Here is a 57671-nt window from a genome sequence, read left to right as displayed (position 1 = left end):
GGATGTATTTTCACCATCCACGCTCGAACTACCCTTATTCAAACTTCCGTAACCGATTCTGAGATTCTCCGGCTGACGCGAAAATGCATCGCCGATGCCTGATCGCGCCGCCAAGGTACGAGAACGATGGTAGCTGAACCAGTTAGCAAAGTTCTGCTCTTCTTCAGTGACCGACCGTGAAACCTCACTGGACCAGGTGAAATTAGTAATTTCGCTCTCTGCGTTCGCCCCTACCCGGCTTTTGTAGGCTTTACCCCCTCGGAACTGGATTCGGTAGTAAGTGTCTGTGGGATCGGTTGAGAAGTTGCCTTGGTTATCCTCCAACACATAGTAGGTCATGGGGTAATATTTTCGCTCCTCATCGAACGTTCCCCCATCGCTGTTCCTCCACAGACTATGGGTCTGCTCAGACGTCAGATCGAGAGTACCGGAGGCAGTTCTCCCCGGATTGATCGGTGCTGCGGAGGGAGCCGCATCATCCCATTGTGTCCTGTCCCCCTTATACCAGGGCTCGTAGGTCGTCAGCGGGTTGTAAAACAGCGGATTGTTGGCATTGGTCCTGCCTGCAAGATTGGCGTCATTGTCGTCGTCGAAAGCAGGGATGTAGCGGGAATAACGACCATCGCCATACATGTCGCTTACCGGTGGAAATAAGTAATCCGTATCACCCGCAATGCCATCAGGAATCACTTCAAACTGCATCGAGCCCGAATCATCTTTTATAAACATGATGTTGGGCTCAATCACGGAAGCCAGGTAAAGAGGCTCATCCGATAATGGTCCCGGCGCCGAATAGCCACTCGTCGGTGCAATCACAAGAAGCCCGAGAACAAAAGCGGGCAGCCTTTCTCTGAAAGAAGTCATACAGTACCTCCTGATGCGCCGTCAGAACTGACGGGCATAATAAGATTCGATTACCCGCCGGGATTCGCCTGTCGAGCCGGGGCTCCACGCCACAATTCTGAAAGCCTGGGCATTCGCGGCGCCGGTGTCGTTGGTGTAGCCCTCTACAACAATGTCAGTCAGTTTTTCCGGTTGGTACGCATCGCCCATGTGCTGAATGAAGTAGCGCGGCGTTACACCATCAACAGACGTACCAGCAATGACATTGCCACTTGCCGCCCAGTCCAGTGTCAGGGGGTCTGGCGCTGCATCATCCTGGGCATATAATCCGTCACTACCGTCAAACACCGAAAGAACGTTGATTCCTTCCAGGGTAACTTCTGCGTCCCTAAGAGCGGACTCTGCAATCTCAAGAGACTGCATCCCTTCCCTTTCACCAGACACCATGCGCTCTTGCATGATCGTTCCCTGCATACTGGAAACCGCCAGAAGCGTTAAAACCAATAACAATAGAAGCGAAAGAATGAGCGCCGCTCCGGTTTGCCTGTGGCTATTGATCCTTCTCATGGTCTCAGATCCTGTTTCTCATAGAGATGGTCGTTGAATAGACCCGATATAGAAAAGTGTCGCTGGCATCAGTAGTGGTTAAGGAACCTGCATTCGCCACGCAGTCTAACCATCCAGGAAAACAATATTCCTGCTCACCATCCGTTACCCCGTCATTCGGTGAGCGAACCAAGGCACTTATACGAACCGCGATGGTATTGTCTGCCTGCGTTCTTCCAGCCACAGTAAGTCCAAGAGGCTCTTCCCAATTATTGACCTGTCCATTCTGATTGCTATCAACACCAAGCTGAATCTGAAAGTCGATGACATCCTGAAGCAAGGCAACCGGAGTCGAGAAGTTGCCAATGCCCGCACCTGTAATACCCACTCCATCCGTCACCAACTCTCGGATGCCATTCCCGTTGTCCTGCAGGTAAAATCGCTGCTGGCGTGGTCTGAATACGGATGCGCCATCAGGGTCGTCATTGTAATTGGTCGATAAAGCTTGCGTGGAGTTTCCCGGACCGTCACTTACGCTTCCTGAGTTGTGGACCACTACTTCGTTGTTGGTATTCAGGTTAGTAACCTGAAACACATCTCCCTGACTGCAGTTTGTGACAATTAGAATGTCGTTTAGGTTGAAGGAATCACTGTCGTCAACTTGCAGGTTCGCTGCTTGCTGACTAGGTTGGAACGTCACACTTATCTGCGAATTCCCATTCACTCCCCCGAGGTACAGGATGTCAGAATTACCAGCACCAGCGTCATTTTCCGCATCCAGTCCTCTGAGCAATGCGCCAACATCGAAGCCAGTGTCATTTAGGATGCTGTTTAGTCGCCCATCTCGAACGCCCTGACTACCCAAGCAGCCCCAATAAGAGGCATTCCGAATTTCCCTACCTATGATCGACGTAGCCAGACGCCCTGTTTCTTGAATACGGGCGCTCGCCTCTGAAACTCGGAAGCTCTGACTATTGGATGTAAATATCTGAGTAAGCCCAAGAGTGATGATTAGTGACAGGGCCAAAGCCACTATCACCTCAATAATAGAGAGGCCAGCCTGGCTTGCAGAAATCCTCATTGCTCCAACCTCGCTGTCATGGTGTACGTCTGCTCTTCGGCATCATTTCCGTACTGGCGTTCATCCCATGTGATGGTGACGTTAACTATGTTGGCATTGAACGCCACATTACCTTCTGCGCCGGGAATATCCCGATCCAGCGCCGCCTCCCAGGCATCGACGTCAGCACCAGCCAATGCATTGTTGTCATTGGCTCTGATCATCTCGACCATTTCAAGCGCGTGTAAGTTAACTTGAGACCGTAAATTGGAATTATTGACCTGCTGGAGCGACAGATACTGCATCCCAACGACTCCCAGTAGGCCGACGAGAAGCACCAGCAAAGCAACCAACACTTCAATCAACGTAAAACCTTTGTGGGGCTTCGAACCGGTTACAAAAGCCATGCATTCTCTCTCCGGGATTTTTGTTAATACAGCCCGCTATTACGGGCAGTTGAAATCCGTTGTTTCGACACGCCCACCTGGCGTCACAGTTACGGTTCTGCCATCGCCGCTTCCAGTGCACACATTGAATGCCACATTGCCAGCGCTGGTTGTCAGGCCGTTAGCCCGAAACGTTACAGCCCCCGCCGTAATACCTAGGCCACCATCAGACTCTTCAATCTGCCTGATTACATTGCCGTTCGATGTCAAAGTGGTAGCAAGGGTGTCTGCGGCCGATGTAACCGTCACCCTCTCGCCTCTACGAACAGCCTCGCTTCGGGAGTAATTCAACAATCCGACAATGGAATTGGTGGTAGAGACCACTCGATTGTTATCAATAATCCTTCCGAACTGGGGGATGGCAAAACCTGCAATCACCGCAATTAGAGCGATCACAATCATCAACTCAACCAGCGTGAAGCCTCTGTTGTTCGTCGTCAGGTACATAGTCTTTTCCCACATTAACTAGTGCTAAGTTAGAATCTTTAAATAGAGATGACCACTAGTCTCTGACTAACGGCACAGGAGAGCGGACGAGCGGCAATTAGAAATTAATACTTTGAGAAGGCTGTCGCATTCCCTGAGGAAGGCGTGGTGGGTGGCCCCGCCTCACGAAAAAAGACGTTAGGGGAACTTTTAGATTTTCAGGAGACATCCACCGCATCAATCCTCAGTTCCCGCGGCATAGAAAACACAATATTCTCCTCACGCCCGGCAATCTCCTCCGGGACGCTCCCGCCAAGCTCTCGCAGACGAGCAATCACGTCGTTCACCAGAACCTCCGGAGCAGAGGCGCCAGCAGTAACCCCAACCGAAGTCTTCCCTTCCAGCCAGGCAGGATCGATCTGGGAAGCCTCATCGATAAGGTAGGCCGGCGTACCCATGCGCTCCGCCAGCTCACGCAAGCGATTCGAGTTGGAGCTGTTCGGCGAGCCAACCACCAGCATCAGATCGCAGTCGCCAGCCAACTGCTTGACCGCGTCCTGACGGTTCTGGGTGGCGTAGCAGATGTCGTCCTTGCGAGGGCCCTGGATCTCCGGGAACTTTGCACGAAGGGCATCGATGACCCGGGCGGTATCGTCCATGGACAGGGTGGTCTGGGTAACGTAGGAGAGCTTACCGGGGTCTTTAACCTCCAGGTTCGACACGTCCTCCTCGTTTTCCACGAGGTAGATTTCACCACCATTGCTGTGGTCGTACTGCCCCATGGTGCCTTCCACTTCCGGGTGGCCGTGATGGCCGATCAGCACGCATTCCCTGCCATCGCGACTATAGCGCATGACTTCCAGGTGGACCTTGGTAACCAGTGGGCAGGTGGCGTCGAAGACTTTCAGGCCGCGGCGAGCGGCTTCACTCTGCACCGCCTGGGAAACGCCGTGGGCACTAAAGATAACAAGCTTGTCGTCTGGCACTTCGTCCAGCTCGTCCACGAAAATGGCGCCACGATTGCGCAGGTTATCCACCACAAATTTATTGTGGACCACCTCGTGCCTCACGTAGATGGGCGCTCCGAACACGTCCAGCGCCCGGTTTACAATTTCGATGGCGCGGTCCACGCCGGCACAAAAACCTCGGGGATTGGCGAGTCGGATCTGCATATCAACCTGCTGCTCTGGTTAGTGGGCCGGGCCGACCGGCTCCACATCAATGATTTCTACTTCAAAAGTTAGTGTACGCCCTGCCAGGGGGTGATTGAAATCCACCTCCACTTCGTCGCCTTCTACACGGCTGACAACACCAGGCAACTCACTCTGGCGCGCATCGGCGAAAGAGATCATCACGCCGGGCTCCAGCACCATATCGGGACTAAACTCATGACGTTTGAAGGTCTGGACGTTATTCGGGTTGTGCTGGCCGAAGGCCTTCTCGGGCGGCACCTGAAAGCTGTCTTTGTCACCGGCTTTCATGCCCATCAGGTAGGCTTCGAAATTCTCCGGCAGATTGTCATCGCCGATTTCCAGGGACGCCGGCTCTTTCTCAAAGGTCGAGTCAATCACTTCGCCATCAGGGAACTTCAGGGCAAAATGCAGTTTTACCCGGGTACCCTTATCGACAGGCAATTCATTCATAAGAGCTACTCACTCCTTTGCGCATCCCCGTCCGAGTCGGCGGGTTTGCGGAACATATCGAGAATCATCATGGCGGCACCGATGGTGATGGCGGTGTCGGCCAGGTTAAAGGCGGGAAAGTGCCAGTCCTGCCAGTAGAAGTGCAGGAAGTCGACCACGTAGCCGTGCACCACACGATCGTAGACGTTGCCCAGAGCGCCGCCGAGTATGAGTACGATGGCAATGGCCGTCCAGGTTTCATGGCGCTGGAGGTTTTTCAGCCAATAGATCAGTACCACGCTGACCACAAGGGCCAGAGTTACGAAAAACCAGCGTTGCCAGCCGGCCGCTTCGGCCAGAAAGCTGAATGCCGCTCCGGTGTTGTGAAGCAGCGTCAGGTTGAACATCGGAATCACGGGAACCGGATCGCCGTAGGTCAGCATGGCGGTGGCCATGGCCTTGGTACCGAGATCCAGAACGATCACCAGCACCGCCAGCCACAGCCACTTCAATTTGCTCCCGGTGACCTGCTCAGTCATGGTCGCGTCCATCAGGCGTAGGCGCGGGCTTCACCGGGCCCTTCCACGTTGGTCACACAGCGACCACAGAGATCGTCGTACTTGGCATTGCGGCCGACGTCTTCCCGGTGGTGCCAGCAGCGCTCACACTTGGTATGGGCAGCCGGTGCCACCTTGACCCGAAGGCCCTCGTGGGAAGTCATTTCCGCATCGCCAGCTTCCGACACTGGCTTGACGCTGGCCTCAGAGGTGATCAGGACAAACCGCAGCTCCTCACCCAGGTGGTTCAGATCGGCTGCAAGGTCACCTTCACAGAACAGGGTCACCTCGGCACTGAGAGAGCCCTTGATTTCACCTCGTGCCCTGGCTTCCTCAAGGCACTTGTTGACGGCCTCTTTCACACTGTACATCTCGCGCCAGTAGTCGCGGCCAAGCTCGGCGTTATCCGGCAACGGGGTAAGGCCTTCATACCAGGTTTCATAGAATACGGTATCGCTGCGCTCGCCGGGCAGGTGCTGCCAGATTTCATCAGCTGTGAAGCTGAGGATCGGGGCGATCCAGCGAACGAGCGCTTCGGCCACATGGTACAGCGCCGTCTGGCAGGAACGCCGCGCCAGACTGTCGGCCTGGGTGGTGTACTGGCGATCCTTGATGATATCCAAATAGAAACCGCCCAGAGTTGCTTCACAGAAGTTGTACACCTTCTGGTAAATCCGCAGGAAGGCGTAGTTGCCATAATCTTCATGGAGCTCTTCCTGCAACTGCAGGGCACGATCCACCATCCAGCGGTCAAGGGCGATCATGTCTTCCGGCGCCACCATGTGCTGCTCCGGATCGAATCCAGTCAGGTTGCTCAGCAGGAAGCGGGAGGTGTTTCGAATACGGCGGTAGCCGTCGGCAGTCTGGCGCAGGATGTCCTTGGAGACGGTCATTTCACCGCTGTAGTCGGTTGCGGCCACCCACAGGCGCAGGATGTCGGCACCCAGCTCGTTCATGACTTCCTGAGGCGCGATAACGTTGCCCAGGGATTTGGACATCTTGTGGCCCTTGCCATCAACGGTAAAGCCGTGGGTCAGAACCTGCCTGTAAGGCGCCACGCCATTCATGGCGATGGACGTTTTCAGGGACGACTGGAACCAGCCACGGTGCTGGTCGGAACCCTCGAGATACATATCCGCCGGGAACTGACCCAACTCCTCGCGAACCCGCAGCACCGACTCATGAGTCACGCCAGAATCGAACCAGACATCCAGGGTATCCGTCACCTTCTCGTACTGCTCGACATCACTGCCCAACAGGGAAGACGCATCCAGCTCGTACCAGGCGTCGATACCGCCCTCCTCGATCTGCTGGGCCACCTTTTCGATCAGGTTCTGGGTGTCCGGGTGCAGCTCCTGGGTTTCCTTATGGATAAACAGGGTGATGGGCACGCCCCAGGTCCGCTGCCGGGAGATACACCAGTCCGGGGACTGGTTGAACATGGCTTCGATACGATTCTTACCCCAGGCAGGCACCCAGCGCACGCCCTTGATGGCTTCCAGAGCATCGGCGCGCAGGTTTTCCTTGTCCATGCTGATAAACCACTGGGGCGTGGCCCGGTAGATCAACGGGGTCTTGGTACGCCAGCAATGGGGATAGCTGTGGCGGAACTTCTCGGAGCGCACCAGCTTGCCCTCGCGCTCGAGGGCGCTGCAAACCGGCTCATCCGCCTTGTAAACGTGCACACCGGCCAGCTCACCGGCGGCCGAGGTGTAGGTGCCATCCGCCTGGACCAGGTTGATGGTGCCAATGTTGTAGGCCTTGCCTACCTCGAAGTCTTCCATGCCGTGATCGGGTGCGGTATGGACAGCGCCGGTACCGGCGTCGGTGGACACATGGTCGCCCAGGATCACCGGCACCTGCTTGTCGTAGATCGGGTGCTGAAGAACCAGATTCTCAAGAGCCGCGCCAGCACAGGTTGCCAGCACTTCGTAGCTCTCAACTTGCCAGCGGGCCATGATGCCATCGACCATGTCGGCAGCCAGGATCATCCGCTCCGGGCCGTGCCCGACATCGGTCTGTACCAATGCATAGTCCAGATCGGCATTAAGGGAAACGGCCTGGTTAGCCGGAATGGTCCAGGGCGTGGTGGTCCAGATAACCACGGACACATCGCCATTGCCATTATCGGTGCCGAACAGTGACAGGGCTTTTGCCTGATCAACGGCAGTAAAGCGCACATCGATCTGAGTAGAGGTCTTGTCCTGGTATTCAACTTCCGCTTCTGCCAGTGCGGACTGACCCACCACACTCCAGTAAACCGGCTTGTAACCACGCACCAGGTGACCCTTGGCGACAATCTTGCCGAGTGCGCGAACAATACCCGCCTCAACCTTGGGATCCATGGTCAGGTAGGGCTTATCCCACTCTCCCATCACGCCCAGGCGGATGAAATCAGCCTTCTGACCGGCAATCTGCTTGGTTGCATAATCGCGACAGGCCTGGCGGAAAGTCTTGTAATCCACTTTCACACCGGCCTTGCCAATCTCCTGCTCCACCTTGTGCTCAATGGGCAGACCATGGCAGTCCCAGCCCGGAACGTAAGGCGCGTCATAGCCCATGAAACTGCGGGATTTGACGATCATGTCCTTGAGAATCTTGTTGACCGCATGACCAATGTGAATGCTGCCGTTGGCGTAGGGAGGGCCATCGTGGAGGATGAACTTCTCCCGCCCTTCACGCTGCTTGCGCAGGTTGCCGTAGACGTCGAGATCCTGCCAGCGCTTGAGCATTTCCGGCTCGCGCTTGGCCAGGTTGCCGCGCATGGGGAAGGCGGTTTCCGGCAGATTCAGGGTGTGCTTGTAGTCGCTCATGGTTTGTGTGCGTACTCTTTTGGTCTTGGTCAGTTTTGGTCAGTCATGTATTCGTTGGGGCGCAGCCGGGCGTTTCAATCCGCACTCTTCACGGAGCCGTTTTCGGCAATCCACGATCGGGCATGGTCAAAATCCCGGGCAATCTGTTCTTTAAGCTCATCCACGGAACCGAACTTTTCCTCGTCCCGCAGGCCATGCCGGAACACCACTTCCAGATGCTGGCCATAAAGTGTGCCAGCAAAGTTAAACAGGTGCACTTCCAGCGAGGGCCGCTTTCCGTCCACGGTCGGGCGTACACCGATATTGGCAACGCCATCAAATCGGGCGCCGTCATCCAGGGTGGCCGCAACCACATAGACACCGCGCAGGGCCGGCGTCCGGTGCAGCAAAATATTCGCAGTTGGCGCGCCAATCTGGCGCCCCAGTTGACGGCCATACACAACCCGGCCCCGGATTCGATAGGGGTGACCGAGAAGCAATTCAGCCTTCTCAAGTCCATTCACGGTCAGCGAATCCCGAACCCGGGTACTGCTCACCCTTTCTCCGCCTACCGTCACCGTAAGGGTATTTTCAACGGTAAACCCGGCGTCGTTGCCAACTTTCTCCAGGAGCGCAAAATCGCCGGCCCTATCGCAGCCAAAACGGAAATCGTCCCCCACCACCAGATGCCGGACAGCCAGCCCCTGGATAAGGACATCATCAATAAACCCCATGGCCGAATAGCTGCGAAACGCCTGATTGAAGCGCAGACACAGCACGATATCGATGCCTTCCGCCAGCAGGGCCTCGAACTTCTGACGAAATCCCATCAGCCTGGGTGGCGCTTCACTGCCCTGAAAAAACTCCCGGGGCTGGGGCTCGAAAATCATGACCACTGAGGGCACACCCAGAGCTGCAGCCTTGCTTTTGACCTGATCAATAATGGTCTTGTGCCCGAGATGCACACCATCGAAGTTACCAATGGTGGCGACACACCCGTTAGCGAGCGGTGAATCCTCCCGACGGGAAAGCATTTTCAGGTTGGTCAGGCCCCGGATCAGACGCATGCAATGCGAACCTTCAATTGCCAGCTAGGTTTCAGCGCCCAGTATTATCGCAACGCTGTTGAGAAAACGCGCGATTATACCTTACCTGTGGCGGAAATGTCTTACCCGAACCCCGGCCAGCGCCAGTGCAACAAAGTAGACGGCTACGCCGGCCCCCACCAGCAATGCCATATCCGCCGCCCGCTGATAACCGCCGTTTGCCAGCCACACCGACACCGGGGCGTTGAGCCAGACAATGATGGCCGCGAGCGCACTGTTGGCAAATAGCAGCTGTAGCAGGAAACGGGGCCAGCCGGGCTGACTCTGCCACGCCCCTTCCTTACGCAGACCGCGCCACAGAAGATAGCCATTCAACCAGGCCGATATGGAAGTGGCCAGCGCGAGACCGGCATGAGCCAGCGGAAAAATGAGAATCAGGTTGAACACCATGTTTGCCACCATGGCAACAATGCCGATCTTGACCGGCGTCTTGGTGTCTTCTCTTGCGAAAAATCCTGGCGCCAGAACCTTGATCAGCATGAACGCCAGCAATCCCGCGGAATAAGCCCTCAAACTCTGGGCTGACATGGCCACATCCCGGTCGGTTACCGCCCCGTAGTGAAACAGGGTTGAAATGAGAGGCTCGGCCAAAAGCGCAAGCGCAAGGGCTGCAGGAAGACCAATCAAAAGAACCGCCCGAACCGCCCAATCCAGGGTCGCCGCAAACTGGTCCGCTGACGCTGCTGCGTGTTTACGGGAAAGGCTCGGCAGAATCACCGTGGCAATGGCTATGCCGAACACCCCAAGGGGAAGTTCCGAGAGCCTGTCAGAGTAATACAACCAGGAAACGCTACCGGTCTGGAGAAAGGACGCCAGAACTGTATCAAGCAGCAGGTTAATCTGGCTGACCGACACCCCGAACAGCGCAGGCGCCATCAGCTTGAGAATCCGGCTAACGCCCTCGTGGCGATAATCCACGCGAGGTCGCGGCAACAGGCCCAACCGCATCAAAAAAGGCAACTGGAAGAACAATTGCAGAGCGCCAGCAATGAAAACGCCCCAGGCCAGGGCCATCACGGGCTCATCCATCAGCGGCGTCAACCAGATGGCCGCCGCAATCATCGCCAGGTTCAGGAGAACCGGGGTAAACGCTGGCACGGCGAAGCGATCGTAACTATTGAGGATGCCGCCCGCGAAAGCGGTCAGGGAAATCAGTAATAAGTACGGAAAGGTGATCCGCAACATGTCGCTGGTCAGCGCAAATTTCACGTCATCATCCAGAAAACCCGGTGCAAAAACCGCTGTCAGAACCGGCGCTCCGAGAATGGCCACCAACGTGACACCCAAGAGCACCAAACCCAGGGAGCCAGCCACAGCGTTTACCAGCCGCTGAACGTCCGACAGTGACTGACTTTCCCGGTAGGATGACAATACCGGCACAAAGGCCTGGGAGAAGGCGCCCTCGGCAAAGAGCCGGCGCAGGAAATTCGGAATCTTGAAGGCAACGAAAAAGGCGTCTGCCCCGGCACCGGCGCCGAAATAGCGGGCGATGACCATATCCCGAACCAGGCCCAGCACCCGGGACAGCATGGTCATGATACCCACGAGCCCCGACGACCTGAGCAGGCCGGGTGCCTTGGGCAATTGCTTTTGTTCAGGCGTTGATTCAGGTTCCGACGACATGCAGGCCCTTGTCTGGCATTCTGGACATCCTTTTGGCGCGGGCGTTTCGGGAATTACCTGCTTCCCGGCTCAACCCACGTGCAGTGAGCCGCGAGTTTACCACAGGCCTTCTGTGTCGGGGCATGAAATGGGTTTTGGCCTTGACATTTCGAGGTTTGAGCGGCATAGTTCCGCGTCATTTATTTCGACGCGCTGGTTTTGGCGCGCCCGCGATGTAACGAATCATTCAGCAACGAATTTGAGATTTTCAGGAGTTTTACGGTGGCAAATTCCCCGCAAGCCAAGAAGCGCGCACGTCAGAACGAGAAGAACCGCAAGCACAATGCAAGCCTGCGTTCCATGGCTCGTACTTACATGAAAAAGATCCAATCCAAGATCGAAGCCGGCAACTACGAAGAAGCCCAGGCTGCTTTCAAGCAGGCTCAGCCGATTCTGGACAGCATGGTCAACAAAGGCATCTTCGCGAAGAACAAGGTTGCTCGCAGCAAGAGCCGCCTGAGCGCCAGGATCAAGGCCCTGAAGAGCGCATAAGTCGCTTGATTCAGGCATAAAAAAACCGGCCAACTGGCCGGTTTTTTTATGGACGAACAGTTATTAAACGATCACCAGATTATCCCGGTGAATCATCTCGTCACCTGACATATAGCCAAGAATTTCGGTAATCCTGTCGCTGGATCGGCCAGCAATGGCCCTGGCCTCATCGGCGTCGTAATTTACCAGCCCCCGGGCGATTTCACGGCCACTCTGATCGACGCAGGAGACCATCTCCCCACGCCGGAACTGCCCGGCCACACCTTTGACACCCACCGGCAGCAGACTGCGCCCACCCAGGCAAAGAACTTTAACGGCACCATCGTCCAGAGTCAGCCTGCCACGGGTCTGCAGATGACTGGCGAGCCATTGCTTTCGGGCAGCAATTCGGCCCTGCTCTGGCAGTAACAACGTGCCTATCACATCACCCTGTCGCAACCGGCCAATTACATCTTCGATACGACCACCGACGATGACGGTAAAAGCCCCGGAGCGGGCAGCAAGCCGAGCGGCCCGCAACTTGGTCTGCATCCCGCCGCGACCAAGCACACCGGCGCCACCACCGGCCATGGCATCCAGCTCACGATCACCGGCTCTGCGCTCAGTCACCAGGCGGGCATCCGCATGCTTCCTTGGATCCTTATCAAAAAGACCCAACTGGTCAGTCAGGATAATCAGGCCATCGGCCTCAATCAGATTGGCAACCAGAGCACCCAGGGTGTCGTTGTCGCCAAACCGGATCTCGTCGGTAACCACTGTGTCGTTTTCATTAACGATTGGCACGACACCGAAGTTCAGCAAGGCACGCAGTGTGCCCCGGCCGTTGAGGTAGCGCTTGCGGTCGGACAAGTCATCGTGGGTGAGCAGAATCTGGGCAGTATGGATGTCGTGGCGCTTGAACTGGGCTTCCCAGGTCTGCACCAAACCCATCTGACCGACAGCCGCAGCCGCCTGAAGCTCATGGAGCTGGTCGGGCCTGACGGTCCAGCCAAGCCGGCTCATCCCTTCCGCTACCGAACCAGAGGAGACAACAACGACTTCCACGCCATCCTCGATCAGCTCTGCAATCTGATCGACCCACAAACCAAGAGCCGCCACATCCAGGCCACGGCCGTCGTTGGTCAGCAAGGCGCTTCCGATCTTGATTACCAGGCGGCGGGCCTGGCGCAGCTGTAGGCGTTCAGTCATGGTGCGTGAGCGATCTCTCTGGTGTCTGTCCTGCTTTTACTCCGGGGCGTAAACCACTTCGACGTCGTAATCATCATCGTCAAAGTCGTCGTCATCGTCCTCTTCACGGGCCGCGCGGCGGGCCTGGCGCTCAGCTTCAATCCGGGCGCGAGCCTCGTCGTCCATCTGCCGGCGTCGCTGGGCTTCCCGCTCGGCAAATTCCGGGTTCTGAGCCTCTTCTTCAGCCTGCTCTTCAATCCAGCGCATAACAGCCTGAGCCAGGGACTTGGTGCCCTCACCGCTTAGCGCGGAGATCCAGAACACTGGCCCTTTCCACTCGAGCTCGTCAACAATCGCCTGACAATGAGCATCGCGATCTTCCTCGGCCACCATGTCCACCTTGTTCAGGACAAGCCATCTTGGTCGATTGGCCAGGGTTTCACTGAATTTCTCCAACTCATGCTCGATCGCTCTCACCGCATCGGCGGGAGAGGAGCCGTCGAAAGGCGCAACATCAACCAGGTGCAGTAGCAGGCGGGTACGAACAAGGTGCTTCAGGAAGCGGATACCAAGCCCCGCACCTTCGGCTGCACCTTCAATCAGACCGGGAATATCAGCAATCACAAAACTCTGATGCGCCTGCACGCTGACAACACCAAGATTGGGTACCAGCGTGGTAAACGGATAGTCTGCCACTTTCGGGCGAGCCGCAGAGACCGAACGGATAAAGGTGGACTTGCCGGCATTGGGCATGCCCAGCAATCCGACGTCCGCCAGCACTTTCAGCTCCAGCCTCAGATTCCGCAGCTCACCCTCGGAGCCCTTGGTGGTCTGGCGTGGCGCACGATTCACCGAGGATTTGAAACGGGTGTTGCCAAGACCGTGGAACCCGGCCTGGGCAACCTTCAGGCGCTGGCCGGCATGAGTCAGGTCCCCCAGTACCTCGTGGGTATCCATATCCACAACGGTGGTACCAACCGGAACCGGCAAAACCAGGTCTTCGCCTTTATTACCGGTACAGTTGCGCCCGGAACCGGGCTCACCATTCTGGGCTTTGTGCTTGCGCTGGAACCGATAGTCGATCAGCGTGTTGAGCGACTCCTCGGCTTCCAGATACACGGAACCACCATCGCCCCCGTCGCCACCGTCGGGGCCACCCCTGGGAACGTATTTTTCACGCCGGAAGCTCAGGCAGCCGTGACCGCCCTTGCCGGCTTCCACAATGATGGTGGCTTCGTCTACGAATTTCATGAATCAACCCTTTGCGCCATGCGCATAAACTAAAAAGCCCCGCAGCCTCTAGGAAGCTTTGCGGGGCTCCGGATGACTCTGACTCCCTGATAATATCAGGGTATCAGCGCCACCCAAGGTTCGATAGAACCGGATCGCCGCTGCTTACGCAGCCGGAACGATGCTCACGAACTTACGGCTCTGCGGGCCTTTGACTTCGAACTTCACCTGACCTTCCGATTTCGCGAACAGGGTGTGGTCCTTGCCAATGCCAACGTTGCTACCAGCGTGGAAACGGGTGCCACGCTGACGAACGATGATGCTGCCTGCAGAAACAGTCTCACCGCCATAGCGCTTCACACCAAGTCGTTTCGACTCGGAATCGCGACCGTTACGGGTACTACCTGCTGCTTTTTTGTGAGCCATTACCAGCCTCCTTATTTAAGGGGTAATTCGAGAGCCTCAGCCCTTGATACCCGTGATCTTGACTTCAGTAAACCACTGACGGTGGCCCTGACGCTTCATGTGATGCTTACGACGACGGAACTTGATAATCTGAACCTTGTCGTGACGGCCGTGGCTAACCACTTCTGCAGTCACTTTGGCACCATCAACAACCGGCGCGCCCACCTGAACCTTGTCGCCGTCGGCGACCAGCAGAACGCGATCGAACTCAACGTTGCCACCGGTTTCAACTTCCAGCTTTTCCAGCTTCAGGGTTTCACCTTCTTTTACACGGTGCTGCTTACCACCGCTAACAATAACTGCGTACATTCACTCGTTCTCCACGATTGACCCATCCCTGCTCTTATCCACCTGGTTCTAAGGGAGGCGCTCTGGCGACCCTATAGCAGGGAGCGCAGGTTGGGATGAGTTGGGCGCGTGATTGTACGAAAAGACGCACCGCAACACAAGCCAAGTTGACACTACCTTCGGCAATACCTAGCATTGCCGCGACCTGCCTTTAATATCAACGATCGCAACGACGATAACACCAGCAAGGGATCTACAAGCCGCATGACAGCCCAGCGCATTTACGACACCGTGGCCGACGACTTCAGCCGCGTTAATGATCTGATCATCCAGCGGCTTTCCTCAGATGTTCCCCTGGTGGAGAAAATCGCCCAATACATCATTGAGAGTGGCGGTAAGCGCCTGAGACCATTACTGGTTTTGCTTTCCAGCCAGGCCGCCGGCTACGGGGAAAACGACCATCTCAAGCTCGCCGCCGTGATCGAATTCCTGCACACCGCCACCCTGCTACATGACGATGTAGTAGACACCTCAGACATGCGCCGGGGCCGAAGCACCGCCAACGCCCGGTGGGGCAACGCGCCAAGCGTGCTGGTAGGTGATTTCCTCTACGCCCGGGCGTTCGAGATGATGGTGGAACTGAAAAGCCTGCGCATTATGGAAGTATTGTCCCATGCCACAGCGGTGATCGCCGAAGGCGAGGTCATGCAGCTGATGAACGTGAAAAACCCAGACCTGACCGAAGACCAGTATATGAAGGTCATCCACAACAAGACCGCCATGCTGTTCGAAGCCGCCTCCCACACCGGCGCCCTGCTCGCCGCTGCCAGTGAGGATCAGGAATTGGGACTGAAAGAATACGGCAAGCACCTCGGCTTGGCGTTCCAGCTGGTGGACGATGTTCTGGATTATCGGGGCGACGCCGAAGCCATGGGCAAGAACGTCGGCGACGACCTGGCTGAAGGCAAGACCACCCTACCCCTGATCCACGCCATGAGCCACGGAACCGAAGATGAGCGGCAGCTTATCCGTCAAGCGATCCGAAAAGGCGGCCTGGATGATCTGCCCCGAATCCTCGATATCGTTGAGCGCTCAGGGGCAATCGAATACACCATGACAAAAGCCCGGGAGCAGGCCGCGTTGGCCTCTGGCTGCCTGAAATGCCTTCCCGAATCAGCACACAAGGAAGCGATGGTATTGCTGACTGACATTGCGGTTGCGCGGGTTAGCTAGTGAGCTTTTTCGCTAGCGGTTTGTCGGATTACGCAAAGCCGTAATCCGACACTGGTCACCGGCAAGTCACTCCAAGATCTCCCTGCCATGAGGCGATGCAAAATCCAGCGCCGGCCCGACTGGCACGATCTGCGTCGGGTTAATGGTTCTCTGGCTTACGTAGTAGTGGCGTTTGATCTGATCAATATCCACGGTTTCCGCTACACCTGGCACCTGGTAGAGGTCCCGAACGTAGGCGGAAAGCGCCGGAAAATCGCTGATACGCTGGCGGTTGCACTTGAAGTGGCTGTAATACACCGCGTCAAACCGGATCAACGTGGTGAACAACCTCCAGTCAGCCTCGGTGAGCCGGCCACCCACCAGATACCGTTGAGAAGACAACCGCTCCTCGAGCCAGTCGAGAGAATCGAACAGCGCATTGTAGGCTTCCTCGTACTTATCCTGCGCAGTGGCAAAACCCGCCTTATAAACGCCATTATTAACCGTGTCGTAAACCCGGGCATTCACAGTACCAATCTCTCCTTGCAGCTCCTCGGGATAGAAATCCAGGTCGGTACGAACACCTTCGAGGCTATTGAAAGCCGAATTGAACATCCGGATAATCTCGGCCGACTCGTTGCTCGCAATCGTCTCTTTCTTTTTGTCCCACAAGGTCGGTACCGTCACCCGGCCGGAATACTCAGGGGCAGCCCTGGTATAGACCTCGTGCATGAAACGAAATCCATGGAGATGGTCCCGGTGCTGCTCGCTGTCGGGTCGGAACTCCCAGCCGTTTTCCACCATATCCGGATGTACCACTGACACCGAAATATGCTTCTCCAGTCCCTTGAGCTTCCGGAAAATCAACGTCCGATGCGCCCACGGACACGCCATGGATACATAAAGGTGATAGCGCCCAGACTCGGCCTTGAAACCACCTTCACCTTCGGGCCCCGGTGAGCCGTCAGCGGTCACCCAGTTACGGAACCGGGCCGCCTCCCGTTCAAACTTGCCACCGCTCTTGTCGGTGTCGTACCACCTGTCATGCCATTTGCCGTCAATCAGCAGACCCATAATGCCCTCCCGTTAAAATTCCTGAACATGATGAAATCAATATGGGCAGAATACCGGGGACCCTGCTACGCTCTCAAACAAGCATTTCTGGCCAACAACCTCAGATAATTCGAACATGCATACAGCCATCACCATAGACGCGCTCAAAGTCCTTGACGCCATAGACCGCAAAGGCAGTTTTGCCGGGGCTGCCAACGAACTGTTCCGGGTTCCCTCTGCTATCAGCTACACCGTTCAGAAACTGGAAGAAGACCTGAACGTGGCCATCTACGATCGCACTGGCCATCGTGCTCGACTGACCCCGGCCGGCCGGTACCTTCTGGAAGAAGGTCGTACCCTGCTGGAAGCAGCAGAGAACCTTGCGCACACCACCCGGCAGGTAGCCCAGGGCTGGGAAACCCGGTTACGGATCGGCTTTAACTCTCTGCTGCCGGCGGAATGCCTGTTCCCGGCAATCCAGGAGTTTTATGAGCTGGGCGTGCCGGTGGACGTTCAAATTGTCGAAGAGGTTTTCGCCGGCACCTGGGATGCGCTGCAAAGCCGCCGTGTGGATCTGATTATCGGCGCCGATAATTTCAGCAAGCCTGCCGGAAACTACACAACCAAACCCCTGGGAGATATGCCTTTTGTGTTTGCCGTAGCCGCTGACCACCCTCTGGCGGATGCCGAAACGCCGCTCTCCGAGGAAGACATTTCCCGTTATCCCGCAGCCGTCGCTGCGGACACTTCACGGTCACTGCCACCGGGACACGCGGGCATATTCCATCGGCAACGAACCCTTACGGTCGCCAACATTGACCAGAAGATCGCCACACAGGTGGCCGGCCTCGGCGTCGGATGGCTACCCAGGGCACGAATCAGCTCACAGCTGAAAGAAGGGAAACTGGTCATCAAAGAGGTCCAGGAATCGCGCCAGCCGATAACACTTCATCTGGCCAGGCATGCCGAGGATCAGGGCAAGGCCTTGATGTGGTTCTGGGAGCAACTCAGCGCAGAGGGTGCCATTTCGAACTGGCTAACAGGCTGAAAATAAAGAAAATGGTATGACTGCAACTCGGAGTCATGTCAGGCAAATGAGTCAACCGCTTGCCCGGACACTTCGTTTATACTGCAGCTGAAACCAACGCCGAAGGGAGCTCTCTGATGCGGCAACTGTCGGAACTGGATGCCTCGTTCCTGTACCTCGAGTCGGAAACCACACCGATGCACATCGGAGGCATCTACCTCTTCGATGCCAGCGAGCGGGAAAAACCACTGGCCTTCAGCACCTTTGTCGCCTATCTTCGAAGCCGCCTTCATGTCGTGCCGGTATTCCGGCAGCGCCTGAAGGAAATCCCCTTGCGGCTGGGCCGGCCGTACTGGATTGATGACCCGGATTTCAGCATTGAGCGCCACCTTGCCTACGTCAATCTGGGCGAACACGGCCGCAAGGCAAGCCTGATGACCCTGGCCTCACGGATTCTGGAAGAACCGTTAAAGAGGGACCGTCCCCTCTGGCACATCACCTTCGTGGACGGGTTCAAACTGGATGAGGAAAACACCAGCAGTGACGGCTTTGCGCTGATCGTCAAATTGCATCACGCGGCCATTGACGCCTTCAGTGGCGAGGAAATCATTGGCAAGCTGCTCGAATACACCCCCGAGCCCAGCCCGATTGCACCACCGCGACCCTGGCAGCCCAGACCGGAACCCTCGGAAGAGCGGGTCGTGCTGCAGGCGGGTGCCAACATCATCCGCACGCCGCTTCAGTTTACCTCTCTGGCGTTCAACGCGGCCGAGGCCACCGCCCGCGGCCTGATCCAGAAACAGCTGCGCAAACTGCCACTGCCCCTGCCGCTGTTCTCAGCCCCACACAGCCCCTTCAATCGCCAGATTACGGCAAATCGGCAAATTGTCGCGGCCAGCGTGGAGCTTTCAAGGCTAAAAGCCATCAAGGCATTTCTCGGAGACGTAACCCTGAACGATGTGGTTCTGGGCTTGTGCGCCGAAACCCTGAAGCGCTACCTGATCAGCGAAGGCGCCAGTGCCGACAGGTCTCTGGTGGTCATGACACCCATTTCGGTGCGATCCAACAGCCTGCGTCGGGCAACCGGAAATCAGATGTCCGCCATGCTGCTGGATCTGGCGACCGATGAAACCAATCCCGCCCACCGCATTCGCCGGATACACTGGAACGCAGTCGCCTCGGAACCCTACCGGGAGGCCATTGCCGCCGACCGGCTGACGGAACTCCTTCCCTCCACCATGTTGGCGCTATCTGCGAGACTCTACTCGGAATTGCAGATTGCCCAGCGCTATCAGCCAGTGTTCAACCTGCCCATCACCAACGTTCCCGGACCACAGGTGCCACTTTACCTGCAGGGTGCACGTCTGGTTCAGCAATACAATACGGCGCCGCTGTTCGACAGCATGGGGCTGGTCATCGTTGCGGTAAGCTATGAGGGAAGACTGACACTTAATTTCACCACCTGTCCGGACGTGGTGGCTAACGGAGAGTCCCTGCAGGCCCATGTGGCTGAAAGTCTCAATGCCATCGAAGCTGCCATGCAACGGCTCGGAGCCGACGATGCCAAAGAGCCCATAGCGGCCTCTCCAACACAGACCCTTGCGGATGATGCCATGACGGCGCTGGAGGGACTTCTGAAGAAAGCCCTGAAACGTTTCCGGGCCTGAACAGGCTCCGGAAACGCTTATACGCGGCTCAGGTTATTCAAACGCCCAGCGAAGGAACGCCTTCTTATCCTCGTCACTCGCTGTTTCCCAGATGGTTTTGAGCTGCTCAAGCGCGTTATCGCCGCTCACCGGCGCGCTGTCGGCGCTGGACGCCGGGATCGGCGTACGAGAGGCAGTCATTTGCTCTTCTCGATCCCAGACAGTTGAGCTTGCTACCGCCGTTCCTGTAGAAGAGACGATAGCTGCGGAGAACTCCGGCATTTCCTGCTCTGCTTCCCGACGCGACTCGGGCCGATCAAAGTCAAAACGATAGGTCTCACCAGCTTCCGCCTCGAAGCGAACAACCTGGGGCTCACTCTCAATCACGTGAACTTTCGATTCCCCGTTTCTGACCACACCACTTTTTGCCCAGATTGTCTTGTAGACAAAGACAACCTCGTTTTCGCCGGGAAGCAGGGCATAGTCCAGCGCCAGGTCATCCATAAGGAAGTTGGTCATGGCCCGTCCATTCACCTGGGTAACCCGGATTTCACCCGGCGCCTCGAGCGTGGCCGCATTGGCCGCGGCAGTGGGACTGCCCTCCCAGGTTTCTACAACACTTACACTGGAAGCGCACCCCACAAGAGACATCACAACGACTGCAACCACTCCGACGCGCAAGCGAGCGACGCCTTTGCACCACCCCTGTCTTGTTGATTGGAAAACACGGATAACATGAGAAATGTTCATTTAGTCTCCTTGGCATGAGGATGGAAGTGGCGTCAGGCTGGCGCCAGTTTCGTAGCATTCTGACGAGTGCATCTGACAAGGGCAAGACAACGGCGCGCTTCGCTGGCCTACTCCGGTTTTTTTATCGCTGATCCCGATTGAGACCCAACCCGTAAAATTGTAAAAAAATGTTGAATTCGCCCTGAATTGGGTTAATTTTAAACAGATCGGCAGATATTAACGCGGCGCCCGAAAAGCAAGAACGATAAGCGGGCAGCACAGGAGACGCCATGGATACCCAACACAGGACCGGAGAAGAAGGGCCGGTGCCCTTTCGCAGTAGTCGATTTTTCTGCGTAGGGAGCAAATGGTACTTCACCACCCGGGAAGGGTTTGACAGTGGCCCGTTCGCTTCGCGGGAGCGAGCCGAGACAGGCCTCAAGCGATTTCTGCACGTTGTCCGTATGCTGCCGGAAGAACAGCAGCTTCACTGACAAACCATACGTGCCCGTCTAAATCATCACGGGCACTAGCCACACATCCACTGCCCACAGGCAGATCAGCGCCATGAAGCCGGCAATAACATCGTCAACCATAATACCCAGCCCGCCAGGCAGCTGCTGGTCGAGCCAATTGATGGGCCAGGGCTTGGCAATATCAAACAACCGGAACAGAGCGAAGGCGCCGAGAACCCCGTAGATGTTGTCGGGGAACAATCCGAGGGCAATCCACATCCCGACGAATTCGTCCCAGACAATGCCGCCATGGTCGTGAACCTTGAGATCTTGAGCCGTCTTGCCACACAGCCAGATACCGACAAAAAAAGCAGTCAGGACCACGAGCCAATAGCCTACAGGCGGCAACCAGGCAAAACCGTACCAGAGCGGGATCGCAGCCAGACTTCCCCAGGTACCGGGTGCCCTCGCAGTTGCGCCGCTGCCAAAACCAAACGCGAGAAGATGAACGGGGTCCCGCAAAAAGCCCGGCGGCAGTATGATTGCCGGCGTCTCCGGTTCCGGGGGCTGACCTTCCTGATTCATGACTCACTCCTGAAATGGTCAAACCCAGCGGGCACGGATTCCAAACTGCAATCGACACCGTCGAGATACAGGCCCGGCTCAGCTTCAACAGAGCCGATCAAGGTAAGCTGACTCTTCAGTGATTCCGGGGCGCGATCCCAGTTTTCGGGGGAGAAACACAGGCAAAGTTCGTAATCGTCGCCTGAACGCAACGCATAGTTCACGGCCTTGTCGCCTTTAAGCCCTGACAGAGCAGGCGAAAGAGGCAATCGGGCACTCTCAATCCGGGCACCGACATCCGAAGCGGCAAGAATGTGACCGAGATCAGCCAGTAAACCATCAGAGATATCAATTGCCGCATTTGCGTACCTACGCATAGAACTTGCCAGATCCAGCCTGGGCCAGGGACGGTGGTAATGCTCCAGCAACGATAACATGTCAGCGGAGGGATCAGGTTCTGAAAGGTAGTCGAGGGCAGCACCGGCGTTACCCAGGGTTCCCGACACGGCAATCAGGTCCCCGGGACGGGCGCCGGAGCGTAGAACCCCGCGACCCTGCTCCACTGTGCCATGCACCTGCAGGCTCAGGGTTAGGGGCCCGGAGGTGGTATCCCCGCCGGCCAATTCGAGGCCGAACGCATCGCTGGCACTTCTCAGCCCCTTCGAGAAGCCTTCAAGCCACTGCTCATCCACAGCCGGCAATGTCAGCGCAAGCGTGAAACATTCCGGATCGGCACCCATGGCAGCAAGATCACTGGCTGCCGCGGCGAGAGCACGCCAACCCAGGTAATCGGGACGATAGTTTCGGGGAAAATGGACACCCTCCACGAGAGCATCCACGGAAAAGACAAGATCCCGGCCAGCAGGAATCCGCTGAATGGCGCAGTCATCCCCGGGACCCAGAATCAGGGGTCGGGATTCCTGCCGCCCGGCCAGCGGCAGAAAATAACGCCGGATCAGTTCGAACTCGCCCATCGGCTAACGGGCGCGGGTCTCGGCAAGCCGGAGTCGGCCGCTCAGCTTGTCGAGGATGCTGTTGACGAATTTATGACCCTCGGTGCCACCGAAGCGTTTGGCCATTTCAATGCCTTCGTTGATGACCACCTTGTAGGGCACATCAAGCCGATGCTTCAGTTCATAGGCCCCAAGTCGGACAATGGCCAGTTCCACAGGGTCAACCTCGTTAATAGGCCGATCCAGAAACGGCTCGATCAGCTTGTCCAGCTCGCCCTGCTCGCGATGTACGCCACGGAGCAGATCCCGGAAATACAGCAGGTCGACCTTGCTCATGTCGTTGTCGACCATGAACTCGGCTTCGATGTCAGAAATCGCCGTCTTGCTGAAATGCCGCTGATAAAGCCCTTGCATCGCCAGGGCCCTGGCACGGCGTCGATCACCGGCTTTGGGTTGGCCGGACGGGGCCGGCTGCGGTGATGTACCTTCAGTTTCGCTCATTACTCACCCAGCTTCTTGAACAGGCTGACCATTTCAAGGGCGGTTATCGCCGCTTCCGCGCCCTTGTTTCCAGCCTTGGTGCCTGAACGCTCGATGGCCTGTTCGATGGAATCCACCGTCAGCACACCGAACGTCACCGGCACGTCGGTATCAAGGCTGACCGCGCCAAGGCCACTGGAGGCCTCGCCGGCAACGTATTCGAAGTGGGGTGTACCGCCACGGATGACAGCCCCCAGGGCAATAATCGCATCGTACTCACCGGTTTCTGCAACGCGCTTAACGGCCAGAGGCATTTCATAGGCCCCAGGTACGCGAACGATGGTGACGTCGTCATCGGAAATACCATGCCGGCGCAGTGTGTCCAGCGCGCCTTCAACCAGACTCTCGACAACAAAACCGTTAAAACGACCGACTACGAGCGCATAACGCCCGCTGCACTCGGTAAAATCACCTTCAATTACTCTGATATCTGCCATCGATGGCTCCTTCACGTGTCGCGGCGTCGGGGCCGCGACCGGGTTTATCATTCAGGGGTATAGGGAACGTATTCAACAACTTCCAGATCAAAACCGGAAATAGCCGAGAATTTAATCGGCGGGCTCAACAGGCGCATTTTGCCAACACCAATATCCCGGAGAATCTGGGAACCAGTGCCTACGGTGAAGTAAACGCCGGAACTGCCCTTGCCAGAGGAGCCTTTACCCTGGTCGAAGAATTCCTGGATCCGGTCTTCCAGGTTGTAGCTGTCCTCGGCACTGTTCAGCAGGACAACCACACCCTTGCCTTCCTCCGCCACTTTTTCCAGAGCATGATGCAGAGGCCAGCTTCGGGAGTCCTTGCGGCGGGCTCCCAGAAGGTCCCGAAGGGTATCGGTTATGTGGACACGCACAAAGACGGGCTCGTCGGGGGAAATATCCCCCATCAACATGGCCAGGTGAGTCGCTCCCTGGATGTTGTCACGATAGGTCCGAAGCTTGAACACGCCATATTCGGTGTCCAGGTCGTTCTCTTCCACACACTCAACGGTGCGCTCGTTCATGGTGCGGTAGTGAATCAGATCGGCAATGGTGCCGATCTTGAGGTCATGCTCTTCGGCGAACCGCTCCAGATCTTCACGACGGGCCATTGAGCCGTCGTCATTCATGATCTCGCAGATCACACCTGCCGGCTCGCAACCGGCCAGTGCCGCAAGATCACAGGATGCTTCGGTGTGCCCCGCGCGGCTCAATACACCCCCCGGATCAGACATCAACGGGAAAATATGGCCGGGCTGGACCAAATCACTGGCCTTGGCATTGCGGGCTACCGCCGCCTGAACCGTACGGGCTCGGTCTGCGGCCGAGATGCCTGTAGTTACGCCCACAGCGGCCTCAATGGAGAGGGTAAACTTGGTCCCGAAGCCGGAGGCGTTCTGCTGAACCATCAGCGGCAGTCCCAGCTGCTCACAGCGGTCCCGGGTCATGGGCATGCAGATCAGGCCACGACCAAACCGGGCCATGAAGTTGATGGCTTCGGCCGTGCAATGCTCAGCAGCCATCACGAGATCGCCTTCATTCTCGCGATCCTCGTCATCCATCAGTATGACCATCTTGCCCTGACGGATATCTTCAATGATGTCTTCAATGCTGTTCAGTGCCATATGGTTTTGCACCCTTGCGGCGTTCCGGCGATTGTTGGCTTCCGGAACAGCCTGAGTTTATGGATTACCGGCGGGCAAGAATCAGACGCTGATCCTCACCTACCTGACGTCGGTCCAGCACGTTCCATTGTACTTTATCTGCCATGGTGTCCAGCGGCAGGTGTGCGGTCGGACGCCCCGTGCTGCCGAGGAAAACCGGCGCCTGATAGAGCCAGAGTTCATCGACCAGATTTTCGCTGATAAAGGTGCCGGCCAACGTGGGGCCCGCCTCAACCAGCAGCTCATTGATCCCGAGCTCGCCCAGCGAATCCAGCAGTTCGGCCAGATCAATGCCGTTATCCTTCCAGGCGACGCCAGTAAGGCTGATGCCAAGCGCAGCCAGATCCTGGGCCGGCGCTGTCGCCAGGGTTGATGAAGCACAGAACACCTGCACGTTGCCGCCCTGCAGGATCTTCGCCAAAGACGGCGTGCGCGCATCCCGGTCGGCGATCACCCGTAGAGGCTGCCTGGACGGCTCCGTCGCGTCACTGATATCGCCCAGCTCCTCGCGACGGACCGTCAATGACGGGTCATCTGCGAGCACCGTGCCAACACCGGTCAGGATGGCGTCACTGATCGCTCTCAGGCGCTGAACATCCCGACGGGCCTCTGCACCGGTTATCCACTGGCTTTCGCCGGAGGCCATGGCGGTGCGACCATCAAGGCTTGCAGCCATCTTAAGCCTCACCCAGGGCCGACCGGTGTTCATGCGCTTCATGAAACCCGGATTCAGTCGAATAGCTTCTTCCGCCAGCAAGCCCTCGGTAACCCGGACACCCGCTTCCCTAAGCATATCCAGCCCGCGACCAGACACCGAGGGATTCGGATCCTTGGTCGCGGCATACACATGGGCGATACCGGCATCAATCAGTGCTCTGGCACAGGGTGGCGTACGACCGAAGTGGCTGCACGGCTCCAGTGTTACGTACGCTGTCGCGCCCCGGGCATCGGGACCGGCCTGACTCAGGGCACGGATCTCCGCGTGTGCCTCTCCGGCGCGTTCATGCCAGCCTTCACCGAGCACCAGATCTCCCCGGGCTATAACACAGCCAACCCGGGGATTAGGATGAGTAGAGTACCGACCGCGCCAGGCAAGCTGGACAGCCCGCGCCATCATGGCCCTGTCGCGGTTCTCGATCATGCCTTTCCTTTCGGGGCGTGGTTATCCGCCAGCGCTTTAGCGACATCCACAGCCGCCTCACCGTTGCTGGCCGACAACCTCTCAATCTCTTCCTTGAATTCGTTAATATCCTGGAAGCTGCGATACACCGAAGCGAAGCGGACATAGGCAACCTTGTCCAACTGACGCAACTCGGTCATTACCTCCTCGCCCAGTTGCATGGATTTCACTTCCCGCTCGCCGGTCGCCCGCAAACGGTATTTGATCCGGTTCAGGGCCGCATCAATCTGCTCGATGCTCACCGGCCGCTTTTCCAGCGCTTTCATCAGCCCCGCACGCAGCTTTTCTTCATCAAACGGCTGCCGGGTACCATCCTGCTTGACCACCCGCGGCATCACCAGCTCGGCAGATTCGAAGGTCGTGAACCTTTCCCGACAGGACAGGCATTCCCTGCGGCGACGCACCTGATCACCCTCGGCCACAAGCCGGGAGTCAATCACCTTGGTATCTGCTTCACCACAGAAGGGACAATGCATAGTCAGGAACTCCGAGGAGGAAGCCGGGCCAACTGATCGGCCCGGCGGGTCATGCCTGTAGTCTAGCTATAAAACGATTAGCCGTAGACAGGGAAACGGGCGCAGAGCGCACTCACCTGCTCACGAACCCGGCTGTTGACCGCGTCATCGTCCAGGTTATCGAGGATATCGCAGATCCAGCCGGCCAGGTCACGACACTCGGATTCGCCGAAACCGCGTGTGGTGATCGCCGGGGTACCAATACGAAGACCGGAAGTAACGAACGGAGACCGGGGATCATTGGGAACCGCGTTCTTGTTCACGGTGATGTGGGCACGGCCCAGTGCCGCATCCGCATCTTTACCGGTTATGTCCTGTTTGATGAGGCTGACCAGGAACAGGTGGTTCTTGGTGCCACCGGAAACCACGTCATAACCACGGTCAACGAACACCTGAGCCATGGCAGAGGCGTTCTTCACAACCTGCTGCTGGTAGGTCTTGAACTCGTCACTCATGGCTTCCTTGAAACACACAGCCTTGGCGGCTATCACGTGCATCAACGGGCCGCCCTGGCCGCCGGGGAAGACGGCAGAGTTCAGTTTCTTTTGCAGGTCGGCGTCGTCACAGGCCAGGATCAGGCCACCACGGGGACCGCGCAGGGTCTTGTGGGTGGTGGTTGCGATCACGTGAGCATGAGGAACCGGATCCGGGTAGACGCCGGCAGCAACGAGGCCAGCCACATGAGCCATATCCACAAACAGGTAGGCACCAACCTTGTCGGCAATCTCGCGGAAGCGGGCGAAATCCAGCTCCTGGGAATAAGCGGAGAAGCCGGCAATGATCATCTTCGGCTTGTGCTCAACCGCCAGGGCTTCCACTTCGTCGTAATCAATCAGGCCGGTTTCCGGGTTCAGACCATACTGCACGGCGTGATAGATCTTGCCGGAAAAGTTCACGCTTGCACCGTGGGTCAGGTGACCACCATGCGCCAGGCTCATACCGAGCACGGTATCACCGGGCTTGAGCAGTGCCATGAACACAGCGGAGTTAGCCTGGGAGCCGGAATGCGGCTGGACGTTGGCATAAGCAGCACCAAACAGCTCCTTGGCACGCTCAATCGCCAGATCTTCGGCAATATCCACGAACTCGCAGCCGCCGTAGTAGCGCTTGCCAGGATAGCCTTCCGCATATTTGTTGGTCAGCACGCTGCCCTGAGCTTCCATCACCCTTGGGCTGGTGTAGTTCTCCGACGCGATCAGCTCGATGTGAGCTTCCTGACGCTTCTCTTCCGCCTGCATGGCGTTCCAGAGTTCGTCGTCAAACCCGGCGATTTTCATTTCACGATTAAACATGGATGCGCTGCCCCTGTGTGCTTGGCTGGCCCGGAGAGCTTTGGCGATCTCCGCAGGCTCCCTGAAAAATTGGGCCGCTATTCTATCTTACAAACGGGTGAAAAATCATCCTTTATACCGTCCGCAGATACCGGCATGCGGCCAACTCCGGTTTCTGCTCAATTGCTATCAAAGGTAGGTTTCGATACCTTACCGGTTCAATAGCAATCAGTCCGATCAAGGGCGGCGGGGCTGGCCTTCCGGGATCGTCAAAATCAGGGATGATTTTGTCGAGCTTACATGGACGTATTTACAGCGTATCCAGGAAGGCCAGCCCCGCCGCCCGAGCCATCAGTTTCCGAATTCACGAACCTGTTATATCAAGAGGTGTACGCCAACATGGCCCAATACGTTTACACCATGAACCGCGTGGGCAAGGTGGTCCCGCCCAAGCGCGAGATACTGAAAGACATCTCATTGAGCTTCTTCCCAGGCGCCAAGATCGGCGTTCTGGGCCTCAACGGTGCCGGTAAATCCACCCTGCTCCGCATTATGGCGGGCGTGGATCAGGATTACATCGGTGAAGCCCGCCCGCAGCCCGGCATCAACGTAGGCTATCTGCCCCAGGAGCCGGAGCTGGACGAAGAGAAAACCGTCAAGGAAATCGTGGATGAGTCGGTTTCCGGTGTGCATGACGCCCTGGCCGAATTGGACCAGGTGTACGCAGCCTACGCCGAACCGGATGCCGACTTTGACGCCCTGGCCAAGAAGCAGGGCGAACTGGAGGCTTATATCCAGGCCACCGACGGCCACGATATTGAACGCAAGATGGAAGTTGCCGCGGACGCACTGCGCCTTCCACCCTGGGATCAGAAAGTCAGCGTTCTTTCCGGTGGTGAACGCCGCCGGGTGGCCCTGTGCCGCCTGCTGCTGTCCGGCCCGGACATGCTGCTGCTGGACGAGCCTACCAACCATCTGGATGCCGAATCCGTGGCCTGGCTGGAGCGATTCCTGCACGACTACGAAGGCACCGTGGTCGCCATCACTCACGACCGGTACTTCCTCGATAATGTCGCCGGCTGGATCCTGGAGCTGGACCGCGGCCATGGCATTCCGTTCGAAGGCAACTACAGCCAGTGGCTGGAGAACAAGGAAAAGCGCCTGGAGATGGAATCCAAACAGGAAGCCTCTCACCAGAAAGCCATCAAACAGGAACTGGAGTGGGTGCGCAGTAACGCCAAAGGCCGCCAGTCCAAGAGCAAGGCCCGTCTGGCCCGCTTTGAGGAGATGAGCTCACAGGAATTCCAGAAGCGCAACGAAACCAACGAGCTCTACATTCCGCCCGGACCACGCCTTGGCAACAAGGTGATCGAGGTGGAAGGCATCAGCAAGTCCTTCGGTGACCGCCTGCTGTATGAAGATGTGTCCTTCAGCGTACCGCCCGGCGCCATTGTGGGTATTATCGGTGGTAACGGGGCCGGCAAATCCACCCTGTTCAAGATGATCGCAGGTTTTGACAAGCCTGACTCCGGTGACATTACCGTCGGCGAAACCGTGGAACTGGCCTACGTGGACCAGATGCGCGACCTGGACGGCAGCAAAACCGTCTGGGAGGAACTCTCCGACGGCAATGACATCATCAAGGTTGGCAACTACGAGACGCCCTCCCGAGCCTACGTGGGCCGCTTCAACTTCAAGGGCAGCGACCAGCAGAAACGGGTTGGCGACCTGTCCGGCGGTGAGCGCAACCGCCTGCACCTGGCCAAACTGCTGAAACAGGGCGGCAACGTGCTGCTGCTGGATGAGCCAACCAACGATCTGGACGTGGAAACCCTCCGCGCCCTGGAAGAAGCCCTGCTGAACTTCCCGGGCTCCGCCCTGGTTATCTCGCACGACCGCTGGTTCCTCGACCGTGTAGCCAGCCATATCCTTGCATTCGAAGATGATGGCGAGGTCGTGTACTTTGAGGGCAACTTCACGGAGTACGATGAGGACTTCAAGAAGCGCAAGGGTGACTCTGCCATGCAGCCCCAGCGCATGAAGTACAAGAAGCTTGCGTAAGGCCCTGTGTCGGATTACGGCCCTGCGGGCCTAATCCGACCTACGTATTGCCCTGAACTGAGATATATCCCGCGTAGGTCGGATTAGGCGCAGCCGTAATCCGACAGCCAACCCGGAAGGTAGCAACAACCCCATGGCCAAACCCAAAACCGCCTTTGTCTGCACCGAATGTGGTGCGGACTACTCCAAATGGCAGGGCCAGTGCACGGCGTGCCAGGCCTGGAATACCGTCAGCGAAGTCCGCGGCGTCAGCAGCAACAGCAAAGGCGTCCGCGGTGCCCGCTTTGAGGGATTCGCCGGCAGCCTATCCGAAGTTCAGAGCCTGGACGACGTCAGCCTGGCAGAGCAGCCACGCATCAGCTCCGGCATGCAGGAGTTTGATCGGGTTCTGGGCGGAGGTCTCGTCGAGGGGTCGGCTGTTCTGATGGGCGGCCACCCGGGCGCGGGCAAAAGCACGCTTCTGCTCCAGGCCGTCTGCCATCTTGCAGCCAGCGTCCCCGCACTGTATGTCACCGGTGAGGAATCGCTTCAGCAGGTTGCCATGCGCGCCAAACGTCTGGGCCTGCCGACCCAAGACCTGAAGATGCTGTCCGAAACCAGTGTCGAGCGAGTCATGCAGGTGGCCGAAGCGGAAAAACCCCGAATTCTGGTGGTAGACAGTATTCAGGTGATGCACATGGCGGATATCGAGTCCGCACCTGGCAGCGTCTCCCAGGTGCGGGAAAGCGCAGCCTACCTGACCCGTTTCGCCAAGCAGACCGGCACCATCCTGTTCCTGGTCGGCCACGTCACCAAAGACGGCAGCCTGGCGGGCCCGAAAGTCCTGGAACACATGATCGACTGTTCAATCCTGCTGGAAGGTTCCAGCGACAGCCGTTATCGAACCCTGCGCGGCATCAAGAACCGGTTTGGTGCGGTCAATGAGCTGGGCGTCTTCGCGATGCTGGAACAGGGTCTTAAGGAAGTGAAGAACCCCAGCGCAATCTTCCTGAACCGCGGCGAAGAGGCGGCTCCGGGAAGCGTGGTGATGGTCGTCTGGGAAGGCACCCGCCCCATGCTGGTGGAAATCCAGGCTCTGGTGGACATGGCTCAGGGCGGTTACCCGAGACGGGTCGCGGTCGGCCTCGATCAGAACCGGCTGGCCATGCTCCTCGCCGTTTTACACCGTCATGGCGGTATGCACGTGTCCGACCAGGATGTCTTCGTAAACGTGGTCGGCGGCGTGAAGGTAAACGAAACCAGCGCCGATTTGGCGTTGCTGGCCGCGATTGTTTCCTCCTTCCGCGACCGCGCCCTTCCCCAAGACCTGGTGATCTTCGGCGAAGTCGGCCTCTCCGGAGAGATTCGCCCGGTACCCAGCGGCCAGGAACGAATTTACGAAGCCGCCAAACACGGTTTCACCCGGGCCCTGGTGCCAAAATCCAATGCCCCGCGTAAGACGATTGAGGGCATGAAGGTGATTCCGGTAACCAAGCTCAGTGATGCGCTCACGGCTCTTGAGGAACTTTAGAGGGATCTAGTCGATAAGATGCGCGAACTCTCGTTCGAGCAACGCCTGGTCTCCCAGGTTGAGCTCAACGAGGCGCTTGAGGTGGGTCGCGCTGTCGAGGTCAATGTACTGGCATTTAAAACCAAGCCTGTGCGGCTCTATATGCCGAAGCTCCACTGCCATCACAATACCTGCCTCGTGATCATTAAGGTGAATAATCACTTCACAGGGCTGCTTTAACGGTACGCCCCAACCTTCCGGGCGCTTTACCAGAACGCCCTTCAAAGAAATATCCAGCACCTCGGTCTTCCAGACAGCTTCCAGGCAATGCAGCTCGCAGGGCGCGTCGAAATCGATCCGGTGGAATCGGCGTTTTTCGGGAGTCTTGGTGGGCAAGTGGTTACTCCTGTTTACCAGTCTTGTTTTACCTGACTATAGACCGTACAGAAGAATGCATCCAGAGGAGTTTTGGGTTGTGCGGAACTAGTCGGGTTAAGCACGCTATGCGTGCTTAACCCGACCTACTGGCGTGCAGTCTTAACGGTGATAGTCCGGGCTCAATTCAACGACGGCTTCAATAAACGCCCTGGCATGCTCCGGATCCACATCCGGCGTAATGCCGTGCCCGAGATTGAAGATATGCCCATTGCCGGAACCGAAGCGCCTCAGGATATCGGCCACTTCCTTACGAATCCGCTCGGGCGGCGCATACAGCATGGCCGGATCCATGTTGCCCTGGAGGGCAACCCGGTCGCCAATGCGAGCGCGGGCATTGCCGATGTCAGTGGTCCAGTCCAGCCCAACGGCATCCGCGCCGGAATCGGCTATGGATTCCAGCCACTGACCGCCGTTCTTGGTAAACAGAATCACCGGTACCCGGCGACCATCGCTCTCGCGAATCAGGCCATCGACGATCTTCTTCATGTAGCGAAGCGAGAACTCCTCATACGCCCAGCTGCTCAAAACGCCACCCCAGGTATCGAAAATCTGAACGGCCTGGGCACCGACCTTGATCTGGCCATTGAGGTAATCAATGACCGCGTCGGCCAGATGGTCCAGCAAGCGGTGCATAACCTCCGGCTGGCCGTACATGAGCTTCTTCGCCTCCCTGAAATCCTTGGAAGAGCCGCCTTCAATCATATAGGTGGCGAGGGTCCACGGGCTGCCGGAGAAGCCGATCAAGGGAACGCTGCCATTCAAGGCACCCCGGATGGTAGAAACCGCGTTCATGACGTAATCCAGGTCCACCTCAGCGTTGATCTTCGGCAGAGCAGCAACATCAGCCTCGGAGCGGATCGTGTTCCGGAATTTTGGGCCCTCGCCCGTTTCGAAGTACAGGCCGAGACCCAATGCATCCGGAATGGTCAGAATATCTGAAAACAGGATGGCCGCATCCAGCGGGAAGCGCTCCAGGGGCTGAAGCGTCACTTCACAGGCCAACGGCGTGTTCTTGCACAAGCTAAGAAAGTCCCCGGCCTTTGCCCTTGTTGCACGGTATTCCGGCAAGTATCGCCCTGCCTGGCGCATCATCCAAACCGGTGTGCGGTCCACGGGCTGGCGCATCAGGGCGCGCAGGAAACGGTCATTCTTCAGCTCGGTCATAGGAAATCCAGCGTGTTCTGTACAAAGGGAAAAATGGAATGGGGAGCCATAATACCCGGTTTGCGGGAATAAAAAAGGGCGGCTTTCCCTTAGGAAACCGCCCTTCTGATCAGGATCAATCCTGCAATCAGATATCCAGGTAATCCATGATACCTTCGGCAGCCTGACGACCTTCCCAGATAGCGGTTACGACCAGATCCGAACCACGGACCATGTCCCCGCCCGCGAAGATTTTCTCGTTGCTGGTCTGGAACATGAACTCGGACTCTTCCGGCGCCGTTACCCGGCCCGAATCGTCGGTATTCACCTTCACCTCATCAAACCAGTCGGCTGGACTCGGACGGAACCCGAAGGCCACCAGAACCGCATCGGCGGGAATAACTTCCTCACTGCCCGGAACCACTTCCGGACGGCGACGGCCATTTTCATCAGGATCGCCCAGTCGGGTCTGGACCACTTTCACACCTTCAACCCGGTCTTCGCCAATGATGGCAATAGGCTGACGGTTGAAGAAGAACTTAACGCCCTCTTCCTTGGCGTTGGCCACTTCCTTCCGGGAGCCCGGCATGTTGGCCTCGTCACGGCGGTAGGCACAGGTAACGCTCTCGGCCTGTTGACGGATCGACGTGCGATTGCAGTCCATGGCTGTATCACCGCCACCCAGAACAACCACCCGTTTGCCTTTCATGTCAATGAAGTCCGCTTCGTCTTTCTCGAAGCCCAGACGACGGTTAACGTTGGATACCAGGAACGGCAGTGCATCGTAAACGCCCGGCAGGTTCTCTCCCGGGAAACCACCTTTCATGTAGGTGTAGGTGCCCATGCCCATGAAAACGGCATCGTACTCGTCAATGATATCCTGCAGCTGAACGTCCTTGCCCACCTCGGTAGACAGGCGGAATTCCACGCCCATTTCCTCGAACACCTTGCGGCGACGGGTCATGACCGACTTTTCCAACTTGAACTCGGGGATACCGAACGTTAGCAGACCACCGATTTCCGGATAGATATCGAATACAACCGGCTTGACGCCGTTGCGAACCAGGACGTCCGCGCACCCCAGCCCGGCAGGGCCGGCGCCGATGACGGCAACCTTTTTATCGGTCCACTTCACTGCGGACATATCGGGTTTCCAGCCCAGGGCAAAAGCGGTGTCGGTAATGTATTTCTCAACAGACCCGATGGTGACCGCACCATAACCGTCGTTCAGCGTACAGGCACCTTCACACAGGCGATCCTGCGGACAAACGCGACCGCAAACCTCAGGCAAGGAGTTGGTCTGGTGACACAACTCAACGGCTCGCATGATGTTGCCTTCGGAAACCAGCTTGAGCCAGTTCGGGATGTAGTTGTGAACCGGGCACTTCCATTCACAATACGGGTTACCACACTCAAGACAGCGGTGGGACTGGGACGCCGCATTATCCGCCGTGAAAGGGTGGTAGATTTCACCAAACTCTTTCTTCCGCTTCCTGGCCGGGACCTTCTTCGGGTCGACCCGCCCTACTTCGACAAACTGGAAGTCGTTACTCAGTCGTTCTTTCATCAGGATGCTCTCATCAACTCGATTTCGACAAGGGCGGCAGTCAGGCTGCGCGCCCCCAAACCCTCGTAGCCTCTTATTCCGGACGCGCCCGGGTGCTGGCCAGCAGGCTGCGCAAATTGGCGGCCTTAGGTTTCACCAGCCAGAAACGGCCGATGTAGTCGTCGAAATTCTCAAGAATGTGCTCTGCCCACTCGCTGCCGGTTTCCGAAATATGCTCCCGGATAACGCCGCGCAGATGGTTACGGTAGGACTCCATGTCTTCGCTGGAAATCCGCTGAATCTCCACCAGCTCGTGGTTGTACTTGTCCACGAATGTGTTGTTGAGATCCATCACATAGGCAAAGCCACCGGTCATACCAGCGCCGAAATTGTGCCCCGTTGAGCCAAGAACGGTCACCAGACCACCCGTCATGTACTCACAGCAGTGGTCACCCGCGCCTTCCACAACCGCATGGGCGCCGGAGTTGCGGACCGCAAAGCGTTCACCTGCCGTTCCTGCCGCGAAGAGCTTGCCGCCCGTCGCACCGTACAGGCAAGTGTTGCCAACAATGGAGGTTTCCTGCGTCTTGAAAGCGCTGCCGCGGGGCGGCTTAACCACCAGCTTGCCACCGGTCATGCCCTTACCAACGTAATCGTTGGCATCCCCTTCAAGGATCAGGTTGAGACCACCCACGTTCCAGACACCAAAGCTCTGGCCGGCCGTACCGGTCAGATCCAGAGTGATCGGTGCATCGACCATACCCTGGTTACCATGGATCTGGGCAATTTCGCCAGACAGGCGGGCACCGATGGAGCGGTCGCAGTTGGTTACCCGATAGGACCAGGCACCACCGCTCTTTTCCTTGATCGCCGCGGCTGTATCCTGAACCATCTGTTCCGCGAGCTTACCCTCATCGAACGGGTGATTCCGCTCCACCTGACAGGTCTGCGGCTTGTCCGCGGGAATATGATCGTTGGACAGCAGGCGGCTGAGATCCAGCTTCTTCTGGCGCTCGGTATCGCCCGGCAAGCGCTCCAGCAGATCAACGCGGCCGACTAGTTCTTCAAGGCTGCGCACGCCCAGCTTCGCCATCCACTCGCGGGTTTCTTCAGCCACGAAGCGGAAGAAATTCATGGCCATTTCCACCGTGCCCTTGAAGTGCTCTTCACGGAGGTGATCGTTCTGGGTAGCCACACCGGTCGCGCAGTTATTCAGGTGACAGATACGGAGGTATTTACAGCCCAACGCCACCATCGGCGTGGTACCGAAACCAAAACTCTCGGCACCTAGGATCGCGCCTTTCACTACATCCAGACCGGTCTTGATGCCGCCATCAGTCTGCAGACGGATTTTGCCCCGCAGATCGTTGGCCCTCAGGGCCTGCTGGGTTTCGGTCAGCCCGAGCTCCCAGGGAGAACCAGCGTAGCGAATAGAGGTCAGCGGACTTGCTGCCGTACCACCATCGTAGCCAGATACGGTAATAAGGTCGGCGTAAGCCTTGGCCACACCCGCCGCGATCGTACCGACACCTGGCTCGGAGACCAGTTTCACAGACACCAGAGCCTGGGGATTGACCTGTTTGAGGTCAAAAATCAGCTGGGCCAGATCCTCGATGGAGTAGATATCGTGGTGCGGCGGCGGTGAAATCAGGGTCACGCCGGGCACCGAATAACGCAGACGGGCAATCAGATCATTGACCTTGCCACCGGGCAGCTGGCCACCCTCACCGGGCTTCGCGCCCTGGGCAACCTTGATCTGCATGACATCAGCGCTGCGCAGGTACTCGGCTGTAACGCCGAAACGCCCGGAGGCCACCTGCTTGATCTTGGAACGCTTTTCAGTGCCATAACGAGCGGGATCTTCGCCACCCTCGCCGGAGTTCGAGCGTCCCCCCAGGGTGTTCATGGCGACCGCCAGAGCCTCATGGGCCTCTGGAGACAGAGCACCCAGGGACATGGCCGCCGAATCAAAGCGCGGGAAGATGTTTTCTGCCGGCTCAACCTCGGCCAGATCAATCTCTTTGAGATCTTTCCGGAAGCCCAGCAGATCCCGCAGGGTTGCTACCGGACGCTCGTTGACCAGACCAGCGTACTCTTTGTAGTGACCATAGTCGCCACTGGTTACCGCTTCTTGCAGTTTGCCAACTACATCCGGGTTAAATGCATGGTATTCCTGGCCATGGACGTACTTCAGCAGACCACCCTGGACAATGGGCTTGCGCGGCTTCCAGGCTACGGAGGCCAGTTGCTCCTGGTCCTGCTGGAAGTCGAAGAACCCTGCACCCTGGATCCTGCTTGGTACACCCTTGAAGCACAGGTCAACAACATCATCTGCCAGACCGATCGCCTCAAACAGCTGGGCGCCACGGTAGGACGTGATGGTCGAAATACCCATCTTAGAAAGTATCTTCAGCAGCCCCTTGTTGATGCCCTTCCGGTAGTTGTTCTTGGCATCGATCGGATCCATCAGCAGCTCGCCGGTACGAATCAGATCGTTCAGAACCTGATAGGCAAGGTACGGATAGACCGCCGTCGCACCAAAACCGAAAAGCACAGCGAAATGATGGGGATCGCGAGCCCAACCGGTCTCAACAATGATGTTGGAATCGCAGCGCAAACCTTTCTTGACCAGGTGGTGGTGGACCGCACCGGTTGCCATCAGGGCGTTGACCGGCAGCTCACCCTCCTTCAGATCTTTATCGGTGAGAATCAGCAGAACCTTGCCATCCCGGACGGCCTGTTCCGCTTCCTCACAAACCTGACGAATCGCCTGCTCCAGCCCCTGCTCCGGACGGTAGCTCATGGAGATACGAGCCACCTCGAACCCGGGGCGGTCGTTGTTGGCAATCTTCAGGAACTTGGCCGGAGACAGCACAGGCGTGGTCAGGATGATGCGATCCGCGTGATCGGCGGTTTCCTCGAACACGTTACGCTCCGCCCCAAGACAGGTCTCCAGGGACATGACAATCGCCTCACGCAGAGGGTCGATCGCCGGATTGGTCACCTGGGCGAACTTCTGACGGAAATAGTCAGCAACGTGGCGGACTTTGCTTGAAAGCACGGCCATGGGAGTATCGTCACCCATGGAGCCGACCGCTTCCTGGCCGTTCTCCGCCAGCGGGCGCAAGACCTGGTCACGCTCTTCGAAGGACACCATGAACATCTTCTGGTGCACCAGAAGTTCGTCGGAGTCCATCAACCTGAAATCCGGAGTATCCTGGTTCAGCGTGGTTTCCACGCGCAGCGCGTTCTCACGAAGCCAGCGCTTGTATGGCTGCGCCGTCTTCAGGCGCTGATCAATGTCCTTGGTGTGCAGCACTTCACCGGATTCGGTGTCGATTGCCAGCATCTGTCCCGGCCCGACACGCCCTTTGGCAACCACGTCATCCGGCTGATAGCCGTATGTACCGATCTCCGATGCCAAAGTGATGAAATCATCCTTGGTAATGACCCACCGGGCCGGACGCAGGCCGTTTCGGTCCAGCATGCAGACCGCATAGCGACCGTCGGACATGACCAGGCCAGCCGGCCCATCCCAGGGCTCCATATGCATGGAGTTGTATTCATAGAAGGCTCGCAGCTCCGAGTCCATGCTGTCGACATTCTGCCAGGCCGGCGGAATCATCATGCGAACAGCGCGGAACAGGTCGACGCCACCGGCAAGCAGCACCTCGAGCATGTTGTCCATGCTCGAGGAGTCGGAACCGGTGAGATTCACCAGCGGCTGCAGAGTCTGCAGATCGGGAAGTTCCGGTGAACTGAACTTGGCGGCCCGGGCGATGGCCCAGTTGCGGTTACCGTCAATGGTATTGATCTCACCGTTGTGAGCCAGATACCGGAATGGCTGGGCCAGCGGCCAACGTGGCATGGTGTTGGTGGAGAACCGCTGGTGGAATACACAGATCGCGGTCTCAAGATCCGGGTCTCCCAGATCCTTGTAGAAGTTTGCCAGGTCCGCCGGCATCATCAGGCCCTTGTAGGCCAGGGTGCGGTGGGACAGGCTGCAGATATAGAATTCCGGATCGTCGGCCATATCGCTTTCGGCGTGTCGGCGACCCACGAACAAGCTGATCGCAAAATCACGCTCTGCCTTGTCGGCAGGTACCACAAAAACCTGTTCAATGCGGGGCAGGCAATCCAATGCCATGGGTCCCAGGCAGCTATCATCCACCGGCACGTCACGCCAGCCGAGGATTTCCAGGCCCTGTTCGGTTAAACGCTTTTCAATGGCCGCACGACCGGCGGCAGCCTTGTTTTCATCGGGGTTGAGAAACACCTGGCCCACGGCGAAGAGGTCGCCTGGTTCTTTGCCGAACGCTGCCTTGGCGGCTTTTTTCAGAAAGCCATCCGGGCTCTGGATCAGAAGGCCACAACCATCGCCGGTCTTTCCGTCTGCAGCGATACCACCTCGGTGGGTCATGCAGGTCAGAGACTCGATGGCAGTTTGCAACAACTTGTGGCTGGCCTCGCCCTTCATATGGGCAATCAGACCGAACCCGCAGTTGTCCCTGAATTCATCGGGATGATACAAACCTGTCATCATAAGCGTTATCTCACATAGAAATGCTTTTCAATCAGAGGGTTAGTTGGCGCGTAGCCATACAACCACCCTTTGACACTGAAAATGGGGGCTGGCCATTTTACACACGTAGAAATACGTACTCAAATCGGCGTGGAATTATTGTGGGAAGCCGCGACCGGAATTACCAATCGACAAGGTTACGGAACAACAAGTTAGCGCCAGAAATGGTGCCATTATAAATTGTCGACCGGACGCACCCAGGGTGAGCTGGAAGTCAGCTCTTCGGGCAAACCGGATGCTGCCGCATTCGCCGCCTCCCGGGTCGGGAACTCTCCATAGAATACCATAAACCAAGGCTGACCCTGCCTTTCTCCCCGGGTATACACCAAATCACCAAGCTCTGAATAGCTGGATATGACATTCAGTGCAGTCTGCTCCAGATTGCCGGCGACGAGCTGAATGGTCCAGCCTCCACGTGCCCGAATCTGGTCAATAGCAGCAAAATGCTCCGGGTCGGCTGGAGTAAACCCTGGCTCTGGCTCTGGCTCTGGCTCTGGCTCTGGCTCTGGCTCTGGCTGGATAGCCTCCGGTTCCGTTACTGGCTCTGTCAACAGTATTTCAGGCTCTCCGGCAGGCTCATCCGGGGATGGTTCGGAACTCTCAGTCTCCGGCCCAATAGTGATGCTCTTTCTGACCGGTTCCGGTGCTTTCACAGCCTCTTCGGTCACCGCCTCATCATACTGGCGGGACACGAACCACCAGGAGCCCGCAAGCAGAATAAGGGCAAGCCCCGGCCACAGAAACCGTTTCCAGGGCACTGTCCGGGGGCGACTTGCGCTCGGAGAGGCCACCATATCCAGCCAGACGCCCGGAGTTACCCGCTTGAGTCTTGCAAAACTCCCCTGGCTTAGCGCATGGATTTTAGAAACCCTGGCCGGACTGAGAAGTTCGCCCGTCTTACCGCCGGCAGCATGAACTCTTGGCTCAAGGTAGGCAACGATCTCGTCTTTTGTCAGAGGCCGGAGGTGTATCTGGTGGACGTTTGTGCTGGCGTCATCAAGACCGAGCATCTGCACCAGGTTATCTGTACCCGCAAACACCGGAACTGCTGAAGAGCCGCGCTCTGAAGCCAGATAGGCCGACAGAATCAGCCGGAGCAACTCCGTCGGCGCCCGATCCGCATCGTCAATCAGAAGGACCATGCGCTGCCCCTTTCGAACCCGGGATTCCGACCACCTGAAAAAGTGATAAATAAGGTTGCGAGGACTGTCTTCCGGGCCGAGGTTGGAACGGGCGACCACTTTCAGGTCTCGGGCAAGTGCCTGGGTGCTGGTCAACGCTGCGGCAGGTATCCGGTGAAAATCAAGCCTGGACGATTCGCTGCGCACCAGCTCAGCCAGTATCCGGGTTTTGCCCGCTCCGGCGGCACCAGTCAATAACAGAGCCATATCGCCGAAGCCGCAGAGGTGACGCAATGCCTCCAGAGCGTGATGGCGCATGGCATCCGGGAAAAACGGGGTTTCCATCTCCAGAGGATTGGCACGGAGGCTGTAACGTTGCTGCAGCCTGGGGAAAAGGCCGCCGCCGTCAAGACTGCTCAAACGTTCTTCAGTCACGGGTCTTCCTTGTCTGCTGGTCCGTTACCAAATCATTGAAGCCTTCAGGCCGGTATCATGTCGCGCTGGAAAAACGAGCAAACGTCAGGGCCAGGTTTTCAGGGCTCGCTTCTGATGTGACGACAGCATCGCCAACCGAGCGAAGCAGCACCAGCCTGAGCAGGCCATCCACGTTTTTCTTGTCGACAGCCATCAGGCTCATAAAGTCATCCGCTGTCATGTCGACTGGAGGTTTATCCGGTAATCCGGCACTCAGAATCAGTCGGCTTATCCGTTGACAATCGTCACGGCTGATCATCCCCTCAAGAGCAGACAATTCGGCGGCCATAAGCATACCGGTCCCTACTGCCTCTCCGTGCAGCCAGTTGCCATATCCGGCATAGGTTTCTATCGCATGCCCGAAGGTATGACCAAGATTCAGTATCGCTCTGAGGCCACCCTCGCGCTCATCGAGGGCCACAATCTCGGCCTTACAGGCACAGGACCGGAAGATGGCTTCTGCCAGCACCGCCGGGTTGAGGCTGACCAGAGCATCCATATGCTCTTCAAGCCAGGCAAGAAAGCCCTGGTCCCGAATAAGCCCATACTTGATCACTTCCGCCAGCCCCGCGGAAACCTCGCGCGGGGGTAAGGTCTGCAGACTGTCGGTATCTATCAGAACGGCCTGTGGCTGATGGAAAGCACCAATCATGTTCTTGCCAAGGGGGTGATTGATGCCGGTTTTTCCGCCAACGGAAGAGTCCACCTGAGAAAGCAGGGTGGTTGGAATCTGGATGAACGGAACACCCCGCTGGTAGCAGGCTGCAGCAAAACCAGCCATATCGCCGACGACACCCCCACCGAGGGCAACCAGTGTGGTTTTACGGGTGTGCCGCTGCTCAAGGAGTCCGTCAAAAATCCTGTTAAGGGTCTGCCAGTCCTTGAATTTCTCGCCATCTGGAAGGATGACGCTATCGACCCGCTTCTCCGGGAAACAGGCCTTCGCCCGCTCAAGATAGAGCGGTGCGACCGTCTCGTTGGTAACGATCATGACCTGTGACCCGGACACGTAAGGCGACAGATCATGGGTGCCGAGAAGGTCTTGGCCGATAAAAATAGGATAACTGCGCTCCCCCAGCTCCACCGAGAGTTCGCGATACACGTTAGACATGATTGCGACCTTCCTTTCGTATCTGCCTTTTATGACGGGGGGTTTTGGGGTTGAGTCGATTAACCAGTTGACGTACGACAAGCCTGGGGCTTTTTTTGTCCGTGAACATAATAATGTCTGCCAGGCTCGAATACAGCGGATCGCGGATCGAGAAAAGTTTCCGCAAAACTGCTTCCGGATCGTCGTTTTGCAGCAAGGGCCGATTTCGGTCCCTGCGTGTCCGCTCCACCTGCTGCTCAATCGACGTTTTAAGATAGATGACCGTCGCGTCCCTCTTCAGGATAGGGTGGTTTTCCTGGCGCATCACTGCTCCGCCCCCTGTGGCCAGCACGGTGTTATCTTCATGGGACAGCTCTTCCAGCATGGCCGTCTCCCTCAAACGGAACCCATCTTCCCCCTCAACATCAAAAATCCACGGAATATTGGCCCCGCACCGCCCCTCAATGATGCGATCAGAATCGAGAAAACGATAGCCCAGCTCTTTGGCGAGCATCCGGCCAATCGTGCTTTTCCCTGCGCCCATGGGGCCAACCAGGACAACGCGTTTCGGCAAAGACATAACTTCAGCTCAGTTTCGTTCAGGCGGGTGAGAATATCACAGGGTCCATGATTGCATAAGTTCAGGACCCGCCTTAGGCCTGTTTCAGGCACAAAAAAGCCGCCGGTTTTAAGCGGCGGCTTTTAAACTACACCGATTAGCGAAGCAGGTCGTTCTTGATGATCTTCGGGGTAATGAAGATCAGCAGCTCACTGCGCTCATCGATGTGCTCGGTACGCTTGAACAGACGGCCCAGGTAAGGAATATCTCCGAGGAAAGGCGTCTTGGTGGTCTGGGTTGCGACTTCCGACTGGAAGATACCACCCAGAACAACCGTCTCTCCGTTACCAACCAGTACCTGAGTAGTGACTTCATTGGTATTGATCGATGGAATACCGGCAGTCACCTCACCACGAGAGTCCTGATTCACTACCAGATCCATGATGATCTTGTCATCCGGTGTAATCTGCGGTGTTACTTCCAGGGAGAGCACAGCCTCCTTGAAGGAAACAGATGTCGCACCACTTGAGGACGCTTCCTGATAGGGGATTTCCTCACCAGATTTGATCGACGCCGTTTGACGGTCGGCAGTTACCACTCGGGGCTGGGAAACGACTTCGGCCTGACCATCGCTCTCTAGGGCGGAAAGCTCAAGGTCTACCAGGAAGTCGTCACTGCCCCACCCGATGGCGAAGGAGGACGCACCTTCACCTGTCACGCCGAGATCAACCGCAAGGGCGCCCGGGAACGTAATGGTATTGCTGTTTCCAGCCGCTGCGTCGCGCGCCTCCTGCAGGGATTGCTGCGAACCACCCACAGTAAACACATTGTCTCCGCTGACATCGTATGCCGCACCACCCCAGCGAACACCGAGGTCCTCCGCCACGTTGGTCTGGGCGCGTACAATCCGAGCCTCGATGGATACTTGACGTACCGGCACATCCCATGTCGATACCAGGCGCCGAATTTCATCCAGCTTCTCTGCAGTTTCACGAACGCTGATGGTGTTTGTCCGAACGTCAGAGGAAACAAATCCGCGATCAGAAATCAGCTCCTCATCTTCTTTGATCAACGCAACAACATCAGCAGCCTTGGCGTAGTTAACCTGAATAATGTCCAGACGAACCGGGGCCAGTTCTGCGATTTGCTTGTTAGTCTCAAGCTCAAGCTTCTCTCGCGCGGCAATTTCATCCGCAGGCGCTACCAGCAGCACGTTGCCAATTTGACGCTTATCAAGCCCTTTGGTCTTGAGGATCAGATCCAGAGCCTGATCCCAGGGAACGTTCTGCAGACGCAGGGTGATGCTGCCACCTACCGTGTCACTGGCCACCAGGTTCAGGCCGGTGAAGTCGGCAATCAGCTGAAGAACCGAGCGGACTTCAATATCCTGGAAGTTCAGGGAGAGCTTGTCGCCGGTATACGGGAACTTTTCTTCCCGACGAGACTCCGCCTCTTCCTGGCTCAACGCCTCAACACTGACCGTAAACTGGCTGCCAGATTGATAGGCAATGTAGTCGTAGTTCCCCTCAGGGCTAATCTCGACAACGGCATTGCCATCTTCCACGAAGGTGTCGATACGGGTAACAGGCGTTGCGAAGTCTGTCACGTCGAGCCGACGACGAAGATCCGACGGCACTTCAATACCATCCATCGTCAGACGGATCTTGCCGGCACGCTCTGTCAGGTCCACCGGCGTGCTGGAGCTACCCAAATCAACAAGCACACGGCCTTCCCCGTCCTTGCCTCGCCGGAAATCCACCCCGGCAAGGGCGTTGGAAGACATGGGACCTGCAGATGAATTACTTTGCGGCACGGACGCAGAGGAACTCGCGGCAACGCCCTGAGCCTGCCCGCCGATCGTCATGACCAGGGAGTTCCCCGAGCGAACGGTGTCGTAGGGCACCAGCTCAACCAGGTTAAAAATCAACCGCGTACGATCCTTGGTTTCCACCACGGTCATGCTCTGGGCATTGCCTGACCCCAGAGGCACACTGCGACTGTTCAGGCCACTGGTCGTGTCCCGAAGGTCAACCGCGATTCGAGCAGGGCGCTCAATGGTGTATCCGGAAGGTTCTGGCGGCGCCCCATCAAATTGAAGTGTAACTTCAAGCCGCTCGCCCGGTAGCGACGAAAACGACACGTCTTCCAGCGTGACCGCGTTGGCCAGGCCGGATAACAACCCAAAAGCAATCACGCTGACGTATACATTGAGTTTTCTGAACATCGCTAGCCTCGACCCTAAACTTTTTTGTACGTGCATGTTTCTTTCAACTTTCATTCAGCCGCTCCTTAGCCTGCGCCCTCTTCCAGGGTCAGGGAGCGAGGACGCTCTACCCAGCCACCCCGGCCATTGGGAACGATTTCAATAAGCTCGATACGGGTTTCACTGACGCCCACAATGCGACCGTAGTTCTGCCCCATGTAATTTCCGGTACGGACTCTATGGATTCCGCCGGTATCGTCTTCAATCAGGGCGAACAGATTGCCCGATGTACCCTGAAGCGTGCCGACCATTTCAAGCGCTTTCAGGTCAAAATTCTCAAGAACTTCCCTCGGCCGATCCAGATCCGGCTCAACGTCGCTGACTGGCTGCTCGTCCACCATGGTCAACTGAACGTCGATCGGCGGTTCGAAAGGCGCACGACGGTCTGCCGCCGAATAACTGAAGGCCTCGTAAGCTTTAAACTCAGGCAGAGGCTCAACGTAACCCCTTGGTTTCGCCCGGGTCTCGGCCATAAACTGATCAAGATCTGAAAATCCGCTGCCCTGGGAACAGGCTGTCAGGAGAGACACCACACAGACACCCAGCCAGGCTTTTACCGCATGCTTTCCTGTCATGCTCATTCTCCAGCCCGGTAGCGGTAAGTACGAGCGACAACCTGCATATCAAGCCGTTCTCCATCTCCGCCAGTTGGTTTTATGGTCAAGTCATGCAACGTGACAATCCGCGGCAGACTGGCAACGCTACTGACAAAGGAGGCCAGCTCATGATAAGAGCCAGACACCCGGATATTAATGGGCAGCTCAGAGTAGAAATCACGCCGGCGTTCCGGCTGAAGCGCCACTTCCTGGAGCGCCAATCCGTTACCAAGAGCTGTATTAGTGATGTCTTCAAGCAACCCGGGCACCTCGGTCTCGCTGGGCAACTGCCTCACCAATGCACCGAAAGTTTCTTCCATTTCTGCCATCTGGGCTTTAAAGACCTCAAGGTTGGCCACCTGATAGGCCTTTTCTTCGTAGGTCTTCCGCAGCTCCTGCTCCGTCCGCTCGACGCGCTCAAGCTGCCCATACTGGTCTTTGATAAAGAACCAGTAACCGCCCCCAGCGATGAGTCCGAAAATGATCAGTACGACGATCGCCTTGATCGGAGCAGGCCAGATACCGGCGTTGTTAACGTCGAGATCGTTGATATCAAATTCATTCAAGCTTTTAAGAGAGTCCGCGAGGCTCATTACTTATCCTCCCCTTCGGGCTCGGGCGTTTTCTGTTTAACCGACAGATTGAACTGGCTGTAACCGGCCCGGCGACTATCAGCAGCGGAAACATTAGAGAGGTCGGGAGCCGTAAACCACTCGGACTCCTCAAACTGACGCATAAGTGCAGAAACCCGGCTATTCGACTCAGCCATGCCGACAATATCGAGACGCTCGCCAGTTCGTTTCAGGTCCATATAGAACAGACCATCAGGCAATGTCCTCACCAACTCGTCAAAGACTCGCACGATAACCGGGCGCTTGCCCTGAAGGTCCTGTATGACCTGCATCCGGGCGAGCAACTCATCCCGCTTGCGCTTGAGGTTCTCGATCTCCTTGATCTGCTGGTCCAGCTTCTTTGTCGCTGTTTCGATATACGCGTTCCGGGACTGCTGATAGGCGATCCGGCTATCCATATCAGTCTTCCACAGGAAGACGAGCCCACCGGCAATAATCGCGGCACCCAGAATCATGACCACAAACTGTTTCTGTTTCTCGGCACGGAGTTCTTCGCGCCACGGTCGAAGGTTAATCTTTGCCATCAGTCGAAGCTCCTCATTGCCAGGCCGCAGGCAATCATCAGGGAAGGCGCATCATTACCCAGTGCCGATGCGTTGACCCGTGACCCTACCGCCATGTCTGCAAAAGGATTCGCGACCATCGTCGGTGTTCCTGTCTTTTCTTCGACCATTTCCGTCAACCCCTGAATCGAGGCCGTACCCCCAGCCAGAACCACGTAATCGACAGCATTGTACTGACTGGCACCAAAGAAGAACTGAAGCGCTCGGGCCACCTGCTGCACCACGGCTTCGCGGAACGGGGTAAGCACTTCGGACTCGTAGTCATCGGGCAGTCCGCCCTGCTTCTTGGCAAGACCAGCCTCTTCCAGAGACAAGCCATAACGGCGCTGGATTTCCTCGGTCAGTTGCTTGCCACCGAAAATCTGCTCACGGGTGTAAACGGTCTTGCCGCCAGCCAGAACGCTCAGCGTGGTCATGGTCGCGCCAACATCCACGATCGCGACCACAAGCTCCTCCCCCTGAGAATCCATCTGCGGCTCGATTAGCGCATAGGCACGCTCGAGAGCGTAGGCTTCGACATCAACGACCTTGGTCGTCAAAGAAGCAATCTCGAGCGCATCCTCCCGAATGTCGACATTTTCCTTTCGGCATGCAGCCAGAAGCACATCTACCTGATCGGGGTTGCTTTCAGAGGGACCCTGGACTTCAAAATCGATAGCCACTTCGTCCAGTGGGTATGGAATGTACTGATCGGCCTCAAGGGCAATCTGATCTTCCATCTCGAATTCGTTGAGGCCGCCATCCATCTGGATGAGCTTGGTAATGACCGCAGAACCTGAAACCGCAACAGCCACCTGTTTGACGCCAGAACGGGACTTGGAAGCTACCCGCTTCATTACTTCGCCCACGGCTTCAACGTCCGTTATATTTTTTTCCACCACGGCATTGGCCGGCAAAGGCTCTACCGCGTAGCTCTCGACCTTATAACGGTCGCCCTGCTTTGACAGCTCCAGAAGTTTGACCGAGCTGGAGCTTATATCCACGCCCAGCACTGCACTGGATTTCTTTCCTAATCCAAACACGCGCTCACCCTATACCTGGTTAGATGCACCCGGTTACGTAACTTATGTGTTTTTTATTTAAGAGAATTTCTTCACCATTCCGTCTACAATGCGTGTTCTTCTTTAATTGAGAACTATTGCAGCGGTGAAGCGACTCTTCCTTCCTAAAGCAATTTCTCAAATGATAGACCTATATCCAACAGTTGTCAGAAAAAAATGTCTCATTTGTTGCGCACATCTCGCCTTTTCGCCTGGTTGTTTCTTACCGGACTGAGTGTCGCCGTTATCGTAACCTCAGGCTTCTATCTTTACCTTCGCCCTGGCCTTCCGCCGGTTCATCAGCTTCTGGACATCAAGCTTCAGACACCATTACGGGTCTATAGCAAAGACAACAGATTAATAGCAGAATTCGGTGAAAAGAGAAGGGCACCCATCACAATCGAACAGATCCCAACAATTCAGTTACAAGCCTTTATGGCAGCTGAAGACTCGCGTTTTTACGAGCACTTTGGGGTCGACATCAAAGGCCTGGCGCGGGCTGCCATCGAACTGATCTCAACCGGCGAGATCCAGTCCGGGGGCAGTACCATCACAATGCAGGTTGCAAAAAATTACTTTTTGTCACGGGACAGAACCTTTATCCGGAAGTTCAACGAGATACTTCTGGCTCTTCAGATCGAACGTGAACTGGATAAAAATCGCATCCTCGAGCTCTATCTGAACAAAATCTACCTTGGCAATCGGGCCTATGGAATTGCCGCTGCCGCGCAAGTCTATTACAACAAACCGGTCTCGGAACTTTCCCTGGCCCAGATGGCCATGCTCGCCGGCTTGCCCAAGGCGCCCTCAGCGTTCAACCCGCTGGCCAACCCGGACCGTGCGATGATCCGCCGGAACTGGATTCTCGGACGCATGCGGGATCTGGAATACATCACTCCGGATGCCCACGAACTTGCGGTCTCCGCCCCCATTACTGCCAGCTATAACAGCACGGAAACCGAAGTCGACGCCGACTATGTTGCTGAAATGGCAAGATCGGAAATGGTGAGGCGGTTCGGCGAAGACGCCTACACAGATGGCTATACCGTCACCCTGACGGTTGACGGCAAAAAGCAACAAGTTGCCACCGAAGCACTCAGGAATGGACTGGAAGCCTATGATCGACGCCACGGTTTCCGGGGCCCCATCGGCCAGATCGACCAGGAAACACTGGCCAACAGCGAATTATCCGACCTGATTCTGAATTACCCTCGGATAGAGTCCTTGCTGCCCGCAGTCGTCAAGGAGGTTGACGACGAATCTGGCGAAGTGAGTGTACACGCACGCCGCATCGGCTCCGCCGTCATGCCTTTTGAAACCATGACCTGGGCAAAGCGCTACAAAACCGAAAACCTCACTGGTCCAGAGCCCAAGAAACCTTCAGATGTTGTTTCGCCAGGCGATGTTGTCTATGTGCGCGCCCAGGACCCGGCCCAGGCTTCCCCAGAAGCTGACACCAAGGAAAACATGCCACAGGTTGACGAGCCGGAGCAGCCCACAGTAGTGACCGTGGCACTCGCCCAGATTCCGAGGGTAGAAGGCGCACTGATTTCACTGGAAGCCAAAACCGGTGCCATTGAGGCACTGAGCGGGGGCTACAGCTTCGGTCAGAGCAAATATAACCGGGCCATACAGGCACGAAGACAGCCCGGCTCCACCTTTAAGCCCTTTCTCTACTTGAGCGCCCTGGAAAGCGGCATGACGCCGGCAACCATTTATAACGACGCACCAATCGTGTTCGACGATTCAGAGCTGGAGACCGCGTGGCGGCCCCAGAACTCCTCCGGACAGTTTTATGGCCCGACCCGTCTTCGGGAAGCACTCTATCGCTCACGCAACCTGGTTTCCATTCGGCTTCTGCGCGACCTGGGTATACAGAACACCCTGGATTACCTGGCACAGCTGGAGATTCCGGTCGAAAACATGCCAGACGACCTGTCGCTTTCCCTGGGCAGCGGCCAGCTTACCCCTATGGAACTGGCCAGAGGTATGGCCGTGATCGCCAACGGTGGTTATGACGTTGAGCCCTACCTGATCGAAACCATCAGTGACTTCCGCGGTGAGACCATCTACCAGGCACCGAAAACCATTTTGTGCGAAGAAAACTGCAACGAAGTTGCAGAGCAAGCGACTTCAGATACCGAAGAAGGCAATGCAGATTCAGCCGAAAACTCTTCGGAAAACAGCGACAAACCGCCAAAGGTTCGTGTGATGCGCAGACTGGCGGACGAGCGCGCCGTCTATATTTTGCACTCTATGATGCAGGATGTGATTCGCCGCGGCACAGGCAGACGAGCACTGGCTCTCGGCCGGGATGATATTGCCGGCAAAACCGGTACCACGAACGAGCAGAAAGATACCTGGTTTGCCGGCTTCAACCACGACGTAGCCACAACCACCTGGGTCGGACTCGACCAACCAGCACCGCTCGGCAGACGCGAGTTTGGCGCCAGCACCGCCCTACCCATCTGGCTCGACTACATGGAAGTGTCGCTTGAAGGAGCACCCTCTTCCTTTATGCCTCGTCCCAATGGCATCGTAAACATACGGATCAACCCCGAAACGGGACAGCGGGCCAGGCCGGGTGAGGACGGTGTTTTTGAGGTCTTTCGGGAAGAGGACGCGCCACCACCGCTGGCATCCGAAACCGAGAGTGATCGTAACGGAGGCTCTGAGGAAGACGATCTGTCACGGAGAATCTTCTAACATCAGAAGCAGGCACAAAAAAACCGGCGGGATCACCGCCGGTTTTTTTGATCATCCTGAACGACAGATCAGATAATGTCGTCCATGGACTTGAGCGGGTAATGCGCAGGGTATGGATTACGGGCAACACCGGAATCCACGGCAGCGCGAGCAACGGCCGCTGGCACCACTTCAAGCAAGCGGACATCCATCGGCTTGGGAATGATGTACTCTTTCCCGAACTCAAAGCTCTCCACCCCATAAGCCTCGCAGATCTCCTGCGGCACAGGCTCTTTGGCCAGCTCACGGATTGCATTGACAGCCGCCACCTTCATTTCCTCATTGATCGTGGTGGCACGAACGTCCAGCGCTCCACGGAAAATGAACGGGAAGCCCAACACGTTGTTAACCTGGTTCGGATAATCAGAACGGCCGGTGGCCATAATCAGATCATCGCGAGCCGCCAGGGCAACTTCCGGGCTGATTTCCGGATCGGGGTTGGAGCAGGCAAAAACGATCGGCTTCGGAGCCATTTTCTTGAGCTGGTCGGCGGTCAGAAGGTCCGGACCGGACAAACCCAAGAATACGTCAGCGCCATCAATAGCGTCATCCAAGGTACGCTTGTCAGTGTCGTTGGCGAACATCGCCTTGTACTGATTCAGATCATCACGACCAGAGTGGATCACACCCTTGCGGTCGAGCATGAAGATGTTCTCAGAGCGAATGCCGCAGCTGATCAGCAGCTTCATGCAGGCAATTGCAGCGGCACCAGCACCCAGGCACACCACCTTCGCCTCATCAATCTTTTTCCCCTGCAGCTCAAGGGCATTGATCATACCGGCTGCAGTTACAATAGCAGTACCATGTTGGTCATCGTGGAAGATGGGCACGTTGCACTTTTCGATCAGAGCTCGCTCAATCTCAAAGCATTCAGGCGCCTTGATGTCTTCCAGGTTGATACCACCGAAGGTATCTGCAATACGCTCAACTGTTTCAATAAACGCCTGCGGGCTTTCGGAATTGACTTCAATATCGAAGACATCAATTCCGGCAAAGCGCTTGAACAGTACGCCCTTGCCTTCCATAACCGGCTTGCTTGCCAGCGGACCCAGGTTACCCAGACCAAGAATCGCAGAACCGTCAGAGATAACAGCCACCAAGTTACCCTTGGCGGTGTATTTGTATGCGTTCTCCGGGTCCTTTGCGATCTCGCGGACCGGTTCGGCAACCCCGGGGCTATACGCCAGGGAAAGGTCGCGGGAAGTCTTGGTTGGCTTGGTGATTTCAACACTCAGCTTACCAGGCCGCGGCTTGGCGTGATATTCAAGGGCTGCTTCTTTCAGATCTTGAGACATTGCCACTGTTCCGTTTGTCACGTTTAAAGGTAATGAACCGCCGGAGCTTGCCCAGCGGAGCGCGCCATTATGGCCCGCCAGACCCGAAACGACAAGTGGGCGACGAACATTTTGTGAACAGTCAATAGGGCTAATTGCGTATGTATCTTATAAATACATGCTGATCTCGGGGCATAAAAAAAGCGCCCGCAGGCGCTTTTCCGAATCCACCAGGATCAGTCTTTCTTGCCACCGATACGGCCACCGAAACGCTTCTGGAAACGGTCGATACGACCACCGGTATCCATAACTTTCTGCTTGCCGGTATAGAACGGATGGCACTGGGAGCATACGTCCAGCTGCAGATCATGGGTGTAGGTAGAACGGGTCTTGAATGAATTCCCGCAGGAACAGGTTGCGGTAATCTCTTCGTACTTGGGGTGGATACCTTCTTTCATGGCGAACCTCGTTAGGTCATGCCGCTACCTGATCACGGGGCGTCTGATCGGCCCGGGTGCCAGGCACCGCATGTTTGAATCAATTGAGAAGACGGGGCACAATCATGCCCTGCCGGAAACAGATCGCGAATCTTACTTGCAATTATTGCTGCAGGCAAGCACCACACCGACTTCCGGACTCGCCCACCCCCGGATTTCGCGGCAGGCCGCCGACTGAAACAGGATAAGGAAAAACCGTGACACCCGTCATCCAGTGGAGCACTCAGTGCCATTGATTGCACGAATCGCCCTGAATCGTCCTCTGCGTCGACTCTTTGATTACATCATTCCCGAAGACCTTGAATTGACGCCGGGTCAGAGAGTGCGAATCCCCTTTGGCCGGCAGCAGGCAACCGGCCTCGTTGTAGAGGTGGGCGTTGAGCCGCCACCGGGAATAAAGCTCAAGCCGCTGTCATCGGTTATGGAGGAATGGCCCGCATTACCGCAAGAAACGTTCAAACTTCTCAGCTGGGCGAGCGACTATTATCAACACCCCTTGGGCGAATGCCTGTTCACTGCCCTACCCCCGGCCCTCAGACGAGGGCGAATCGCCGAAGAAAAAATGGAACAGTGGTGGCGTACACTCGACGACGCAGCAACACTTCCTGCAAATGCCCATAAACAGAAGGCACTTATCGATTGGCTAAGCCAGCACTCCAGGGGTGCTCCGACAAAGGATATTCTGCAGGCCGGTTTCGCCCGGGCACAGCTTAACGCACTGCGCGAGAAGCAACTGATTGAGGCCGTTTCGCCGCCCCGGCCGAATTCACGCGGTGAGGACCCTGAGCTTCTTGCTCGCAGACCGGAATTGTCCATGGCCCAGGCTTCAGCCGCAGAAGAGCTGGCTGCTCCAAGCGAAGGGTTTGGTGCCTTTCTCTTATACGGCATCACCGGCAGCGGAAAAACCGAGATCTACCTGCACTACCTGAAACAAAACCTCGGGACCGAAGATCAGGCGCTGGTACTGGTTCCGGAGATCAACCTCACACCCCAAACAGTTGCCCGATTCCAACACTACTTCGGCAGCCGGATTGTAGTATGGCACTCAGCCCTAAACGACGGTGAGCGCCTTACAACCTGGCTGAAAGTCCGCAACGGTGAACCGGTTATCCTGGTAGGCACCCGATCGGCTGTTTTACTGCCCTTCACCAACGTGCGCACCATCATCGTCGATGAGGAACACGACAGCTCATACAAACAGGGCGAAGGTTTCCGGTATTCCGGCCGCGACCTGGCCGTCTATCGGGCCCACCTGAACAACTGCCCAGTCATTCTCGGTTCCGCGACTCCGTCCCTGGAGTCCGTCCATAACGCGGAGCAAGCCAAATACCGCTTGGTGAAGCTTGAGGAACGTGCCGGTAATGCTGCGCCACCTGCCATCAGCCTGCTGGATATCCGAAGCCGCCCGCTGGAAGGCGGCCTGTCCCGGCCCGCCCTGAATGCCATTGAGCAGACCCTGGCCAAAGGTGAGCAGGCGCTGGTCTTCGTCAATCGACGTGGATTTGCCCCGGTCATGATGTGCTTCGACTGCGGCCACATGGTTGAGTGCCCCCGTTGCGACACGCGGCTGACCTACCACCGCCGGGACCGGGCAATGCGATGCCACCACTGCGACTATCAGACGGCAGCCACGGAACATTGCCCGAAATGCCAAAGTGAAGCCTTCAAACCTGTTGGACAGGGCACAGAAAGAACGGAAGATATTCTCGCCAACGCTTTCCCGGACACGCCTGTTGTGCGGGTGGATCGCGACAGCACTCAGCGCAAAGGCAGCATTCAGGGCATTCTGAATCAGGTGAACAGCGGCAAGCCGTGCGTGCTCGTCGGCACCCAGATGCTTGCGAAGGGACACGACTTCCCCAACGTCACACTTGTGGTGGTGGTCAACGCCGACGGCGGACTGTTCAGCGTGGACTTTCGCGCTCCCGAACAACTTATTCAAACCCTTCTGCAGGTCAGCGGCCGCGCAGGCCGCGGCACAAAACCCGGCAAAGTTCTGGTGCAAACCTGCCACAGCGACCATCCGTTACTGAAGACGCTTTGTGAAGGCCAGTATCTCGATATCGCCGACCAACTCCTAAGAGAACGAGAAGAAGGACAATTCCCGCCATTCCGCGCCATGGCCATCTTCAGGGCAGAAGCCGACACAATGGAAAAGAGCCTGCAGGTGCTGGATACAATAAAGCCTCTTACCAATACCGCAGGCATCGAAACCTGGGGGCCGCTGCCAGCCATGATTGCCCGACGCGCCGACAAGCACCGGGCGCAACTTATCCTCAACGCTCGCAACCGGAAAAAACTGAACAGTTTACTAACCGGAGTCTGCCAGGAGCTGGACCAGAGAAAGCTGCCTGCAGGGGTGAAATGGATGATTGATGTTGATCCGCAGGAAACAGGCTAATTTGCGACGTAACCCTCCATCATTTCACAGTTTTTTACACAAAAGTGGGTTCTCTTAATTTGCATTTGAGCACCCTGTGCTAAGATCCGATCAGTCTATTAAATAATATTTAATTGCAAAAATCATATATGCGATTCTCATGCAGGGAATCAGCTTTATGGATAGCTTCTATACCCAAATGGAAAAATGGAGATTGGAAATGTCAGGGAAATTCCTTGCACGAACAACCGCTTTATCTCTAGCCGTTGTACTTGCCGCGTGCGGAGGGGATGATGGTTCAGCCCCAATCGTCAACGTTGGCTCTGGTGGCTCGGGAACATCTAGCGAAAGCCCGACCACGCCCTCGGACTCGCCCAATACACCGACCGCTTCCGTGGCATTGGGGACTGGCTCAAGTGACTCCTTTGTCGAAGGCCAGATCAATGCCGCAAACCAAAACCTCAGTGCGGGAGGCATAACAACCCTTTCCCTGTCCGCCGTAGATGCAGCCAACGGTAATGAACTGATGGCTGGAAGCGAGACCGAGATAACTTTCACTTCTCGATGCATCTCCTCAGGCGAATCCCTAGTCAACACTCCAGTAACCACAACCTCTGGTCTGATTGAAGTTGAATATGAAGCTAATGGGTGCAGCGGGAACGATACCATCACCGCAACTGGCCCTGGTGGCGCCACAGCACAACAGACACTTGAGATAGCTCAGGCGTTTGCTTACAACTTGACCAGTAATGCTCCGGAACCTAGTTCAATTGCACCAACAGGCAACGCAACAACTGCTCGGCCGAGCGATTCGGTGGTTTCATTTAACGTAGTTGACGAAACGGGTAACCCCGTCAAAGGGGCCGAAGTCTCTTTCACCCTGAGCTACTCCAGCCAAGCAAGTTCTAACGCCGAAGATGTAAGACTGGATAGCACTTCAACAACATCCGGACCCGGCGGAACTGCACGCACTCGTGTTATTGCAGGAGAACAGAACACCGTTGTGCGCGTCATCGCCAGCATAGTCCGCGAAGATGGCAGCAGCGCTTCCACTATATCTCCACCGATCTCCATCAACGCCTTCGTTCCCGACCAGGATAGTTTCTCATTGAGCATTGACACCTTTATGCCCAATGCTCAATTCCATAACAATGAAACAATTCAAGTGACGATTAACGCAGGGGACAGGTTCAACAACAACAACCTGGAGGGAAATACGGTTGTTGCTTTCACAACGACAGGGGGCTCCATCGAGAACTACTGCGTGCTAGACGCTTCGGGAATCTGCACTGTGACTTGGACCAGTGCCGATCCACGCCCTGCTAGCGGGCGAGTAGCTATCCTCGCGCGCTCCGTCGGAGATGAGAGCTTTCGCGACCTCAACAGCAATGATGAATTTGATAACGGGGAATTCAACCCTGATTCATCAATTGTATTTGAGGCGGGAGAAGCGTTCATGGACTTCTCCACCGACCGCGTTTTTACCAATGGCACAGATCAGTTCTTTGACGACAATGGCAACGGCTCCTACGACGGCCCTAATGGGGTATACGACGGCTCGGGCTGCCTTGATCCAGACACTCAAAACTGCACCGAAGGTCCGGTTACCATCTGGGCGCAGGGTTATATTGTCATGGCTAGCGATGCAGGCATCAAGGCAACTCTCACGCCGTCTGGCAACGCAAATGAATATTGCGTGACCGCCAGCGGCAGTACTGCCGGAGGTCAAAGGGTTCCATTGCCGACGGGAACGTCAATCAGCTTTTCAATTGAAGATGGTGAGATTTTCTCCACTACTAGCGACTTTTCAGTTGAAAACACTTACATCTCCGCCAATCAGATTTCACAATGCATTCTGGCGGGTCAGGACGACGACCTCACAACAACACCCTCGTTAACGGTCACACTTACCCCACCATCCCCTTATGGTGGAGCCCCGATAGAGCGATCTATTTCACTCTAACTGTCCAAAAAGCCCGGCACCCGCCGGGCTTTTTGCTTGCAGCCCAACTTTCCGCGATAATAGCCGCCTTCTGTTTTCAACGGGCCTCCTGCCCCGAACCCAATTCTCCTGTAAACCGAGTCATCTGACAGCATGAAAGAGACCGTTTCCGATCTGCTCCAGTCTGCACTGGCAGCACTCCAAGCCGATGGCACTCTGCCTGCGGACCAGTCCTTCACCCCACAGGTAGGCAATACCAAGGACAAGTCCCACGGGGACTATGCCTGTAACATTGCTCTGGTTGCCTCAAAGGCCGCCGGTTGTCCGCCTCGCAAACTTGCGGAGGCGCTGATCGAGAAGCTGCCGCAGAGCAAAGCGGTGGAGAAAGTGGAGATCGCCGGGCCCGGTTTCATCAATTTCTTTATGAGCACGGCCAGTGCTTTCGAAGTGGTCAACACGATACTGGATGAAGGCGACCGCTTCGGCCGCAACAATCAGGGCCAGGGCGAAAAAGTTCAGGTGGAGTTTGTTTCGGCCAACCCCACAGGCCCCCTCCACGTTGGTCACGGCCGTGGCGCGGCGATAGGTGACTGCCTTTGCCGGCTGCTGGAAGCGAACGGGTACGATGTGACCCGGGAGTTTTACTACAATGACGCCGGTGCCCAGATTGATAACCTGGCACTCTCCGTTCAGTCGCGGGTGAAAGGTCTGACGCCGGACGACGAGAACTGGCCGGCGGACGGCTACCGGGGCGACTACATCGTTGATGTTGCTAAGGCCTACCTTGCTGGCGACACCGTTACTGCGGACGATCGGGAAGTGACCGCCAAGGCGGACCCGGAAGACCGCGATGCCATCCGCGAATTCGCCGTCGCTTACCTGCGGCGGGAACAGGATCTGGACCTGAAAGCCTTCGGGGTTCAGTTCGATGTCTATTTCCTGGAATCTTCCTTGTACGAAGACGGCAAGGTTGAAGCCACGGTCAAACGCCTGCAGGAAAATGGCTACACCTACGAGCAGGATGGTGCCATGTGGCTGAAGACCACAGAGTTCGGCGATGACAAGGATCGGGTCATGCGCAAGAAGGACGGTGGCTACACCTACTTCTTGCCGGATGTCGCCTACCACCTGGACAAGTGGCAACGGGGCTTTACCACCGTTATCAACGAACAGGGCGCCGACCACCACTCTACCGTAACCCGCGTTCGCGCCGGCTTGCAGGCCCTGAGCGCCGGCATTCCGGAAGGATGGCCGGACTATGTACTGCACCAGATGGTGATGGTGACCCGCTCCGGCCAGGAGGTAAAAATCTCCAAACGCGCTGGCAGCTACGTAACCGTCCGGGATCTGATTGATGAAGTTGGCCGCGACGCCACCCGATTCTTCCTGGCCGCGCGCAGGGTAGACTCCCAATTGACCTTCGATATCGATCTGGCTCGCTCCCAGACCAATGAAAACCCGGTCTATTACGTCCAGTATGCCCATGCCCGCATCTGCAGCGTGCTTCGAAAACTGGCAGAGGAAGGCGTGGAGCGTGGCCGTAACGAATGCATCGGCGACCTCTCACTGTTAACGCTTGATGAGGAAAAGGACCTGGCCAACCAGCTGGCCAAGTATCCGGAGCTCATTGCCAATTCCGCCGCGCAACGTGAACCGCACCATCTCACGCACTACCTGCGGGACCTGGCGGGCCAGTTTCATACGTATTACAACGCCCACAAGGTATTGATTGAAGATACCGCCATTCGCG

The 57671-nt window shown here is 56.7% G+C and carries 50 protein-coding genes (2 of these 50 cut by a window edge); 11 read left to right on the top strand and 39 right to left on the bottom strand.

Annotation, left to right across the window (positions count from 1 at the left end):
• From FMN52_RS05585 to murJ, 11 genes are all read right to left on the bottom strand, one after another.
• Positions 1–864, bottom strand: the 5' portion of a protein-coding gene (locus tag FMN52_RS05585; protein ID WP_148607671.1) for a PilC/PilY family type IV pilus protein. It extends 2604 nt beyond the left edge of the window; 864 of the gene's 3468 nt are visible here — the first part of the coding sequence; its start codon is at positions 862–864; its stop codon lies off the left edge, out of view.
• A gap of 21 nt (positions 865–885) precedes the next feature.
• On the bottom strand, positions 886–1410 hold the full coding sequence (locus FMN52_RS05580) for a PilX N-terminal domain-containing pilus assembly protein (RefSeq protein ID WP_148607670.1): 525 nt from the start codon (positions 1408–1410) through the stop codon (positions 886–888).
• Positions 1411–1414: 4 nt separating this feature from the next.
• A complete protein-coding gene (locus tag FMN52_RS05575) occupies positions 1415–2470 on the bottom strand; it encodes a PilW family protein (RefSeq protein ID WP_148607669.1) in 1056 nt (351 codons plus the stop codon).
• Positions 2467–2856 (bottom strand): type IV pilus modification protein PilV, encoded by a 390-nt coding sequence (gene pilV, locus FMN52_RS05570; RefSeq protein WP_148607668.1) that lies wholly within the window; start codon positions 2854–2856, stop codon positions 2467–2469. Before pilV ends, FMN52_RS05575 begins: the two co-directional genes overlap by 4 nt.
• 39 nt (positions 2857–2895) lie before the next feature.
• Positions 2896–3342 carry a GspH/FimT family pseudopilin gene (locus FMN52_RS05565; RefSeq protein WP_162525023.1) on the bottom strand — a complete coding sequence of 149 codons (447 nt, stop codon included), beginning with the start codon at positions 3340–3342 and terminating at the stop codon, positions 2896–2898.
• A gap of 197 nt (positions 3343–3539) precedes the next feature.
• Complete coding sequence (gene ispH, locus FMN52_RS05560; protein WP_148607667.1) at positions 3540–4493, bottom strand: 4-hydroxy-3-methylbut-2-enyl diphosphate reductase; 954 nt, start codon at positions 4491–4493, stop codon at positions 3540–3542.
• 18 nt (positions 4494–4511) lie between these two features.
• Positions 4512–4964 carry an FKBP-type peptidyl-prolyl cis-trans isomerase gene (gene fkpB, locus FMN52_RS05555; RefSeq protein WP_104323148.1) on the bottom strand — a complete coding sequence of 151 codons (453 nt, stop codon included), beginning with the start codon at positions 4962–4964 and terminating at the stop codon, positions 4512–4514.
• A 5-nt stretch (positions 4965–4969) separates the two neighbouring features.
• Positions 4970–5494: a signal peptidase II gene (lspA, locus tag FMN52_RS05550; protein WP_148607666.1), complete on the bottom strand. Its 525-nt coding sequence runs from the start codon at positions 5492–5494 to the stop codon at positions 4970–4972.
• Complete coding sequence (gene ileS, locus FMN52_RS05545; RefSeq protein ID WP_148607665.1) at positions 5494–8313, bottom strand: isoleucine--tRNA ligase; 2820 nt, start codon at positions 8311–8313, stop codon at positions 5494–5496. Before ileS ends, lspA begins: the two co-directional genes overlap by 1 nt.
• A 74-nt stretch (positions 8314–8387) precedes the next feature.
• Positions 8388–9359: a bifunctional riboflavin kinase/FAD synthetase gene (gene ribF / locus FMN52_RS05540; RefSeq protein WP_148607664.1), complete on the bottom strand. Its 972-nt coding sequence runs from the start codon at positions 9357–9359 to the stop codon at positions 8388–8390.
• An 81-nt stretch (positions 9360–9440) separates the two neighbouring features.
• Positions 9441–11021 (bottom strand): murein biosynthesis integral membrane protein MurJ, encoded by a 1581-nt coding sequence (murJ, locus tag FMN52_RS05535; protein WP_148607663.1) that lies wholly within the window; start codon positions 11019–11021, stop codon positions 9441–9443.
• 261 nt (positions 11022–11282) lie between these two features.
• On the opposite strand from murJ, the gene rpsT reads away from it, so the two are divergent.
• Positions 11283–11552, top strand: a complete 270-nt coding sequence (gene rpsT, locus FMN52_RS05530) for a 30S ribosomal protein S20 (protein ID WP_148607662.1) — start codon at positions 11283–11285, stop codon at positions 11550–11552.
• A 63-nt stretch (positions 11553–11615) separates the two neighbouring features.
• Here rpsT and proB read toward each other — a convergent pair whose 3' ends face one another.
• The 4 genes from proB to rplU all read right to left on the bottom strand — a co-directional run bounded on the left by proB (position 11616) and on the right by rplU (position 14723).
• Entirely contained in the window at positions 11616–12740 is a 1125-nt protein-coding gene (proB, locus tag FMN52_RS05525) for a glutamate 5-kinase (protein ID WP_148607661.1), read from the bottom strand.
• A gap of 36 nt (positions 12741–12776) precedes the next feature.
• A complete protein-coding gene (gene cgtA, locus FMN52_RS05520; protein ID WP_148607660.1) occupies positions 12777–13970 on the bottom strand; it encodes an Obg family GTPase CgtA in 1194 nt (397 codons plus the stop codon).
• Between the two features lie 144 nt (positions 13971–14114).
• Complete coding sequence (gene rpmA, locus FMN52_RS05515) at positions 14115–14375, bottom strand: 50S ribosomal protein L27 (RefSeq protein WP_148607659.1); 261 nt, start codon at positions 14373–14375, stop codon at positions 14115–14117.
• 36 nt (positions 14376–14411) lie between these two features.
• The gene (rplU, locus tag FMN52_RS05510) at positions 14412–14723 is read right to left on the bottom strand and encodes a 50S ribosomal protein L21 (RefSeq protein ID WP_088558084.1); all 312 of its coding nucleotides are present in this window, start codon (positions 14721–14723) and stop codon (positions 14412–14414) included.
• Between the two features lie 243 nt (positions 14724–14966).
• Between rplU and ispB the strand changes: the two genes are divergently transcribed.
• Complete coding sequence (ispB, locus tag FMN52_RS05505; RefSeq protein WP_148607658.1) at positions 14967–15935, top strand: octaprenyl diphosphate synthase; 969 nt, start codon at positions 14967–14969, stop codon at positions 15933–15935.
• A 66-nt stretch (positions 15936–16001) separates the two neighbouring features.
• Here ispB and FMN52_RS05500 read toward each other — a convergent pair whose 3' ends face one another.
• Positions 16002–16988, bottom strand: coding sequence for a glutathione S-transferase family protein (locus tag FMN52_RS05500; RefSeq protein WP_148607657.1), 987 nt, complete (start codon positions 16986–16988; stop codon positions 16002–16004).
• 115 nt (positions 16989–17103) lie between these two features.
• Here FMN52_RS05500 and FMN52_RS05495 point away from each other — a divergent pair, with 115 nt between their 5' ends.
• Together FMN52_RS05495 and FMN52_RS05490 are read left to right on the top strand one after the other, a co-directional pair.
• Positions 17104–18015 (top strand): LysR family transcriptional regulator, encoded by a 912-nt coding sequence (locus tag FMN52_RS05495; protein WP_148607656.1) that lies wholly within the window; start codon positions 17104–17106, stop codon positions 18013–18015.
• 116 nt (positions 18016–18131) lie between these two features.
• On the top strand, positions 18132–19661 hold the full coding sequence (locus FMN52_RS05490; RefSeq protein ID WP_148607655.1) for a wax ester/triacylglycerol synthase family O-acyltransferase: 1530 nt from the start codon (positions 18132–18134) through the stop codon (positions 19659–19661).
• Positions 19662–19694: 33 nt separating this feature from the next.
• Here the strand turns inward: FMN52_RS05490 and FMN52_RS05485 are convergent, their stop codons facing one another.
• The gene (locus FMN52_RS05485) at positions 19695–20390 is read right to left on the bottom strand and encodes a DUF2057 family protein (protein WP_148607654.1); all 696 of its coding nucleotides are present in this window, start codon (positions 20388–20390) and stop codon (positions 19695–19697) included.
• 269 nt (positions 20391–20659) lie between these two features.
• On the opposite strand from FMN52_RS05485, the gene FMN52_RS05480 reads away from it, so the two are divergent.
• Positions 20660–20863, top strand: coding sequence for a DUF6316 family protein (locus tag FMN52_RS05480; RefSeq protein ID WP_148607653.1), 204 nt, complete (start codon positions 20660–20662; stop codon positions 20861–20863).
• Positions 20864–20881: 18 nt separating this feature from the next.
• Here FMN52_RS05480 and FMN52_RS05475 read toward each other — a convergent pair whose 3' ends face one another.
• From FMN52_RS05475 to glyA, 8 genes are all read right to left on the bottom strand, one after another.
• Positions 20882–21409, bottom strand: a complete 528-nt coding sequence (locus FMN52_RS05475; RefSeq protein ID WP_148607652.1) for a phosphatidylglycerophosphatase A — start codon at positions 21407–21409, stop codon at positions 20882–20884.
• Entirely contained in the window at positions 21406–22362 is a 957-nt protein-coding gene (gene thiL, locus FMN52_RS05470; RefSeq protein WP_148607651.1) for a thiamine-phosphate kinase, read from the bottom strand. The genes FMN52_RS05475 and thiL overlap by 4 nt, the downstream gene beginning before the upstream one ends.
• Positions 22363–22365: 3 nt before the next feature.
• Positions 22366–22842, bottom strand: a complete 477-nt coding sequence (nusB, locus tag FMN52_RS05465; protein ID WP_104323162.1) for a transcription antitermination factor NusB — start codon at positions 22840–22842, stop codon at positions 22366–22368.
• Positions 22842–23318: a 6,7-dimethyl-8-ribityllumazine synthase gene (ribE, locus tag FMN52_RS05460; RefSeq protein ID WP_008170762.1), complete on the bottom strand. Its 477-nt coding sequence runs from the start codon at positions 23316–23318 to the stop codon at positions 22842–22844. The genes nusB and ribE overlap by 1 nt, the downstream gene beginning before the upstream one ends.
• A 47-nt stretch (positions 23319–23365) precedes the next feature.
• Positions 23366–24481 carry a bifunctional 3,4-dihydroxy-2-butanone-4-phosphate synthase/GTP cyclohydrolase II gene (gene ribBA / locus FMN52_RS05455; protein ID WP_148607650.1) on the bottom strand — a complete coding sequence of 372 codons (1116 nt, stop codon included), beginning with the start codon at positions 24479–24481 and terminating at the stop codon, positions 23366–23368.
• Positions 24482–24545: 64 nt separating this feature from the next.
• Positions 24546–25661, bottom strand: coding sequence for a bifunctional diaminohydroxyphosphoribosylaminopyrimidine deaminase/5-amino-6-(5-phosphoribosylamino)uracil reductase RibD (ribD, locus tag FMN52_RS05450; RefSeq protein ID WP_148607649.1), 1116 nt, complete (start codon positions 25659–25661; stop codon positions 24546–24548).
• Positions 25658–26176: a transcriptional regulator NrdR gene (gene nrdR, locus FMN52_RS05445; protein WP_008170769.1), complete on the bottom strand. Its 519-nt coding sequence runs from the start codon at positions 26174–26176 to the stop codon at positions 25658–25660. Before nrdR ends, ribD begins: the two co-directional genes overlap by 4 nt.
• 77 nt (positions 26177–26253) lie before the next feature.
• Entirely contained in the window at positions 26254–27507 is a 1254-nt protein-coding gene (glyA, locus tag FMN52_RS05440) for a serine hydroxymethyltransferase (protein WP_148607648.1), read from the bottom strand.
• A 378-nt stretch (positions 27508–27885) separates the two neighbouring features.
• Between glyA and ettA the strand changes: the two genes are divergently transcribed.
• Together ettA and radA are read left to right on the top strand one after the other, a co-directional pair.
• Positions 27886–29547: an energy-dependent translational throttle protein EttA gene (gene ettA / locus FMN52_RS05435; RefSeq protein ID WP_148607647.1), complete on the top strand. Its 1662-nt coding sequence runs from the start codon at positions 27886–27888 to the stop codon at positions 29545–29547.
• A 133-nt stretch (positions 29548–29680) separates the two neighbouring features.
• Positions 29681–31057: a DNA repair protein RadA gene (gene radA / locus FMN52_RS05430; protein ID WP_148607646.1), complete on the top strand. Its 1377-nt coding sequence runs from the start codon at positions 29681–29683 to the stop codon at positions 31055–31057.
• A 6-nt stretch (positions 31058–31063) separates the two neighbouring features.
• Here the strand turns inward: radA and FMN52_RS05425 are convergent, their stop codons facing one another.
• The 12 genes from FMN52_RS05425 to FMN52_RS05370 all read right to left on the bottom strand — a co-directional run bounded on the left by FMN52_RS05425 (position 31064) and on the right by FMN52_RS05370 (position 47065).
• Positions 31064–31432 (bottom strand): PilZ domain-containing protein, encoded by a 369-nt coding sequence (locus tag FMN52_RS05425; protein ID WP_148607645.1) that lies wholly within the window; start codon positions 31430–31432, stop codon positions 31064–31066.
• 141 nt (positions 31433–31573) lie between these two features.
• A complete protein-coding gene (gene hemE, locus FMN52_RS05420; protein ID WP_148607644.1) occupies positions 31574–32638 on the bottom strand; it encodes a uroporphyrinogen decarboxylase in 1065 nt (354 codons plus the stop codon).
• A gap of 127 nt (positions 32639–32765) precedes the next feature.
• A complete protein-coding gene (locus tag FMN52_RS05415) occupies positions 32766–34184 on the bottom strand; it encodes an FAD-dependent oxidoreductase (protein WP_148607643.1) in 1419 nt (472 codons plus the stop codon).
• 73 nt (positions 34185–34257) lie between these two features.
• On the bottom strand, positions 34258–38706 hold the full coding sequence (gltB, locus tag FMN52_RS05410) for a glutamate synthase large subunit (protein ID WP_148607642.1): 4449 nt from the start codon (positions 38704–38706) through the stop codon (positions 34258–34260).
• Between the two features lie 212 nt (positions 38707–38918).
• On the bottom strand, positions 38919–40301 hold the full coding sequence (locus FMN52_RS05405; RefSeq protein WP_148607641.1) for an AAA family ATPase: 1383 nt from the start codon (positions 40299–40301) through the stop codon (positions 38919–38921).
• A gap of 55 nt (positions 40302–40356) precedes the next feature.
• Positions 40357–41451, bottom strand: a complete 1095-nt coding sequence (gene aroB / locus FMN52_RS05400; protein WP_148607640.1) for a 3-dehydroquinate synthase — start codon at positions 41449–41451, stop codon at positions 40357–40359.
• A complete protein-coding gene (aroK, locus tag FMN52_RS05395; RefSeq protein ID WP_148607639.1) occupies positions 41444–42010 on the bottom strand; it encodes a shikimate kinase AroK in 567 nt (188 codons plus the stop codon). Before aroK ends, aroB begins: the two co-directional genes overlap by 8 nt.
• Before the next feature lie 136 nt (positions 42011–42146).
• Positions 42147–44213, bottom strand: coding sequence for a type IV pilus secretin PilQ (gene pilQ / locus FMN52_RS05390; protein ID WP_205424903.1), 2067 nt, complete (start codon positions 44211–44213; stop codon positions 42147–42149).
• Between the two features lie 65 nt (positions 44214–44278).
• Positions 44279–44827 (bottom strand): pilus assembly protein PilP, encoded by a 549-nt coding sequence (locus FMN52_RS05385; protein ID WP_148607637.1) that lies wholly within the window; start codon positions 44825–44827, stop codon positions 44279–44281.
• Between the two features lie 2 nt (positions 44828–44829).
• Positions 44830–45441 (bottom strand): type 4a pilus biogenesis protein PilO, encoded by a 612-nt coding sequence (pilO, locus tag FMN52_RS05380; RefSeq protein ID WP_148607636.1) that lies wholly within the window; start codon positions 45439–45441, stop codon positions 44830–44832.
• Entirely contained in the window at positions 45441–46004 is a 564-nt protein-coding gene (locus FMN52_RS05375; RefSeq protein WP_148607635.1) for a PilN domain-containing protein, read from the bottom strand. Before FMN52_RS05375 ends, pilO begins: the two co-directional genes overlap by 1 nt.
• Positions 46004–47065 (bottom strand): pilus assembly protein PilM, encoded by a 1062-nt coding sequence (locus tag FMN52_RS05370; protein WP_148607634.1) that lies wholly within the window; start codon positions 47063–47065, stop codon positions 46004–46006. The genes FMN52_RS05375 and FMN52_RS05370 overlap by 1 nt, the downstream gene beginning before the upstream one ends.
• Positions 47066–47260: 195 nt before the next feature.
• Here FMN52_RS05370 and FMN52_RS05365 point away from each other — a divergent pair, with 195 nt between their 5' ends.
• Positions 47261–49789 (top strand): penicillin-binding protein 1A, encoded by a 2529-nt coding sequence (locus tag FMN52_RS05365; RefSeq protein ID WP_148607633.1) that lies wholly within the window; start codon positions 47261–47263, stop codon positions 49787–49789.
• 68 nt (positions 49790–49857) lie between these two features.
• Here the strand turns inward: FMN52_RS05365 and FMN52_RS05360 are convergent, their stop codons facing one another.
• Both FMN52_RS05360 and rpmE read right to left on the bottom strand, forming a co-directional pair.
• Positions 49858–51123: a malic enzyme-like NAD(P)-binding protein gene (locus tag FMN52_RS05360; protein ID WP_148607632.1), complete on the bottom strand. Its 1266-nt coding sequence runs from the start codon at positions 51121–51123 to the stop codon at positions 49858–49860.
• Positions 51124–51338: 215 nt separating this feature from the next.
• Complete coding sequence (rpmE, locus tag FMN52_RS05355; protein ID WP_148607631.1) at positions 51339–51560, bottom strand: 50S ribosomal protein L31; 222 nt, start codon at positions 51558–51560, stop codon at positions 51339–51341.
• A gap of 265 nt (positions 51561–51825) precedes the next feature.
• On the opposite strand from rpmE, the gene FMN52_RS05350 reads away from it, so the two are divergent.
• From FMN52_RS05350 to argS, 3 genes are all read left to right on the top strand, one after another.
• On the top strand, positions 51826–54000 hold the full coding sequence (locus FMN52_RS05350) for a primosomal protein N' (RefSeq protein ID WP_148607630.1): 2175 nt from the start codon (positions 51826–51828) through the stop codon (positions 53998–54000).
• 157 nt (positions 54001–54157) lie between these two features.
• Positions 54158–55942: a hypothetical protein gene (locus FMN52_RS05345; RefSeq protein WP_148607629.1), complete on the top strand. Its 1785-nt coding sequence runs from the start codon at positions 54158–54160 to the stop codon at positions 55940–55942.
• A gap of 132 nt (positions 55943–56074) precedes the next feature.
• Positions 56075–57671: the 5' portion of an arginine--tRNA ligase gene (argS, locus tag FMN52_RS05340; RefSeq protein ID WP_148607628.1), read on the top strand. 89 nt of this gene lie beyond the right edge of the window; only the first 1597 of its 1686 coding nucleotides appear in the window; it begins with the start codon at positions 56075–56077; the stop codon falls past the right edge of the window.

The sequence above is a fragment of the Marinobacter sp. BW6 genome (assembly GCF_008107725.1).
GTDB lineage: Bacteria > Pseudomonadota > Gammaproteobacteria > Pseudomonadales > Oleiphilaceae > Marinobacter.
The sequence above is the reverse complement of the archived record's forward strand: the minus strand, read 5'-3'. Positions and strand labels throughout refer to the sequence as shown.

Excerpts from the sequence above, each read along its gene's own strand:
- FMN52_RS05580 (WP_148607670.1), bottom strand. The coding sequence starts at position 1,410 with ATGAGAAGGATCAATAGCCACAGGCAAACCGGAGCGGCGCTCATTCTT.
- FMN52_RS05575 (WP_148607669.1), bottom strand. The coding sequence starts at position 2,470 with ATGAGGATTTCTGCAAGCCAGGCTGGCCTCTCTATTATTGAGGTGATA.
- pilV (WP_148607668.1), bottom strand. The coding sequence starts at position 2,856 with ATGGCTTTTGTAACCGGTTCGAAGCCCCACAAAGGTTTTACGTTGATT.
- FMN52_RS05565 (WP_162525023.1), bottom strand. The coding sequence starts at position 3,342 with ATGTACCTGACGACGAACAACAGAGGCTTCACGCTGGTTGAGTTGATG.
- ispH (WP_148607667.1), bottom strand. The coding sequence starts at position 4,493 with ATGCAGATCCGACTCGCCAATCCCCGAGGTTTTTGTGCCGGCGTGGAC.
- fkpB (WP_104323148.1), bottom strand. The coding sequence starts at position 4,964 with ATGAATGAATTGCCTGTCGATAAGGGTACCCGGGTAAAACTGCATTTT.
- lspA (WP_148607666.1), bottom strand. The coding sequence starts at position 5,494 with ATGGACGCGACCATGACTGAGCAGGTCACCGGGAGCAAATTGAAGTGG.
- ileS (WP_148607665.1), bottom strand. The coding sequence starts at position 8,313 with ATGAGCGACTACAAGCACACCCTGAATCTGCCGGAAACCGCCTTCCCC.
- ribF (WP_148607664.1), bottom strand. The coding sequence starts at position 9,359 with ATGCGTCTGATCCGGGGCCTGACCAACCTGAAAATGCTTTCCCGTCGG.
- murJ (WP_148607663.1), bottom strand. The coding sequence starts at position 11,021 with ATGTCGTCGGAACCTGAATCAACGCCTGAACAAAAGCAATTGCCCAAG.
- proB (WP_148607661.1), bottom strand. The coding sequence starts at position 12,740 with ATGACTGAACGCCTACAGCTGCGCCAGGCCCGCCGCCTGGTAATCAAG.
- cgtA (WP_148607660.1), bottom strand. The coding sequence starts at position 13,970 with ATGAAATTCGTAGACGAAGCCACCATCATTGTGGAAGCCGGCAAGGGC.
- rpmA (WP_148607659.1), bottom strand. The coding sequence starts at position 14,375 with ATGGCTCACAAAAAAGCAGCAGGTAGTACCCGTAACGGTCGCGATTCC.
- rplU (WP_088558084.1), bottom strand. The coding sequence starts at position 14,723 with ATGTACGCAGTTATTGTTAGCGGTGGTAAGCAGCACCGTGTAAAAGAA.
- ispB (WP_148607658.1), top strand. The coding sequence starts at position 14,967 with ATGACAGCCCAGCGCATTTACGACACCGTGGCCGACGACTTCAGCCGC.
- FMN52_RS05500 (WP_148607657.1), bottom strand. The coding sequence starts at position 16,988 with ATGGGTCTGCTGATTGACGGCAAATGGCATGACAGGTGGTACGACACC.
- FMN52_RS05495 (WP_148607656.1), top strand. The coding sequence starts at position 17,104 with ATGCATACAGCCATCACCATAGACGCGCTCAAAGTCCTTGACGCCATA.
- FMN52_RS05490 (WP_148607655.1), top strand. The coding sequence starts at position 18,132 with ATGCGGCAACTGTCGGAACTGGATGCCTCGTTCCTGTACCTCGAGTCG.
- FMN52_RS05485 (WP_148607654.1), bottom strand. The coding sequence starts at position 20,390 with ATGAACATTTCTCATGTTATCCGTGTTTTCCAATCAACAAGACAGGGG.
- FMN52_RS05480 (WP_148607653.1), top strand. The coding sequence starts at position 20,660 with ATGGATACCCAACACAGGACCGGAGAAGAAGGGCCGGTGCCCTTTCGC.
- FMN52_RS05475 (WP_148607652.1), bottom strand. The coding sequence starts at position 21,409 with ATGAATCAGGAAGGTCAGCCCCCGGAACCGGAGACGCCGGCAATCATA.
- thiL (WP_148607651.1), bottom strand. The coding sequence starts at position 22,362 with ATGGGCGAGTTCGAACTGATCCGGCGTTATTTTCTGCCGCTGGCCGGG.
- nusB (WP_104323162.1), bottom strand. The coding sequence starts at position 22,842 with ATGAGCGAAACTGAAGGTACATCACCGCAGCCGGCCCCGTCCGGCCAA.
- ribE (WP_008170762.1), bottom strand. The coding sequence starts at position 23,318 with ATGGCAGATATCAGAGTAATTGAAGGTGATTTTACCGAGTGCAGCGGG.
- ribBA (WP_148607650.1), bottom strand. The coding sequence starts at position 24,481 with ATGGCACTGAACAGCATTGAAGACATCATTGAAGATATCCGTCAGGGC.
- ribD (WP_148607649.1), bottom strand. The coding sequence starts at position 25,661 with ATGATCGAGAACCGCGACAGGGCCATGATGGCGCGGGCTGTCCAGCTT.
- nrdR (WP_008170769.1), bottom strand. The coding sequence starts at position 26,176 with ATGCATTGTCCCTTCTGTGGTGAAGCAGATACCAAGGTGATTGACTCC.
- glyA (WP_148607648.1), bottom strand. The coding sequence starts at position 27,507 with ATGTTTAATCGTGAAATGAAAATCGCCGGGTTTGACGACGAACTCTGG.
- ettA (WP_148607647.1), top strand. The coding sequence starts at position 27,886 with ATGGCCCAATACGTTTACACCATGAACCGCGTGGGCAAGGTGGTCCCG.
- radA (WP_148607646.1), top strand. The coding sequence starts at position 29,681 with ATGGCCAAACCCAAAACCGCCTTTGTCTGCACCGAATGTGGTGCGGAC.
- hemE (WP_148607644.1), bottom strand. The coding sequence starts at position 32,638 with ATGACCGAGCTGAAGAATGACCGTTTCCTGCGCGCCCTGATGCGCCAG.
- FMN52_RS05415 (WP_148607643.1), bottom strand. The coding sequence starts at position 34,184 with ATGAAAGAACGACTGAGTAACGACTTCCAGTTTGTCGAAGTAGGGCGG.
- gltB (WP_148607642.1), bottom strand. The coding sequence starts at position 38,706 with ATGATGACAGGTTTGTATCATCCCGATGAATTCAGGGACAACTGCGGG.
- aroB (WP_148607640.1), bottom strand. The coding sequence starts at position 41,451 with ATGTCTAACGTGTATCGCGAACTCTCGGTGGAGCTGGGGGAGCGCAGT.
- aroK (WP_148607639.1), bottom strand. The coding sequence starts at position 42,010 with ATGTCTTTGCCGAAACGCGTTGTCCTGGTTGGCCCCATGGGCGCAGGG.
- pilQ (WP_205424903.1), bottom strand. The coding sequence starts at position 44,213 with ATGTTCAGAAAACTCAATGTATACGTCAGCGTGATTGCTTTTGGGTTG.
- FMN52_RS05385 (WP_148607637.1), bottom strand. The coding sequence starts at position 44,827 with ATGACAGGAAAGCATGCGGTAAAAGCCTGGCTGGGTGTCTGTGTGGTG.
- pilO (WP_148607636.1), bottom strand. The coding sequence starts at position 45,441 with ATGAGCCTCGCGGACTCTCTTAAAAGCTTGAATGAATTTGATATCAAC.
- FMN52_RS05375 (WP_148607635.1), bottom strand. The coding sequence starts at position 46,004 with ATGGCAAAGATTAACCTTCGACCGTGGCGCGAAGAACTCCGTGCCGAG.
- FMN52_RS05365 (WP_148607633.1), top strand. The coding sequence starts at position 47,261 with ATGTCTCATTTGTTGCGCACATCTCGCCTTTTCGCCTGGTTGTTTCTT.
- FMN52_RS05360 (WP_148607632.1), bottom strand. The coding sequence starts at position 51,123 with ATGTCTCAAGATCTGAAAGAAGCAGCCCTTGAATATCACGCCAAGCCG.
- rpmE (WP_148607631.1), bottom strand. The coding sequence starts at position 51,560 with ATGAAAGAAGGTATCCACCCCAAGTACGAAGAGATTACCGCAACCTGT.
- FMN52_RS05345 (WP_148607629.1), top strand. The coding sequence starts at position 54,158 with ATGGATAGCTTCTATACCCAAATGGAAAAATGGAGATTGGAAATGTCA.